The 57,671-nt window shown below is 45.6% G+C and carries 57 protein-coding genes and 1 other annotated feature (2 of these 58 only partly in view); of the genes, 43 read left to right on the plus strand and 14 right to left on the minus strand.

From position 1 onward, the window contains the following. Together ACSQ2E_RS05265 and ACSQ2E_RS05270 are read left to right on the plus strand one after the other, a co-directional pair. Positions 1-1,218, plus strand: partial view of a GntP family permease gene (locus tag ACSQ2E_RS05265; protein WP_435989582.1) — the 3' portion only. The gene continues 105 nt to the left of window position 1, outside the view; 1,218 of the gene's 1,323 nt are visible here — the last part of the coding sequence; the start codon falls outside the window, past its left edge; the stop codon is at positions 1,216-1,218. A gap of 4 nt (positions 1,219-1,222) precedes the next feature. Further along, a complete protein-coding gene (locus ACSQ2E_RS05270) occupies positions 1,223-1,999 on the plus strand; it encodes a 3-hydroxybutyrate dehydrogenase (RefSeq protein WP_435989583.1) in 777 nt (258 codons plus the stop codon). 108 nt (positions 2,000-2,107) lie between these two features. Here the strand turns inward: ACSQ2E_RS05270 and ACSQ2E_RS05275 are convergent, their stop codons facing one another. After that, positions 2,108-2,275: a hypothetical protein gene (locus ACSQ2E_RS05275; protein ID WP_435989584.1), complete on the minus strand. Its 168-nt coding sequence runs from the start codon at positions 2,273-2,275 to the stop codon at positions 2,108-2,110. A 168-nt stretch (positions 2,276-2,443) separates the two neighbouring features. Then, positions 2,444-2,666, plus strand: a binding site (T-box leader). 70 nt (positions 2,667-2,736) lie between these two features. On the opposite strand from ACSQ2E_RS05275, the gene leuS reads away from it, so the two are divergent. The 3 genes from leuS to ACSQ2E_RS05290 all read left to right on the plus strand — a co-directional run bounded on the left by leuS (position 2,737) and on the right by ACSQ2E_RS05290 (position 5,975). Further along, positions 2,737-5,151 (plus strand): leucine--tRNA ligase, encoded by a 2,415-nt coding sequence (gene leuS, locus ACSQ2E_RS05280; RefSeq protein WP_435989585.1) that lies wholly within the window; start codon positions 2,737-2,739, stop codon positions 5,149-5,151. 169 nt (positions 5,152-5,320) lie between these two features. Continuing rightward, a complete protein-coding gene (locus ACSQ2E_RS05285) occupies positions 5,321-5,635 on the plus strand; it encodes a rhodanese-like domain-containing protein (RefSeq protein ID WP_435989586.1) in 315 nt (104 codons plus the stop codon). A gap of 157 nt (positions 5,636-5,792) precedes the next feature. Beyond that, complete coding sequence (locus tag ACSQ2E_RS05290) at positions 5,793-5,975, plus strand: sporulation protein Cse60 (protein ID WP_034765594.1); 183 nt, start codon at positions 5,793-5,795, stop codon at positions 5,973-5,975. Between the two features lie 46 nt (positions 5,976-6,021). Here the strand turns inward: ACSQ2E_RS05290 and ACSQ2E_RS05295 are convergent, their stop codons facing one another. Continuing rightward, positions 6,022-7,284, minus strand: a complete 1,263-nt coding sequence (locus ACSQ2E_RS05295; RefSeq protein WP_435989587.1) for an NAD(P)/FAD-dependent oxidoreductase — start codon at positions 7,282-7,284, stop codon at positions 6,022-6,024. 197 nt (positions 7,285-7,481) lie between these two features. Here ACSQ2E_RS05295 and ACSQ2E_RS05300 point away from each other — a divergent pair, with 197 nt between their 5' ends. Both ACSQ2E_RS05300 and ACSQ2E_RS05305 read left to right on the plus strand, forming a co-directional pair. Further along, positions 7,482-9,101 carry a putative polysaccharide biosynthesis protein gene (locus tag ACSQ2E_RS05300; RefSeq protein ID WP_435989588.1) on the plus strand — a complete coding sequence of 540 codons (1,620 nt, stop codon included), beginning with the start codon at positions 7,482-7,484 and terminating at the stop codon, positions 9,099-9,101. 147 nt (positions 9,102-9,248) lie between these two features. Further along, a complete protein-coding gene (locus ACSQ2E_RS05305) occupies positions 9,249-9,968 on the plus strand; it encodes a pseudouridine synthase (RefSeq protein ID WP_435989589.1) in 720 nt (239 codons plus the stop codon). Positions 9,969-10,081: 113 nt separating this feature from the next. Here ACSQ2E_RS05305 and ACSQ2E_RS05310 read toward each other — a convergent pair whose 3' ends face one another. Next, on the minus strand, positions 10,082-10,303 hold the full coding sequence (locus ACSQ2E_RS05310) for a DeoR family transcriptional regulator (protein ID WP_034765604.1): 222 nt from the start codon (positions 10,301-10,303) through the stop codon (positions 10,082-10,084). A 374-nt stretch (positions 10,304-10,677) separates the two neighbouring features. Between ACSQ2E_RS05310 and pepV the strand changes: the two genes are divergently transcribed. Genes pepV through ACSQ2E_RS05325 form a run of 3 tightly spaced genes read left to right on the plus strand, consistent with a single transcriptional unit; the run spans position 10,678 to position 13,252 of the window. Next, on the plus strand, positions 10,678-12,084 hold the full coding sequence (pepV, locus tag ACSQ2E_RS05315) for a dipeptidase PepV (RefSeq protein WP_435989590.1): 1,407 nt from the start codon (positions 10,678-10,680) through the stop codon (positions 12,082-12,084). Positions 12,085-12,109: 25 nt separating this feature from the next. After that, positions 12,110-12,958: a D-amino-acid transaminase gene (gene dat, locus ACSQ2E_RS05320; RefSeq protein WP_435989591.1), complete on the plus strand. Its 849-nt coding sequence runs from the start codon at positions 12,110-12,112 to the stop codon at positions 12,956-12,958. Positions 12,959-12,976: 18 nt separating this feature from the next. Continuing rightward, positions 12,977-13,252, plus strand: coding sequence for a hypothetical protein (locus ACSQ2E_RS05325; RefSeq protein ID WP_060672935.1), 276 nt, complete (start codon positions 12,977-12,979; stop codon positions 13,250-13,252). Positions 13,253-13,299: 47 nt separating this feature from the next. Here ACSQ2E_RS05325 and cysK read toward each other — a convergent pair whose 3' ends face one another. After that, the gene (gene cysK, locus ACSQ2E_RS05330) at positions 13,300-14,229 is read right to left on the minus strand and encodes a cysteine synthase A (RefSeq protein ID WP_435989592.1); all 930 of its coding nucleotides are present in this window, start codon (positions 14,227-14,229) and stop codon (positions 13,300-13,302) included. A 165-nt stretch (positions 14,230-14,394) separates the two neighbouring features. On the opposite strand from cysK, the gene thpR reads away from it, so the two are divergent. The 4 genes from thpR (at position 14,395) to ACSQ2E_RS05350 (ending at position 19,260) form a co-directional block, all read left to right on the plus strand. Beyond that, complete coding sequence (gene thpR / locus ACSQ2E_RS05335) at positions 14,395-14,946, plus strand: RNA 2',3'-cyclic phosphodiesterase (protein WP_435989593.1); 552 nt, start codon at positions 14,395-14,397, stop codon at positions 14,944-14,946. 23 nt (positions 14,947-14,969) lie between these two features. After that, positions 14,970-15,914 carry a nuclease-related domain-containing protein gene (locus ACSQ2E_RS05340; RefSeq protein ID WP_435989594.1) on the plus strand — a complete coding sequence of 315 codons (945 nt, stop codon included), beginning with the start codon at positions 14,970-14,972 and terminating at the stop codon, positions 15,912-15,914. A 241-nt stretch (positions 15,915-16,155) separates the two neighbouring features. Then, entirely contained in the window at positions 16,156-18,294 is a 2,139-nt protein-coding gene (pulA, locus tag ACSQ2E_RS05345) for a type I pullulanase (protein WP_435989595.1), read from the plus strand. A 192-nt stretch (positions 18,295-18,486) separates the two neighbouring features. After that, positions 18,487-19,260, plus strand: coding sequence for a phosphotransferase family protein (locus tag ACSQ2E_RS05350; RefSeq protein WP_034765627.1), 774 nt, complete (start codon positions 18,487-18,489; stop codon positions 19,258-19,260). Position 19,261: 1 nt separating this feature from the next. On the opposite strand, the gene ACSQ2E_RS05355 is transcribed toward ACSQ2E_RS05350, so the two are convergent. Next, complete coding sequence (locus tag ACSQ2E_RS05355; protein ID WP_034765629.1) at positions 19,262-19,540, minus strand: YtzH-like family protein; 279 nt, start codon at positions 19,538-19,540, stop codon at positions 19,262-19,264. Between the two features lie 234 nt (positions 19,541-19,774). Between ACSQ2E_RS05355 and trmB the strand changes: the two genes are divergently transcribed. Together trmB and ACSQ2E_RS05365 are read left to right on the plus strand one after the other, a co-directional pair. Beyond that, positions 19,775-20,416 (plus strand): tRNA (guanosine(46)-N7)-methyltransferase TrmB, encoded by a 642-nt coding sequence (gene trmB, locus ACSQ2E_RS05360; RefSeq protein ID WP_435989596.1) that lies wholly within the window; start codon positions 19,775-19,777, stop codon positions 20,414-20,416. Positions 20,417-20,537: 121 nt separating this feature from the next. After that, complete coding sequence (locus ACSQ2E_RS05365) at positions 20,538-21,380, plus strand: YtnP family quorum-quenching lactonase (RefSeq protein ID WP_435989597.1); 843 nt, start codon at positions 20,538-20,540, stop codon at positions 21,378-21,380. A gap of 42 nt (positions 21,381-21,422) precedes the next feature. On the opposite strand, the gene ACSQ2E_RS05370 is transcribed toward ACSQ2E_RS05365, so the two are convergent. After that, the gene (locus ACSQ2E_RS05370) at positions 21,423-21,737 is read right to left on the minus strand and encodes a PepSY domain-containing protein (protein WP_435989598.1); all 315 of its coding nucleotides are present in this window, start codon (positions 21,735-21,737) and stop codon (positions 21,423-21,425) included. A gap of 233 nt (positions 21,738-21,970) precedes the next feature. Here ACSQ2E_RS05370 and ACSQ2E_RS05375 point away from each other — a divergent pair, with 233 nt between their 5' ends. The 3 genes from ACSQ2E_RS05375 to ACSQ2E_RS05385 all read left to right on the plus strand — a co-directional run bounded on the left by ACSQ2E_RS05375 (position 21,971) and on the right by ACSQ2E_RS05385 (position 24,209). Continuing rightward, positions 21,971-23,044 (plus strand): M42 family metallopeptidase, encoded by a 1,074-nt coding sequence (locus ACSQ2E_RS05375; RefSeq protein ID WP_435989599.1) that lies wholly within the window; start codon positions 21,971-21,973, stop codon positions 23,042-23,044. Positions 23,045-23,151: 107 nt separating this feature from the next. Next, the gene (locus ACSQ2E_RS05380; RefSeq protein ID WP_435989600.1) at positions 23,152-23,676 is read left to right on the plus strand and encodes a DUF84 family protein; all 525 of its coding nucleotides are present in this window, start codon (positions 23,152-23,154) and stop codon (positions 23,674-23,676) included. A gap of 140 nt (positions 23,677-23,816) precedes the next feature. After that, positions 23,817-24,209 carry a hypothetical protein gene (locus tag ACSQ2E_RS05385; protein WP_435989601.1) on the plus strand — a complete coding sequence of 131 codons (393 nt, stop codon included), beginning with the start codon at positions 23,817-23,819 and terminating at the stop codon, positions 24,207-24,209. Here ACSQ2E_RS05385 and ACSQ2E_RS05390 read toward each other — a convergent pair. Together ACSQ2E_RS05390 and ACSQ2E_RS05395 are read right to left on the minus strand one after the other, a co-directional pair. Then, complete coding sequence (locus tag ACSQ2E_RS05390; protein ID WP_435989602.1) at positions 24,175-25,668, minus strand: peptide MFS transporter; 1,494 nt, start codon at positions 25,666-25,668, stop codon at positions 24,175-24,177. The two genes, ACSQ2E_RS05385 and ACSQ2E_RS05390, sit on opposite strands and share 35 nt — an antisense overlap. 215 nt (positions 25,669-25,883) lie before the next feature. Beyond that, on the minus strand, positions 25,884-26,330 hold the full coding sequence (locus ACSQ2E_RS05395; RefSeq protein WP_435989603.1) for a YtoQ family protein: 447 nt from the start codon (positions 26,328-26,330) through the stop codon (positions 25,884-25,886). A gap of 170 nt (positions 26,331-26,500) precedes the next feature. Between ACSQ2E_RS05395 and ACSQ2E_RS05400 the strand changes: the two genes are divergently transcribed. The 9 genes from ACSQ2E_RS05400 (at position 26,501) to murC (ending at position 37,071) form a co-directional block, all read left to right on the plus strand. After that, on the plus strand, positions 26,501-27,004 hold the full coding sequence (locus tag ACSQ2E_RS05400; RefSeq protein WP_435989604.1) for a hypothetical protein: 504 nt from the start codon (positions 26,501-26,503) through the stop codon (positions 27,002-27,004). Between the two features lie 190 nt (positions 27,005-27,194). Beyond that, positions 27,195-28,226 carry a PTS transporter subunit IIC gene (locus ACSQ2E_RS05405; RefSeq protein ID WP_435989605.1) on the plus strand — a complete coding sequence of 344 codons (1,032 nt, stop codon included), beginning with the start codon at positions 27,195-27,197 and terminating at the stop codon, positions 28,224-28,226. Position 28,227: 1 nt separating this feature from the next. Then, entirely contained in the window at positions 28,228-28,545 is a 318-nt protein-coding gene (locus ACSQ2E_RS05410; protein ID WP_435989606.1) for a thioredoxin family protein, read from the plus strand. A gap of 373 nt (positions 28,546-28,918) precedes the next feature. Beyond that, complete coding sequence (locus tag ACSQ2E_RS05415) at positions 28,919-29,728, plus strand: DUF1444 domain-containing protein (RefSeq protein ID WP_435989607.1); 810 nt, start codon at positions 28,919-28,921, stop codon at positions 29,726-29,728. Beyond that, complete coding sequence (gene ytpR, locus ACSQ2E_RS05420; RefSeq protein ID WP_435994399.1) at positions 29,728-30,333, plus strand: YtpR family tRNA-binding protein; 606 nt, start codon at positions 29,728-29,730, stop codon at positions 30,331-30,333. Before ACSQ2E_RS05415 ends, ytpR begins: the two co-directional genes overlap by 1 nt. A gap of 582 nt (positions 30,334-30,915) precedes the next feature. Next, positions 30,916-33,720, plus strand: a complete 2,805-nt coding sequence (locus ACSQ2E_RS05425) for a DNA translocase FtsK (RefSeq protein ID WP_435989608.1) — start codon at positions 30,916-30,918, stop codon at positions 33,718-33,720. Between the two features lie 109 nt (positions 33,721-33,829). After that, positions 33,830-34,933 (plus strand): nicotinate phosphoribosyltransferase, encoded by a 1,104-nt coding sequence (locus ACSQ2E_RS05430; RefSeq protein ID WP_079532871.1) that lies wholly within the window; start codon positions 33,830-33,832, stop codon positions 34,931-34,933. Positions 34,934-34,941: 8 nt separating this feature from the next. After that, positions 34,942-35,598: a hypothetical protein gene (locus ACSQ2E_RS05435; RefSeq protein WP_435989609.1), complete on the plus strand. Its 657-nt coding sequence runs from the start codon at positions 34,942-34,944 to the stop codon at positions 35,596-35,598. 159 nt (positions 35,599-35,757) lie between these two features. Then, positions 35,758-37,071 carry a UDP-N-acetylmuramate--L-alanine ligase gene (gene murC / locus ACSQ2E_RS05440; RefSeq protein WP_435989610.1) on the plus strand — a complete coding sequence of 438 codons (1,314 nt, stop codon included), beginning with the start codon at positions 35,758-35,760 and terminating at the stop codon, positions 37,069-37,071. Between the two features lie 94 nt (positions 37,072-37,165). Here the strand turns inward: murC and ACSQ2E_RS05445 are convergent, their stop codons facing one another. After that, on the minus strand, positions 37,166-38,281 hold the full coding sequence (locus tag ACSQ2E_RS05445) for an aminopeptidase (protein WP_435989611.1): 1,116 nt from the start codon (positions 38,279-38,281) through the stop codon (positions 37,166-37,168). A 199-nt stretch (positions 38,282-38,480) separates the two neighbouring features. Between ACSQ2E_RS05445 and ACSQ2E_RS05450 the strand changes: the two genes are divergently transcribed. The 4 genes from ACSQ2E_RS05450 to ACSQ2E_RS05465 all read left to right on the plus strand — a co-directional run bounded on the left by ACSQ2E_RS05450 (position 38,481) and on the right by ACSQ2E_RS05465 (position 41,430). After that, positions 38,481-38,993 (plus strand): DUF948 domain-containing protein, encoded by a 513-nt coding sequence (locus ACSQ2E_RS05450; protein WP_435989612.1) that lies wholly within the window; start codon positions 38,481-38,483, stop codon positions 38,991-38,993. A gap of 16 nt (positions 38,994-39,009) precedes the next feature. Then, positions 39,010-39,492, plus strand: a complete 483-nt coding sequence (locus tag ACSQ2E_RS05455; protein ID WP_435989613.1) for a YtxH domain-containing protein — start codon at positions 39,010-39,012, stop codon at positions 39,490-39,492. Positions 39,493-39,614: 122 nt separating this feature from the next. After that, positions 39,615-39,929 (plus strand): bacillithiol system redox-active protein YtxJ, encoded by a 315-nt coding sequence (ytxJ, locus tag ACSQ2E_RS05460; RefSeq protein WP_435989614.1) that lies wholly within the window; start codon positions 39,615-39,617, stop codon positions 39,927-39,929. Between the two features lie 943 nt (positions 39,930-40,872). Next, the gene (locus tag ACSQ2E_RS05465; RefSeq protein WP_435989615.1) at positions 40,873-41,430 is read left to right on the plus strand and encodes a YtxH domain-containing protein; all 558 of its coding nucleotides are present in this window, start codon (positions 40,873-40,875) and stop codon (positions 41,428-41,430) included. Between the two features lie 46 nt (positions 41,431-41,476). Here ACSQ2E_RS05465 and ACSQ2E_RS05470 read toward each other — a convergent pair whose 3' ends face one another. Continuing rightward, positions 41,477-43,633 carry a cell division FtsA domain-containing protein gene (locus ACSQ2E_RS05470; protein ID WP_435989616.1) on the minus strand — a complete coding sequence of 719 codons (2,157 nt, stop codon included), beginning with the start codon at positions 43,631-43,633 and terminating at the stop codon, positions 41,477-41,479. A gap of 205 nt (positions 43,634-43,838) precedes the next feature. On the opposite strand from ACSQ2E_RS05470, the gene ACSQ2E_RS05475 reads away from it, so the two are divergent. From ACSQ2E_RS05475 to motS, 4 genes are all read left to right on the plus strand, one after another. Then, positions 43,839-44,915, plus strand: coding sequence for a bifunctional 3-deoxy-7-phosphoheptulonate synthase/chorismate mutase (locus ACSQ2E_RS05475; RefSeq protein WP_435989617.1), 1,077 nt, complete (start codon positions 43,839-43,841; stop codon positions 44,913-44,915). Between the two features lie 346 nt (positions 44,916-45,261). Then, the gene (gene ccpA / locus ACSQ2E_RS05480) at positions 45,262-46,260 is read left to right on the plus strand and encodes a catabolite control protein A (RefSeq protein ID WP_435989618.1); all 999 of its coding nucleotides are present in this window, start codon (positions 45,262-45,264) and stop codon (positions 46,258-46,260) included. 59 nt (positions 46,261-46,319) lie between these two features. Beyond that, on the plus strand, positions 46,320-47,135 hold the full coding sequence (motP, locus tag ACSQ2E_RS05485; protein ID WP_435989619.1) for a flagellar motor protein MotP: 816 nt from the start codon (positions 46,320-46,322) through the stop codon (positions 47,133-47,135). Further along, a complete protein-coding gene (motS, locus tag ACSQ2E_RS05490; protein WP_435989620.1) occupies positions 47,125-47,862 on the plus strand; it encodes a flagellar motor protein MotS in 738 nt (245 codons plus the stop codon). The genes motP and motS overlap by 11 nt, the downstream gene beginning before the upstream one ends. A 64-nt stretch (positions 47,863-47,926) precedes the next feature. Here motS and ACSQ2E_RS05495 read toward each other — a convergent pair whose 3' ends face one another. The 3 genes from ACSQ2E_RS05495 to fdhD are packed head-to-tail and all read right to left on the minus strand — an operon-like array spanning position 47,927 to position 52,194. Continuing rightward, positions 47,927-48,415, minus strand: coding sequence for a DUF1641 domain-containing protein (locus tag ACSQ2E_RS05495; RefSeq protein ID WP_435989621.1), 489 nt, complete (start codon positions 48,413-48,415; stop codon positions 47,927-47,929). Beyond that, the gene (fdhF, locus tag ACSQ2E_RS05500; RefSeq protein WP_435989622.1) at positions 48,408-51,353 is read right to left on the minus strand and encodes a formate dehydrogenase subunit alpha; all 2,946 of its coding nucleotides are present in this window, start codon (positions 51,351-51,353) and stop codon (positions 48,408-48,410) included. Before fdhF ends, ACSQ2E_RS05495 begins: the two co-directional genes overlap by 8 nt. A 25-nt stretch (positions 51,354-51,378) precedes the next feature. Then, positions 51,379-52,194: a formate dehydrogenase accessory sulfurtransferase FdhD gene (fdhD, locus tag ACSQ2E_RS05505; protein ID WP_435989623.1), complete on the minus strand. Its 816-nt coding sequence runs from the start codon at positions 52,192-52,194 to the stop codon at positions 51,379-51,381. Between the two features lie 347 nt (positions 52,195-52,541). Here fdhD and ACSQ2E_RS05510 point away from each other — a divergent pair, with 347 nt between their 5' ends. From ACSQ2E_RS05510 to modB, 7 genes are read left to right on the plus strand one after another with little or no spacing between them, the layout of a single operon-like run. Then, positions 52,542-53,555, plus strand: a complete 1,014-nt coding sequence (locus ACSQ2E_RS05510) for a MoeB/ThiF family adenylyltransferase (RefSeq protein ID WP_435989624.1) — start codon at positions 52,542-52,544, stop codon at positions 53,553-53,555. A gap of 13 nt (positions 53,556-53,568) precedes the next feature. Then, entirely contained in the window at positions 53,569-54,882 is a 1,314-nt protein-coding gene (locus ACSQ2E_RS05515) for a molybdopterin molybdotransferase MoeA (RefSeq protein ID WP_435994401.1), read from the plus strand. Beyond that, entirely contained in the window at positions 54,875-55,351 is a 477-nt protein-coding gene (locus ACSQ2E_RS05520; protein WP_435989625.1) for a molybdenum cofactor biosynthesis protein MoaE, read from the plus strand. Before ACSQ2E_RS05515 ends, ACSQ2E_RS05520 begins: the two co-directional genes overlap by 8 nt. Continuing rightward, positions 55,344-55,577, plus strand: a complete 234-nt coding sequence (moaD, locus tag ACSQ2E_RS05525; protein ID WP_435989626.1) for a molybdopterin converting factor subunit 1 — start codon at positions 55,344-55,346, stop codon at positions 55,575-55,577. The genes ACSQ2E_RS05520 and moaD overlap by 8 nt, the downstream gene beginning before the upstream one ends. A 45-nt stretch (positions 55,578-55,622) precedes the next feature. Further along, positions 55,623-56,135, plus strand: coding sequence for a MogA/MoaB family molybdenum cofactor biosynthesis protein (locus ACSQ2E_RS05530; RefSeq protein WP_435989627.1), 513 nt, complete (start codon positions 55,623-55,625; stop codon positions 56,133-56,135). A 9-nt stretch (positions 56,136-56,144) separates the two neighbouring features. Then, positions 56,145-56,903 carry a molybdate ABC transporter substrate-binding protein gene (modA, locus tag ACSQ2E_RS05535; protein WP_435989628.1) on the plus strand — a complete coding sequence of 253 codons (759 nt, stop codon included), beginning with the start codon at positions 56,145-56,147 and terminating at the stop codon, positions 56,901-56,903. A 27-nt stretch (positions 56,904-56,930) separates the two neighbouring features. Further along, positions 56,931-57,590: a molybdate ABC transporter permease subunit gene (gene modB / locus ACSQ2E_RS05540; RefSeq protein WP_435989629.1), complete on the plus strand. Its 660-nt coding sequence runs from the start codon at positions 56,931-56,933 to the stop codon at positions 57,588-57,590. A 35-nt stretch (positions 57,591-57,625) separates the two neighbouring features. On the opposite strand, the gene moaC is transcribed toward modB, so the two are convergent. Next, on the minus strand, positions 57,626-57,671 hold the end of the coding sequence (moaC, locus tag ACSQ2E_RS05545) for a cyclic pyranopterin monophosphate synthase MoaC (RefSeq protein ID WP_435989630.1). Its footprint extends 446 nt past the window's final position; 46 of the gene's 492 nt are visible here — the last part of the coding sequence; the start codon falls outside the window, past its right edge; its stop codon occupies positions 57,626-57,628.

Here is a 57,671-nt window from a genome sequence, read left to right on the forward strand (position 1 = left end):
GCAGTGCTGAGCGGCATGCCGCTTTTTCCGCAACTGGCAGGGAAAGGTGAAGCGGATCTCGTCACGAACTATATGTCAGGTTTCACAAGCTTTGTCGCTGCCTGGTATTTGATGTTCTTACTGGGAGCCGTCTTCGGAAAAGTGATGGAGGATAGCGGTGCTGCAGACAGCGTATCCCGTTTCGTAGTAGAAAAATTGGGGATGAAATACGCTGTGTTCGCCATCGTGCTTGCCTGTGCGGTCTTAACGTACGGGGGAGTCAGCCTGTTCGTTGTAGCATTCTCGGTTTATCCTATGGCTGTCAGTCTATTTAAACAAGCGGATCTGCCACGCCGTTTCATTCCGGCGGCATTGGCGTTCGGGTCGGTCACATTCACGATGACCTCAGCCGGTTCACCGGAGATCCAAAACTGGATCCCCATCGAATACTTAAACACAACGCCTTATGCAGGCTGGGAAGTCAGCTTGATCGTTGCCGTATTCATGGCGGTGTTTGGGTACTGGTGGTTAAAGCGCATGATCACGAAGGCTGTGAGAAAAGGAGAGAAATTCCACGCACGTGAAGAAGATCCGATCATTGATGAAGGCAGACCATTACCAAACCCGTTCATGGGATTGATTCCATTATTGGTCGTCCTCACCCTGGCTTTTTCATTCCACGATTCTTTAAAGCAATCGGCTCTGATCATCGCCTTGCTCGGCGGGGTCATTTCCGCCTATGTATTGAATCGTAAGTATTTCAAAGGCTTCTGGGGAGCTGTTTCCGAGGGGACGGTCGGAGCGTTGATTGCGATCGGGAACACGGCTGCCGTTGTCGGTTTCGGTGGGGTGGCCAAAGCCGTGCCTGCCTTCACTACAGCAGTCGATGTCATGACGAATATTCCCGGTTCACCGTTGATCGGTGGAGCCATCGCCGTCAGTGTCATTGCCGGAATGACAGGTTCGGCTTCGGGTGGTCAGGCGATTGCACTGCCGATTCTTGCACCGCATTACGTCGAGATGGGTGTCAATCCAGAAGCCCTTCACCGGGTAGTGGCAATATCTTCAGGAGCACTGGATTCACTGCCGCACAATGGTTATGTCGTGACGACGATCCGCTCGATCTGTAATGAATCACACGGAGAAGCGTATGGCGCTGTCGGAGCATTGACGGTCATCGTTCCTCTTATCGGATTGGCACTTGCGATTATACTATTCAGCTTGGGAGTGGGGGTTTAAGAAAATGGTAGAAAATAAAGTGGTATTCATAACAGGGGCAGCCCAGGGCATCGGCTACCAAATCGGCAGGGAATTTGCCGTTGCTGGAGCGAAAGTCGTCCTGACGGATTTGAAGGAAGATGCTGCCCGGGAAGCTTCAGAATCCCTTAAAACAGAAGGATATGAGGTTATCGGATTGGGCTGTGACGTAACCTCGGAATCAGAATTAAAAGAAGCCATCGAAAAAACGGTGGATCATTTTGGGAAGCTCGATGTCCTGATCAACAATGCAGGGCTACAGCATGTATCACATATCGAAGAGTTCCCTACTGAAAAGTTCGAACTGCTGTTAAAAGTCATGCTGACGGCCCCATTTGTCGCCATCAAGCATGTTCTTCCCCACATGAAGAAGCATGGTTCGGGGCGGATCATCAATATGGCGTCCATTAACGGATTGGTTGGATTCTCCGGCAAAGCCGCCTATAATTCTGCGAAACACGGAGTCATCGGCTTGACGAAAGTCGCGGCACTGGAAACGGCGGAGCATGGCATCACCGTGAATGCGGTTTGTCCGGGCTACGTGGATACGCCTCTGGTCCGGAACCAACTGGCGGATCTCGCGAAGACGCGCAACGTCCCTTTTGAGAGGGTGATTGAAGAAGTCATCTATCCTTTGGTGCCCCAGAAACGATTACTGGACGTCAAAGAAATTGCAGACTATACGATGTTCCTTTGCAGTGATGCAGCAAAAGGGATCACCGGTCAGGCAGTTGTTTTGGATGGCGGGTATATGGTTCAATAGATTGGTGGAGAGAGACGGTTCTTAAAGGGGCCGTTTCTTTTTTTTTGAGGGGTGTGTCGAAAGTGAATATTGAGCTGGATGAAAATGTAAAACGGCTGGATTTTTCATCTAAACGGCCGGATTATTTTCCGTTTCGGCTGGATTCAAGGTCAAAACGGCTGGATTTTTCTCGATATCGGCCGGATTCTCAGCGGAATCGGCTGGATTCGTCTGGAGACCGGTCCCAACTTGTACTGAAAGGGCCGGACTCCTCTCCCGTGACCGGTCCCTTTCCAACGAAAAACCCCGATTCTTCTCAAAAACAGTATGATAACAGACGAGTACGGCCAAATTTTCAACCATACTCTGGAACAAATGACAAAATTCTTATCCACAAACCAACAATAGGCTTGCGCTTCTGTATATTTTTCACTAAAATAGTGAATACATATAGTGTTTACTTATATCGAAACGTTGATCAGGAGTAGTAGTGACGGTTTTCTGTCGTAGAGAGTTGACGGGTGGTGAAAGTCAACCAGAAGCATCATGAACTCGCCTGCTGAGTTGCAAGTGTGAAGTAACAGTAAGACTTGCCGTTTTCCGCGTTAAGGATGAATGAAGCTGAGTGCGCGTACACTAATGTGGGTGGTACCGCGGGAGAATGTACATACAGACTCTCGTCCCAAATATTTATTTGGGATGAGGGTTTTTTTGTTTTTTAAAAGAAAGGCATATGACAATCAAAGGAGGATCTCAATATGAGTTTTAATCATAAGAGTGTTGAGACGAAATGGCAGCAGTATTGGGAAGAGAATAAAACGTTCAAGGCAACCGAAGACGAAAGGAAATCCAATTTCTATGCACTGGATATGTTCCCGTATCCATCAGGTGCCGGCCTTCACGTCGGACATCCGGAAGGGTTCACGGCGACAGACATCCTTTCCCGCATGAAGCGTATGCAGGGGTACAATGTCCTTCATCCGATGGGCTGGGATGCATTCGGTTTACCGGCTGAACAATATGCCCTTGATACAGGGAATGATCCGGCAGAATTCACTCAAAAAAATATCGATACGTTCCGCCGACAAATTAAATCACTTGGTTTCTCTTATGACTGGGACCGTGAAGTCAATACGACTGATCCCGGTTACTACAAGTGGACGCAATGGATCTTCACGAAGCTTTATGAAAAAGGCCTCGCTTATGTGGATGAGGTTGCCGTGAACTGGTGTCCGGCACTTGGGACGGTCCTTGCCAATGAAGAAGTCATCGACGGGAAGAGCGAACGCGGTGGTCATCCCGTAGAACGCCGTCCGATGAAGCAGTGGATGTTGAAAATCACAGCTTATGCAGACCGCCTGGTGGAAGACCTTGAAGAGGTTGACTGGCCGGAAAGCATTAAAGACATGCAGCGTAACTGGATCGGACGCTCTGAAGGGGCAGAAGTGAATTTTGTCATTGACGGTCATGACAAATCATTCGATGTATTCACGACCCGTCCGGATACAATCTTTGGTGCGACCTATGCGGTACTTGCTCCTGAACATCCATTTGTAGCAGAAATCACCACAGACGAACAGCGCTCGAAAGTGGATGTGTACATCGATAAGATCAAGTCGAAAAGTGATCTTGAGCGTACAGATCTTGCAAAAGAAAAAACGGGTGTATTCACAGGTGCTTATGCCATCAACCCGGCTAATGGTGAGAAAATGCCGATCTGGATCGCCGATTACGTTCTGATGAGCTACGGTTCAGGCGCGATTATGGCTGTTCCTGCCCATGACGAACGGGACTATGAGTTTGCGAAAGAATTCGATCTTCCAATCGTGGAAGTGGTGGCTGGTGGAAACGTTGAAAAAGAAGCGTACACAGGTGACGGAGATCATGTGAATTCCGGTTTTCTTGACGGATTTGGTAAGGAAGAAGCGATTGCGAAAGCCATTTCCTGGTTGGAAGAGAAGAATATCGGAACGAAGAAAATTACGTATCGCCTTCGCGACTGGCTATTCAGCCGCCAGCGTTACTGGGGCGAGCCGATTCCAGTCATTCACTGGGAAGACGGCACGACAACGACGGTCCCTGAGAGTGAGCTTCCGCTTGTTCTTCCGAAAACGACGGAAATCAAACCGTCCGGTACAGGGGAATCCCCGCTTGCAAATATCAGTGAATGGGTGAACGTCGAAGATCCTGAAACGGGTAAAAAAGGCCGCCGTGAAACGAACACGATGCCGCAGTGGGCGGGAAGCTGCTGGTACTACATCCGTTATATCGATCCACATAACGAAGAGGCACTCGCCGATGCAAAGAAAATGCAGGAGTGGCTGCCGGTCGATACGTATATCGGAGGAGCCGAGCATGCTGTCCTTCATCTGCTGTACGCCCGTTTCTGGCATAAATTCCTTTATGATATCGGAGTAGTTCCAACGAAAGAGCCGTTCCAAAAGCTTTTCAACCAAGGAATGATCCTTGGGGAAAACAATGAAAAAATGAGTAAATCAAAAGGGAATGTCGTGAATCCGGATGAGGTGGTGGAATCTCACGGTGCAGACACCCTTCGCCTATATGAAATGTTCATGGGTCCACTGGAAGCGTCCATTGCCTGGAGCACGAACGGACTTGACGGAGCGCGCCGCTTCCTTGACCGCGTATGGCGCCTGCTTGTCGAGGAGGACGGTACCATTTCTTCTAAAGTGAAGGATGCACCGAACAGCGACCTTGATAAAACGTATAACCAAACCGTCAAGAAAGTGACAGAGGACTACGATGGCCTTCGTTTCAATACAGGGATTTCACAGCTGATGGTATTCATCAATGATGCCTATAAAGCGGATACCCTTCCGAAGGAATACGTGGAAGGATTCATCAAGCTTCTATCACCGATCGCTCCGCACATGACTGAAGAACTTTGGAGCAAGCTTGGTCATGAAGGAACGATTTCCTACGAAGCATGGCCGACCTTCGATGAATCGAAGCTTGTGGACAACGAAGTTGAAATCGTCCTGCAAGTGAACGGAAAAGTGAAAGCCAAAGTCATGATCCCACGCGACATGACAAAAGACGAACTAGAAAAAACAGCCATGGAAAACGATGAAATCAAAACACAGATCGATGGCAAAACCATCCGCAAAGTCATCGCAGTACCAGGCAAACTAGTCAACATTGTAGCCAACTGATAATGGTGAGGGACGGACCTCGAAATGGGTATGATTTTAAGCGTAAATCGCTTTAAATCAGCATTTCGATGAGGTCCGTCCCTCTTTTGGATCTGATGTTTTTGTTCTGGGGACGTGCTTTGGTATAATCTTGGTGAATGATTAAATGAATCTTGAAAGGAAGTTGAAAATGGATAGTATTAAGACGGTTACAACGGATGAGCTGGAGAAGAAGTTGAAGAATGGTGAAGATCTGCTACTAGTAGATGTTCGTGAGGATGAAGAAGTGGAAGAAGGTATGATTCCGGGAGCGAAACATATCAAGATGGGGGAAATCCCTGAGTCACTTGATCAATTCGATAAGGATAAGGAGTATATCTTCATCTGCCGCTCCGGAAACCGCAGTGGAAATGTTGCCCATTATATGCAGGAACAAGGATATAAAGTGGTGAACATGGAAGGCGGCATGATGAATTGGGCTGGGGAAACTGCAGCGAAGAAATAGTGGTATCCTGAGTGGAGGAACACATCCTTTTATAAGAGGGGTGTGCTCTTTTCGTATGTTCACACTCTCCGCTCCGTCCAAAAAATCCCCATCTCAATTGTTTGAAAATAAACTATTCTGACAATACTAATACCAAAACAATCCGGGAGGGGACTCCATGATCCAGGTGAAAGTCTTCGATTATGAGCATGAAAAAGATTTAGAGAAGGATATGAACCATTTCCTCAGTAAAATGGATGATAAAAAGATTGTGGATATTAAATATCATGTGGCTGCGATGTCGGAGGAAGTGGAGGACCAGATCTATTGCTTCTCTGCCATGGTGGTGTACAGAAAATAAAAAGGTTGATCACTCAGAATTTGAGGATCAACCTTTCTTTTTGACATTAAACCTTTGCGGCATTCAACCCGGCAAGTCGGCCGGTCACTAAGGCAGAGGTGATGTTGTATCCACCTGTGTATCCATGGATATCAAGCACTTCCCCGCAGAAGAAGAGGCCGTCCATCTTTTTCGATGCCATCGTTTTCGGTTCGATTTCTTTGATGGAAACTCCTCCGCCGGTTACGAAGGCTTTATCAATGGATAATGTGCCATTCACATTGAAGGTGAATTGTTTTAAGAGCTTTGCAAAATGACGGATCTTTTCTGCGGAGATGTGATCCCCTTTTTCATCATGATCGATTTCTACGCGATCCAGTAAAAATAGAAGGTAGCGTTCAGGAACCAGGCCTTTAAAAATATTTTTCGCTGCTTTCTTCCCATCGTCCTTCACCTGTTTATGCAGGGACTGGAATAACTGCTCTTCATTTTGATCGGGCATGGAGTCGATTTGCATGGTCACGTGTGTCAGGTTCCATTTCTTCATTGCCTTTACGACGTATTGGCTGCAGCGGAGAACAGCCGGGCCGGAAATGCCGAGGTGAGTAAAGATCATGTCCATCTTATGGGTGACGATCTTTTTCCCTTTCGGATTCAGCACGCTTAAATCGACGCTGCGCAAAGAAAGACCCTGAAGCTCTTTCTTTTTTACAAATGGCTCGTCCGACGTAAGGGGAACCTCTGTCGGAAACAGATCCGTGATGGTATGCCCCGCTTTTGTCGCCCATGGATACCCGTCACCTGTTGATCCGGTGTGAGGGACGGACTTTCCGCCGACCGCGATCACGACAGCATTGGCAGCAATCGTTTCCCCGTCTTTCAAGAGGATGCCCACCGTTTTGCCGTTTTCGTACAGAACCTCTTCGACACTGGTACTTGTCCGGGTGTCGACTTTCAATTCCTTCATGCGCCCGAGTAATGCTTCGACTACATCCATGGCCCTGTTCGATACAGGGAACATCCGTCCGTGATCTTCTTCTTTCAACCGGATCCCCAAGTTTTCAAAGAAAGAAATAATATCTTCATTATTAAATTCTGAAAATGCGCTGTATAGAAAACGCCCGTTCCCGGGGATGTGCTTGATGATTTCCTCAACAGGGAGCCGGTTGGTCACGTTGCAGCGGCCGCCTCCGGAAATGGCAAGCTTTCTGCCAAGCTTTGTTCCTTTATCTACAAGGAGGACTTTCGCGCCATTTTCCCCGGCTGCGATACTGGCCATCAAGCCCGATGGTCCTCCACCTATGATGATGACATCGTATTTTTTTACCATTTTTCCCACCAACTTTTAATATTCGCTTCAGAAAAGAAGTTTCACCTTATTTTAAATGGGATGTGTTTTAAATACAACATTCGAAAAAAATTGTCATTCGATTCGTACAGTAGTAAACTACTGATAGTGTGTAAATTTCTTAGTTCGAATTTATTTTGTTTGTGTAACGGGCAACAAGATATATAGAGAGGGATACTATGTCATCTAAATTAATAAGAGGAACGTTTATCTTAACGTTAGGGACCTTTATTTCGAAGTTTTTGGGTCTTTTTTATGTTATACCGTTTGATGATTTGTTAAAAGGTCATGAAGAAGGGGCGTCCCTTTATCAATATGGATATGTACCTTATACGATCTTTCTGACAGTAGCGACTGCAGGAGTGCCACTGGCCGTTTCAAAATTCGTTTCAAAATATAATGCCATCGGGGAATATGCCGTAGGGCGGAAATTATTTAAATCCGGGCTCGTGCTCATGACACTGACAGGGGTTGTATCATTCCTTATCATGTATGCATTCGCACCGATTTTCGCAGAAATGACGATTAAAAGCGATGAGCAGGTCATTTCCGTTGCTCAGGTGACCACCGTCATCAGGGCTGTGAGCTTTGCCTTGATCATCATTCCGTTCATGAGTTTGATCCGCGGATTCTTCCAGGGTCATCAATCCATGGGGCCGACAGCGGTTTCCCAGGTGATTGAACAAATCGTCCGGATCGTATTCCTCCTTGGCGGGATTTATGTCGTATTGAACATTCTGGATGGGACCGTGACAACGGCCATTTCCGTTGCGACATTCGCAGCTTTCGTAGGGGGGCTTGCAAGTCTTGGAGCATTGATCTGGTATTGGTTTAAGCGGAAACCTCATTTGGATGAACTCCTTGAAGAGGACCGCGGGAACGAAGAGGTTTCGTTAAAAGCGATGTACAAAGAAATCATTGCCTATTCGATTCCCTTCATTTTTGTGGGGCTCGCCAATCCATTGTTTCAACTGGTGGATCAGGTCACGTTCAATACCGCCATGGCTGATATCGGGAACGCGAAGGTCTCGGACCACGCTTTTGCCGTATTGAACTTCTACACGCATAAGCTTGTCATCATTCCGGTGTCACTGGCGACAGCTTTTTCCATGACGCTGATTCCTCTGATCACGACGTCTTATACGAGTGGTGACCGGAAGACGATGCGCAGGAACATTGACCAGACCTTTCAGATTCTGTTGTTTCTGACCGTGCCGGCAGCACTCGGACTAGCCCTTTTAGCTGAACCGATGTATACGTTGTTCTATCACAGTGATGCGCTCGGAACCTCGATTTTACGTTCCTATGCACCGGTAGCGATCCTGTTTGCATTATTTGCTGTCACTGCAGCGATTCTTCAAGGGATCGATGAGCAGAAATTCACGATTTTCAGTCTTCTAGTCGGCTTGCTGCTGAAGCTTGTTCTGAATATCCCGCTCATTCGCCTGTTTGAAACACAGGGTGCCGTGCTTGCGACAACGATCGGATATGCAGTGGCGATCCTGATCAATCTATATGTGATCAAAAAGTATGCACGCTATCAGTTCAGGTTGATTTTGAGAAGGACCATGTTCATCGGCGCATTGAATGCCGCCATGGCCGGGGTCGTATTGGTGCTGTATGGTATCCTGGTTAAATTCCTAAGTCCGGAGACAGGATTCCAATCAATCATCCTTGTAGCCATTTGCGGTGGAGTGGGGGCACTCGTTTACTTCTACCTGAGCTTAAGAAGCAAACTCGCAGACCGGTTGTTCGGTGACAAGATTTCGAAAATCCGCAGTAAACTGCGCATTGGGTAAAAGAAAAAGGGATGATGCTTGATCATCCCTTTTTTATTTTGATTAAAGCTGCTTACCTTCAGCAGCCTGTGTGAAGAATAATAGAAGGAAGGGCCACATGCCCACAGGAGACAGATATTAAAAGGAATAAATTGGAGAGTGATTGAGATGAGAATAGATAAAATGCTTGCGAATATGGGCTACGGCAGTCGGAAGGAAGTAAAGAAATTATTGAAGGATGGCGGCCTTCAGGTGAATGGGGAAGTCATCAAGGATGGAAAGATCCATATTGATACGGAAAAGGACACCGTCATGCTGAACGGTGAACAGGTCGAATATAAGGAATACATCTACCTGCTGATGAATAAGCCGCCGGGAGTCATTTCCGCTACTGAAGACGGACAGGATGAAACGGTTATTGACTTACTTCAGCTGGAAGATCAAATCTTCAATCCGTTTCCAGTTGGAAGACTGGATAAGGATACAGAAGGTTTCCTCCTCATTACGAACGACGGTCAATTATCCCACCAGCTTCTTTCACCGAAGCGCCATGTGCCGAAGACGTATTTTGCCGTGATCGACGGAGAAGTGGCAGAAGCGGATGTGGAAGCGTTCAAAAATGGTGTCACCTTGGATGATGGGTATGAAACGAAGCCGGGGGATTTAACGATCTTAAAATCCGGTCTGACTTCGGATATCGAATTGACGATTACGGAAGGGAAATTCCATCAGGTGAAAAGGATGTTTGAAAGTGTCGGGAAGCGCGTGGTTTATCTGAAGCGTTTGACCATGGGACCCCTTGAGCTTGATGAAGACCTGGAGCTTGGTGAGTACCGTGAACTGACGGAAGAGGAAGTAACGCTTCTTAAAGAATATAAACCCCAATAAAAAAACGGGGCAGCACCCTTCGCTAAAGGTGCTGTCCCGTTTTTTTTGCTATTTTAGTAAGTGTAGTCCGTTATTAGTTCTTTTAAGTTCAGTCTGCAGCCGTCAATGTCCGTTTAGGACGTCAGCTTTACTTTTTTCTCCGTAGTCGTCCACTGGCCACGGCTCGGGCTTTGGACGAGGTCGTTATAGGCTAACACGTTGAGATCTCTTTGTATGGTGCGAGGAGTAATGCCAAATTCGTCTACAAGATCTTGAGTTGTTACAGTACCCTTCTGTTTGATGTACATGTATACAGCTTTGATTCTAGTGAGCATACGATTGGTTGAAGGTTTCAAAAAACCACTCCCTCATCATTTTTCCAAAAAGGCAAAGACTACATGCGTCATGTGTGCACCTCACGTGCTACCATATGTACTATGCGCTTTAGACAACCCCTTTTCTACAAATAGAGTTTACTCATATGATGTCAGACAATTACATTGTACTCCTAATCCGACAAAATTTCTAGAATATTGTCCAAATTTACAAACAATTTACCTAGTAACTTGTTGGGTGTATTCCTAGAATATGAAGAAAATGCTAAAAATATGTATTTTGATTTAGATATGAGATGGGGGTGGGTGATTTCCGCCGCCTCCCCGTTTGGATTTCCCCGTCAAACAGTATAAAATGGGAGGGGAAGACAATACATATAAAGCAGGTGGTAGGTTTGAGTATCAATTGGACGAATGAAGTGGAGAAGCGGAAAGATGATTTGCTTAAGGACTTACAGAAATTCCTTCAGATTAAGAGTGTGCTGGATGAAGAGGATGCGACTGAAGAAGCACCGCTCGGAAAAGGTGTGAAGGAAGCCCTGTCTTACCTGTTGACTCTGGGTGAAAAAGACGGATTCACTCCTAAAAACGTTGATCATCTTGCGGGGCATTTAGAATTCGGCGAAGGGAAGGACCTTCTCGGCATTCTTTGTCATGTGGATGTGGTTCCTGAAGGGGACGGATGGAGCGTCGACCCTTATGGCGGTGAGATCAAGGACGGAAAGATCTTTGCCCGCGGAGCGATCGATGACAAGGGACCGACGATGGCCGCTTATTATGCTATGAAAATCGTCAAGGATCTGGATCCAACCTTCAATAAGAGGATCCGCATGATCATCGGGACGGATGAAGAAAGCGATTGGAGATGCGTGGAGCATTATTTCAAAAACGAGGAAATGCCGACGATGGGATTTGCTCCTGATGCCGATTTCCCGATCATCCATGCGGAAAAAGGGATCGCGGATTATGATCTTGTTCAGGTGAAGCCCGAGGAGATTGCTGAATCAGGGATCAAAGTCCTTTCCTTCGAGTCCGGCCGCCGGTATAACATGGTACCTGATTTTGCAAAGGCGATCATGGCTGTCGATGAAGACCATACGAAATGGGTACAGGATTTTGAAATCTTCACAAAAGATGAAGGCGTCAAAGGAAGCTATTATATTGAAAATGGGGAGCTTGTGTTCCAGGTGGAAGGCGTATCCTCACACGGAATGGAGCCTGACAATGGAAAGAATGCAGGGCTTTATTTAGCCGCTTTCTTATCAAAACTGCCACTCTCCTCTCAAGGGAAGCAGTTCTTTGAATTTACGACGAAGCATTTCTTCAAGGATTCAAGGGGAATCCAGCTTGGTATCAGCTATACGGACGACATTACGGGGGATCTGACCATCAATGTAGGGAAGCTCCGCTACTCGGAAGCTGAAGGCGGACGATTGGGCTTGAACATGCGTTATCCGGTGACGTTTGATATGGATAAAGGAAAGAGCATCATCGAGAACGTTAAGGGATATTCCATCGAGAATTTCACGGACAGCAAGCCACATCATGTTTCCAAGGATGATGAACTCGTACAGACCCTGAAAAAAGTATATGAAGATCAAACAGGCGAAAGAGGCGAGTTATTAAGTATTGGTGGAGGGACATATGCGAGAAGTCTGGAAGCCGGTGTAGCCTTCGGGGCATTATTCCCGGGCCGCGAAGATATTGCCCATCAGAAGGATGAATATATGTATATAGAGGATCTTCTTAAAGCGACGGCCATTTACGCCCAGGCGATTTATGAATTAGCGTGTGAAGCATAAGAGAGAGAGTGGGGGAGAGGCTAGGATGAACACAGTATTTGTAAACGGGGAACTGATCGATCGCGACAAGGCGAAGGTCGATATCGAGGACCGTGGTTATCAATTCGGTGACGGCATCTATGAAGTGATCCGGGTGTACGAGGGAACCACATTCACCATGAAAGAGCACATGGGAAGATTGTATCAAAGCGCTGAAAAAATGAAGCTTTCCATCCCGTATGAAGAAGAGGATTTCACATCAAAGCTCCTTCATTTGATTGACCTTAATGGGGTCAAAGACGGGATCGTATATGTACAAGTGACACGTGGTGTATCAGCACGTCAGCATCATTTTCCTTCAGAAGATGTAGTGGGAAGTGTCATCGCGTATACGAAGGACTTCCCTGTTCCAGCTCACCAGATGAAGCAGGGGGTAACAGCCAAACTCGTGGAAGATATCAGATGGCTGCGCTGTGACATAAAGAGCCTTAATCTGCTTGGTAACCTTCTGGCAAAACAGGAGGCGGCGACAGAAGGGCACTTCGAAGCGATTTTGCATCGCGGCGACACGGTAACCGAAGGCTCCTCTTCCAATGCCTTTATGGTGAAAAACGGGGTCATTTACACGCATCCCGTTACAAACCTGATCCTGAATGGAATCACAAGAAGAGTCATTGAAGATCTATGCAGAAAAAATGGGATTTCTTTTCAAGAAGAGACGTTTTCCGTTTCTGAATTGATGAAAGCGGAGGAAGTATTCATTGCCAGTACCACTTCAGAAGTGATGCCTGTAGTCGAAATTGATGGACAGGAAATCGGAGAAGGAACACCAGGTGCTGTCACGAAAAGGCTTCAGGAGCTGTTCAATAAAAGAAAAGGAATGCAAGCCCGTTAAACAAGTTGGAGGCCATACATGTTGATTTGTTCACAACCATTTATGAAGACCGAACGAAGAATAGAAGACAACCAGCAATTCACGGTAGAGACGGAGGAGCATCTTTATTTGTACAGTGACCGGATCGTCACTCCGACAAAAAGCTTCACCATTAAGGATGTGATGGATGTGTCAAGTAAGCCCCTGTCCGCTTACTATACATTTTTGTATCTTCACACCATCGAAGGGGTCTGGACGTTCGTCGTAAAATCTTCTCCCGAACAATTCATCTCACATTATCATAGCGTTAAATGAACATAAGAAAGAGGCTGCCCCATATTGGGCAGCCTCTTGGCATTTTATTAAAATCTGAATAAGTCACTTGATAGATAACGTTCTCCCGTATCGCAGGCGATGCAGACGACGACATCTTCAGGCGATAATTTTTTCGCCACTTCGATAGCGGCGTAACAAGCGGCCCCTGATGATGGTCCGACTAAAATTCCTTCTTCCCTTGCCATTCTGCGGGCGATGTCATAGGCCTGTTCGTCTTCGATTTTATGAATTTCATCATATACATCCGTATTCAGGATGTCGGGAACGAAGCCTGGACTTGTACCGACCAATTTATGCTTGCCTGGTTTCCCTCCTGATAGGACGGGCGACCCCGCCGGCTCCACTACATGGACAGCGAGCTCGGGATAATGCTCCTTCAACACTTCACCTGTTCCGGTGATCGTTCCCCCAGTCCCCGCCGTAGCAACGAATGCCGATAATGGCTTGCCGATTTCCTTCATGGCTTCGACGATTTCAAGGGCCGTTGTCTTCCGGTGGGCGTCCGGATTCGCATCGTTTTCAAACTGCATGGGCATGAAGCTGTTAGGGATTTTCTCCGTCAATTCTTTCGCTTTCTCGATGGCACCAGGCATTTTCTCATCCCCCGGTGTCAATACCACTTCAGCTCCATAGGCTTTCAAGAGGTTGATGCGCTCTTGAGTCATCGTATCCGGCATCACAAGGATCGCACGATAGCCCCGTGCCGCTGCATTCATGGCAAGGCCGATCCCCGTGTTTCCACTGGTAGGCTCGATGATGGTCGAACCTTCTTTCAAGAAGCCTTCCTTTTCCGCTTCGACGATCATTTGATAGGCGGCTCTGTCCTTGACGCTTTTACTCGGGTTGTAGAATTCTAATTTCACATATACATCTGCACCGTCAGCAGGGTTTAACCGATTTAATTTTACAAGGGGGGTGTCCCCGATCAAGTCTGCGATATTTTGTACTACCTTCATGTTCATCTTCCTTTCAGAAAACTTTCTTCTTCTATCGTACTAATTCAGACAAATCTTATCAAATAAATTAGCTTTGTATTTCATTTTTGTTGCATTTCCTTCTAGTCATTCTCTCTCATGACACATTTTGCTAAAATGAAAGTAATAATAGAAAGGACAGGTGATATGTTGAAACCTCACTATTTCTTTGCACTTTCCCTGCCTGAGGGAACGAAAGAATATATTAACGCGTGCATGGAGCCGATGAGGCTTGGGGGCTCGTTCAAGAAATGGGTCCACCCGGAGGATTATCACCTGACTCTGGCTTTTTTAGGGAGTGCGGATGAACTCGGGCCGGTCATGGATAAAGTGGGGAGGTTGAGGTATCCTTCTTTTCCGTTGACCTTGAGCGGGTTTGGTATGTTCGGTAAGAGTGATTCCCCGAGGATCCTGTGGATGGGGGTCGAACCTTCAGACATGCTGCACCGTCTCAGGGACCTTGTGTATGGTTCATGTGAAGAAGCGGGCTTTCAATTGGATCAGCGACCATTTTCACCGCATATCACAGTGGGGCGCAAATGGAATGAGGAATATCCCTTTACCCAAGAGTGGCTGAATGGATTCCAGCCTGCAGAGCGTCATACGTTTACAGCAACAGAATTGGCATTATATCAAACCCACACGGACCGGCTGCCTAAGTACGAAGCCATCCACACCATACCTTTACAGGCAAATTGACCTACACGAAAGGAGTGATTCCTATGGCACAGCTGATTAAACTTCAAGATTATGTTTCACGATACGAAACGGATTTATATAGATATCCTTCCCAATTTGTCCGATTAAAAAAGCAGCAATGGGAAAAAATGAAACAACATTGGGAGGATGGTGATCTGCCAAAGCCCTCACCACCAGTACAGGAATTGGCTGACGAAGAGAAGAACTCCATGAAAGACAAGCTCTTTTCCCTTTTTAAGAAGAAAGAGGATGAAGAAGAAGTAACGATTCCAGAGCCGAGTGATGAAGACCTTCATTTTGACATGGATGCAGGTCAGGATATCCATTCGGAAGAGGAATTGAAGGCGTCCTTCTTGAACCTTGTATTTGATTTTCAGCTGAGATGGGCGAGTTCCACGATCACGGAGAAATCCTATGTGGATAACAGTTACCATTATGACGAACGATTACGGTATCTTCTTCAACGCTTCCCGGATAATATTTTTGTCATGTACAACCCCGTCCTGAAAATTAAAAATGCACCTGTGGAACTTGAAACGGTCCTGATCACCCCTACAGGCATATGGTGTTTGACCTTTCTCGAGTTTGAAGAGGGAACAGCCTATATCGGTTCAGGGGAGCGTTTTTGGGTGAAAAAATGGGGGGATAGGGAGGAAAAAGTGTTAAATCCTCTCATCGGGTTGAAAAGGATGGAGAGAATCGTCCATCAGATCATCCGTTATGCCGGGGTGGAACTTCCCATTTATCAAGCCGTCATAAGTAGGAATGGTTACATAGATTATCCTCAATCCCCAGTCGGGATTCAGTTATTGGATAAACGGATCCACCATGAATGGTTCCAGCAGCAGCGTTCAAGTTCTTCACCAGTTAAGAGTGTCCAGCTGAAAGCGGCACAGGCCATTATGGAGTATTGTCAAACGACATCCTTCAAGAGGCTGCAGTGGGAAGAAACGGCGTCAGAGGAGTAGCCGTCGGTTTTGAGAAGACTCGTATAGGGTATATTCTTTCAAATAGCGGTTGATTGACTACTTCATAAAAAACAGGCATATATCTTAATAAAAGATTAAAGATAGAGATGGGAAATGAAACCGTGAGCAGCGGAGCAAATAGAATTGTAGTGAATAATATAAGGTAGCGGTCATTCTAACGAATACAATTCTTAAAGATGGCAGAGAGTCGGAAAATGTTAAACAAAAGTGGGTGGCAGAAGTGTTAGTCATTAGCAGGCATTATGACGCGTTTTTAGATACATTCAATGTAATTACCATGATCCTTCCATACGATTATCATGAAGGGAACTCGAATCACTTCACTCTGATCAAGGATGATGAAAAGATCTCTCTTCATATCGAAGAGAAGATTCCCCTGAATGATGCGATGAAATATGTGACGACCATTCAGAGTGAAAAGATCATTTTAGGTGACACGTATGAAATCGTCGACGAATATGGAACAAAGACAGATCTTCAGATCGGGGCGGTCATTCGGACCGAAGAATTTGATCAAAGGTACTATTACAATGGAAATGACCTCGGGGTAACGTATCAGGATGGATGCACCGTATTCAAGGTATGGGCCCCGACTGCGACAGAGGTTCGGTTGAAGCTCAAATCACCGGATGATGAAGAAATCCAATACCCGTATATGAGAATGGAAAACGGTGTATGGGAATGCCGGGTCGATACCGATATAGAAGGCTATTTCTATTCAATCCTCCCGTGCATCAATCTCGTTTGGGATGAGCTGATCGATCCTTATGCGAAAGCGGTCTCATTGAATAGTGAATGGGGCTGTGTCATCAATCCGGGGGAAAAGATTGCTCCCCTCGCCCCATTAGCCTCTCCGACGGATAGCGTGATTTACGAATTGAATATCAGGGATTTCTCTGCCCAGAAAGAGAGCGGGATGAAGTATCGGGGGAAGTACAGCGCCTTTACGGAAAAAGGAACGAAGACACCGAAAGGATTCTCAAGCGGGATTGAGTACTTGAAGGAGCTCGGCGTCACACATGTGGAGCTGCTTCCCGTAAATGACTTCGACGGTGTGACGGATATCCCTTCAGACACCACCTATAATTGGGGATACAATCCCTTATTTTTCAATGCACCTGAAGGGAGTTACAGCTTAAAGCCTGAAGATCCATATGAGCGGATCAGAGAATTAAAAGCTGTGATCCGAAGCCTTCACGATGAGAATATCAGGGTCATTCAGGACGTGGTCTACAACCACGTGTTCATCCGTGAACATTCATCTTTTGAAAAACTCGTGCCCGGCTATTTTTTCCGACATGATGAAAATGGCTTACCGTCAAACGGGACGGGGGTAGGGAATGACTTCGCCTCAGAACGTCTCATGGCAAGAAAGTTCATTGTCGATTCGATTCTTTATTGGATAAATGAATACGGTGTGGACGGTTTCCGTTTTGATTTGATGGGGATCCTGGACGTCAAGACGATGACCGTGATCCGTGAAGAAGTGGATAAGGTGCTCCCTGGAGCGATTTTAATAGGAGAAGGCTGGGATCTGAATACGCCACTCCCACCCCACCAAAAAGCCAATCTTCGGAATGCTCATCATCTTCAGGGAATCGGACAATTCAATGATTGGTTCAGGGACACCATTAAAGGAAGTACATTTAATTTGTATGACAAAGGCTTTGCCCTCGGTCACGGACACCTCGAACAGAAGGTGGAGCTGGTCCTCACCGGCAGCATCGGGATGAAGAGCGGGGAACGGGGACTATTTAAAGAACCCGCTCAATCCGTCAACTATGTAGAGTCCCATGATAACCATACCTTGTGGGATAAAATGAAGGCATGCATGAATGAAGAGGAAGAAACTCTTAAGGCCAGGCACAAATTAGCGACCACGATGGTGCTCATGTCTCAAGGGATCCCCTTTCTCCATGCAGGGCAGGAATTCTTCAGAACGAAAAAGGGAATCGAGAACAGCTATAACTCACCCGTAGAAATCAATCAGCTGGACTGGGTCCGAAGAGAAGAGTACGATGAAGTGGTCCAGTATGTGAAAGCCCTGATCCAGATACGGAAAAGTCACGGGGCCTTCCGGTTTCAAAAGGGTGATTTGATCCGGGAGCATGTAAAAGTGTCTCACAGCAAGGCGAATCTCGTGTATGTCACCTATCAGAATGTCCATCCATATGGTCCATGGGATGAGATCCTCATGGTCTTTCACTCGGATACAAAACCATGCGAATATACCCTGGCAGAAGGGAAACAATGGATCTGTTTGTCGGATGGCCACAAGGCAGGCGTAAGCGGCCTGTATGATGTGGAGGGGACTTCCATCACCCTCCGGCCGGTGTCTTCCTATGTATTTGTAAGGTGACCATTCATTCCTGTGCTTGACGAAAACGCAAGATGACGATAAAATCGTAAACAGATGGCTATTGATTTGTATTGCCCAATAGCTGTCTTTTTTATTTTATTAGACTTTTTCAATAAGTAATCAACATGATAAAAAAGAACCTATAAACGTGAACATATAAACATGACAAAGGACCAATAGAAGGTGAATATATTGGAACACTTATTTGACCAAGATTGGGAAATAGTCCCCGCAGGCGGTGCGACGGGAGAAGCGTTCTTTGCTCAGTATCAGGAGCAGAGGTTATTTCTGAAGCGTAATTCTTCCCCTTTTGTGGCTGTTTTATCAGCAGAAGGAATCGTACCCAAGCTTGTTTGGACAAAACGAATGGAAAACGGGGACGTCATCACGGCACAACACTGGTTAAATGGGAGAGAGTTAAAGCCCGAAGAGATGAAGGATGAACGGGTGGCGAGGCTGTTGAACAAGATCCACTCCTCGAAACCTCTTTCAACCATGCTCGAGCGGCTTGGTAAAGAACCGTTTCAACCGGAGCATATGCTGACGGAAGTGGAGACGGGACTCGAGTTCGATCTTCTTTCATTGCCTGTCATCAGAGAGGCGCTTTCATTTCTTCAAAAGGAGCTTATGGAAGTACAACAGGATGAATATGTGGTCTGTCACGGAGACGTCAACCATAACAACTGGCTGCTGTCAGATTACAACCAGTTGTATTTAATCGACTGGGACGGAGCGATGATCGCAGATCCGGCTTTTGATGTAGGCTTGCTGTTATACTGGTATATCCCTGAGGATCAGTGGGAAAGCTGGCTGACCCAGTATGGTGCGGAGCTTACGGATAATTTGAAGCTGCGCATGAAATGGTATGTGGTGGCTCAGACGATCCTATCCATTCAATGGCATAAGGGTAAGGCGCGTTTCCACGAAATGAATCACTGGATTCAATATTTACACAAGGTGATATGAATCAGGAATAGCTGTTCATATCCGTGACCCATTGGGACAGGTTTTGTTTATTAGTCGTAATATGGTTCGTTAAGTCAGATGATGAAATCCCGCTTTGACTGTACTGATAAATTTCCTGCAAAACGGGTTTGACGTTTTCATGAATATCGGCATTGACCATCAAGGACTTGACCAACCGTTCAACCTGCTCACATTCCGAAACCGAACCGCAGCAATCCGTCGAATGATTGCTTAATATATCTGATAATAACTGCATTTGATTCTGTGAATTTAAAGGCATCGAGTACACCCTTTCATTTTTCGTATGGTGGAATGAACCACGTACATTCTAAGGTCCCTTCAAATGAACAGACCCAAAAAGGAATTCACTACTAGTGTGTGAATTCCTTTTTCAATTATGCGCCCTTTTTTGAGGGACGGACCTCCACTCGGGCGCTCCATTCCATTTTTGGCTCTTGCATAGGACGGGGAGTCATGGTATGTTTTTTTCGATAATAAAAAATGAGGTGTCTACATGCGTTTACGTCATAAACCATGGGCTTCTGAGAAAATCAGTGATCATCCACAGTATGTTGTGGCAGAACCCCAGGAGAAAAAAGGTCAATGGAACAAAGAGTTTGAGAACGATAACCCGATCCATATCGAGGTAGGGACAGGAAAAGGTCAATTCGTCACGGAAATGGCAAGGGCCAATCCAGACGTTAATTATATAGGAATCGAGTTATATGAAAGTGTCATCGTGACGGCTCTTGATCGCCTGATCGAAGCGGAACTTCCGAACGTCAAGCTGTTGAGTGTCGATGCGAGGAATCTCACGGAATACTTCGAAGCGGGGGAAGTGGACAGAGTGTATCTGAACTTCTCTGATCCATGGCCCAAGAACCGCCATGAAAAACGCCGTCTGACATACAAGGACTTCTTATCCATGTATGAACAAATCCTGATCAAGGGCGGGGAAATCCACTTCAAGACAGATAATCAAGCATTATTCGAGTACTCCTTAAAAAGTTTCTCATGGTACGGACTTCATCTGAATTTCTTAAGCCTCGACCTTCATAATAGTGAATTCGAAGGCAATATCATGACAGAATACGAAGAAAAATTCTCAGCCAAAGGGCAAAGAATCTACCGCGTCGAAGCCCAGTTTCAAAATTAATCATAAGATAGAGGCCGCTCTGTGAATTCGCGAGGGCGGTTTTTGATTGCCGAGGCATCCGCCTACAAGTTGTCCATGTATTCTGATAAAATGAAAGGGTATGAACAAAGGAGGAATCAGGATGGAAACGTTGAAGGTTGGAGATCTGACGATACACTGGCTTAATGGCGGCGTGACCCATATGGATGGGGGAGCGATGTTTGGTGTCGTACCAAAGCCTCTTTGGTCAAAGAAATACCCCGTAAATGAACTGAATCAGATTGAATTGCGAACGGACCCGCTATTCTTCCAGTGGGAAGGGAAAAATGTATTAATCGAATCAGGTATCGGCAAAGGGAAACTGAATGATAAACAAAAGCGCAATTACGGTGTGCATGAAGAATCGGATATTGAAGCATCCCTTGCATCCCTTGGCCTTACGCCAAACGATATTGATATGGTCTTGATGACGCACATGCACTTTGACCATGCATGCGGATTGACGAGGTTTGAGGGAAAGGAACTGGTTCCTGTCTTCCCGAATGCCGTCATCTACACCTCTCAGGTGGAGTGGGATGAGATGAGGAACCCGAATGTGCGCTCCCGCAATACATACTGGAAGGAAAATTGGGAAAGCATTCAATCCCAAGTGGAAACGTTCAAAGACGAGATGGAAGTCCTTCCAGGGATCAAGATGGTTCACACCGGCGGTCACAGTGACGGCCATTCGATCATTCTCATGGAGCATGGCGGAGATACATTCATTCATATGGCAGATATCATGCCGACCCACGCGCACAAGAATCCATTATGGGTACTCGCTTATGATGACTATCCGATGACGTCCATCGGGGCAAAAGAAAAATGGATAGGGAAAGCGATTGAAGGAGAGTACTGGTTCCTTTTCTATCATGATGCGGTATATAGAGGCATCAAGTGGAATAGAGACGGGGAAATCATTGATAAGATAATGAGAGAAAAATAAGAAAAGGGTGATCCCGGAATGAATCGGGATCATCCCATTTTTTTACGCTAAAGGGTATACATCCACAACGGTGCCGGTATAAGCATCCGCTACGAACTCATACTGCTCGAGTTCGCCGTCAATTCGTCTTGATATACCACCTTTATACACTTTGGTGCTGACGGAGTGCTTCTGATAGTCCTCGGGCTTCATCCCGATCCATGAACCATCGATGCCGCCCTCTTTTTTGAAAGAAAGCTTGACGTCCTTTAATACTTTTTCAGCAGAAATAAGGCGGGAATCATCAAGCTTTTCTTTAAGTATATAACCGCCAGCAGCTCCGATTCCGAGTCCAAATACGAAAGATTTCCAGTTCATCCTTTATTCCCTCCACAGGCTAATTTCACGTGCCGGAAGCCTGGAACTGTCTACCTTAGTCCCTGCAAGCCTTGCCGGCAATGATCGATAATTTGTCATCCTTAGGTACATTCTATCAAAGAAAACAGAAAAAAGAGAACTGCTTTTATTCTTTAATAGGTGGTAAGAGGTGCGAAAGTTCTGTAAAATAAGATTATACATACAGCAGATTTTATATAAAAGGGGCATAAGACATGAAACAAGATACGTTAGAGTTATTTAAGACATTGACTGAATTACAGGGAGCTCCCGGTAATGAGCATGCGGTCCGGGCATTTATGAAAGAACATTTATCACAATACTCTGATGAAATCGTGCAAGATCGATTAGGCGGAGTATTCGGTGTGAGAAAAGGCAGCGATCAGGATCCCGTTGTCATGGTTGCCGGGCATATGGATGAAGTGGGCTTCATGGTTACATCGATCACAGACAATGGAATGATCCGTTTTCAGACCCTCGGCGGCTGGTGGAGCCAGGTCCTCCTCGCTCAGCGGGTCCAGGTCATGACCGATAACGGACCGGTAACAGGTGTGATCGGAAGTATACCGCCTCACCTGTTAGGAGAAGAGCAGCGCCGTAAACCGATGGACATCAAGAATATGCTCATCGATATCGGTGCGGATGACCGGGAAAATGCACGTGAAATCGGAATCAAACCAGGTCAGCAGATTGTACCGATCTGTCCGTTCACCCCGATGGCCAATGAGAAGAAAATCCTTGCCAAAGCCTGGGACAACCGCTATGGATGCGGATTATCCATTGAACTCTTAAAAGAGCTTCAGGGCGTAACCCTGCCTAACACCCTATACTCCGGTGCGACGGTTCAGGAGGAAGTGGGACTACGCGGTGCCCAGACGGCAGCCAATATGATCAATCCGGATATTTTCTTTGCACTGGATGCGAGTCCTGCGAATGATATGTCAGGGGATAAGAATGAATTTGGTCAACTTGGAAAAGGGGCACTGCTCCGCATCCTCGACCGTTCCATGGTCACGCACAGAGGAATCAGGGAATTTGTTCTGGATACAGCGGAGTCAAACGACATTCCGTATCAGTACTTTGTCTCACAAGGCGGCACAGATGCCGGAAGGGTGCACATGTCCAATGAAGGCGTCCCGAGTGCTGTAGTGGGAATCTGTTCGAGATATATCCATACTCATGCGTCCATGATCCATGTAGATGATTATGCCGCAGCCAAAGAGCTGATCGTCAAGTTGGTGAAAGAATGTGACCGCTCGACCATCGAGACCATTAAATCCAATGGATGATCACCACTAGAAAAATTGGAAAGGGCTGTCTCAATCATATACGAGTTGAGACAGCCTTTTTATAGAGAGAAAAAAAGGCGTTTGTCAGACCTTTTTAGAAATGAGGTATGAATTTGTTAAAGATAGCAATCGGAACAACGAATCCTGCAAAGGTGCAAGCGATACAAAAGGCGTTCGGGGAGCAATACAAAGAGGTGCAGTTTCAGTGCCTGAAAACCGAGTCCCATGTAAGTGAGCAGCCCCTGACCGATCAGGAGACGATCGAAGGGGCATTGAACCGCGCAAAAAATGTTCTCAAAAGCACAGATAGTGACGTAGGGATCGGCCTTGAAGGGGGAGTATCAGAATCCATGTACGGAATGCTCGTCTGTAACTGGGGTGCGCTTGTCGACCGGCAGGGGAACGAAATCATCGGCGGTGGTGCGAGGATCACCCTGCCTGCAGAGATCAGCCGGGAGTTAAAAGCAGGGAAAGAGCTCGGACCCTTAATGGATGAGTATACACGACGTACGGGAATCAGAAAGAAAGAAGGGGCCGTAGGGATATTCACCAATGGACTCGTCACAAGAGAAACAATGTTCATTCACGTCGTACGACTCCTGCTTGGTCAGTGGCAATACCGGACAAAATAATCTTACGTATAACTGTCCTTCAAAGGTACTTGGCCCATACCATATTCACCGTTCCTTCATAGGATGGAGTATATCAGACTTTCTTTTATCTGATAAATTCTTTCTAAGGAGGTTAGAATTTATGGGATGCAACTATTGCAATGACCGAGTTGGCGGACGCCGTGATGATCATCGTGATGATCGCCGGGACGATCGCTTCTGTTGCGACTGGGATAAATTCCTGTTTGGTGACAGAAGAAGATGCAACTTGTTTGGGGCGAATGAGGATCGCAGAAGATGCGGGTGCAAAAGAGACAATGTCAGAGGAGCAGAAGACCGGAACAGAGGCTGCAGAGGCAGAAGAGGCGAAGAAGAAAACCGTCGGAAATGCGGATGCAAAAATAGGCACAGAAACTGCTTCTGTAATCTATTCTGGTAATAAGAATCGAACTCCGTTTCTAACGGGGTTCTTTTTGGGCAAAAAAAACCCCTCTGAAATTATTCAGAGGGGTTTATCAATTATTTTACACCTTTCATCGCCCGTTGAATCATAGGGGAGATCAGGAATAGGATAATAGCCAGTAAGATTGCCATTCCACCGATTGAACCAAAGTAAAGTGTTTCATTTTCAGGTGAATAGAAGCGGACAAGCTGTGCATTCAGAGCCTGTGCACCGGCAGAAGCCAGGAACCATAGACTCATCGTTTGAGCTGAGAACGCTTCAGGAGCAAGCTTCGTTGTAGCTGACAGACCGACCGGTGATAAGCACAATTCACCAAGAACAACGATGAAGTAACTTAGCACAAGCCATAATGGATTAACAAGTGAACCTTCTCCACCCATTTGTGCAGGTAACAGGATCACTAAGAAAGATAATCCGGCAAACAATAGACCAAATGAGAATTTCTTCGGAATGGATGGCTGACGGTCACCCAATTTCACCCACATCCATGCGAATACTGGAGCAAGCAGGATGATAAATAATGGGTTCAGTGACTGGAACCATGCAGGAGAAATCGAAATCCCCATGAAATCAAGCTGTGTACGCTTGTCTGCATATGCAGCAAGGATAGTGGATCCTTGTTCCTGGATCGACCAGAACATCACTGCTGAAATAAATAATGGAATATATGCAATGACTCTTGAACGTTCAGTTGCCGTGGTTTTTGGACTATAGTACATCACAATAAAGTAGATGGTTGGAACGACGATTCCGAAGATCCCAACGATATCGATGAATACGTCCAGTGTAAATAAACCTGCAGGAATCGTGATACCTAGAATGATGGCAAGGGCGATGACGACCGCACCTACGATTAATCCGTATTTCTTCTTCTCGCGCGTGTTAAGCGGGTTGGGAACATATGTACCCGCAAGGCCAAGATTCTTTTTCTTCGTTAACATGAATACAACAAGACCTAAGAACATACCGATTGCGGCAGCTGCGAATCCCCAGTGGAAACCTTTTGATTCCATCAGGCTACCTACGATCAGTGGAGCGATGAATGCACCTAAGTTGATACCCATGTAGAAAATACTGAATGCCGCATCACGGCGGGTATCATTTTCACTGTACATTTCACCTACGACAGTGGAAACATTCGGTTTTAATAACCCTGTTCCGATAACAATCAATACCATTGAAACAAAGAACAGAGATAAATTTCCTGGAAATGATAAAGCAATGTGACCAAACATGATGAATATTCCACCGTAGAAGACGGCTTTCGAAGTTCCGAATATCCTATCAGCCAACCAGCCCCCGATGACCCCGGACATATACACGAGTGAACCATAAATGGACATGATGGCTAAAGCTTTGCCTTCCTCTAGACCCAGTCCACCTTTTGACACCTCATAGTACATGTAGAATACGAGGATGGCTCGCATTCCATAATAGGAAAAGCGCTCCCAAAATTCCGTGAAGAATAAAGTGAATAATCCCTTCGGATGTCCAAAGAAACCTTTTTGAGGGACACTATCCACAATTTTCTGTTTATTCATTGATGACATGTAACTACCTCCCTTATTCTTTTACTATAATATTTTAATATTTTCTTAAAGTCAAAAAAAGTTTGCAAATGGTTAATTATAACATAAAAATTCTTTAGATTGCTAATATTTAATTATTTTTAAATAGTTAAAATAATTGGGTCTTTTGGTTCTGCTATAATTCCGCATAAAAAAGCCTGCAGGGTTGATCCTGCAGGCTTTTTTAACGAATAAGGTCATTCGGATTCGAAAACGTAAGAAAGAGTCCTTAGTGCCTGTTCGATGGACGTTACTGTGACATTCGCCTTATTTGTAAGCTCTTTCAATGGGTGATGAAGTTTTTCCGGGCGAATGAGGATCAGGGGCTTTTGTAGGGTAATGGCCGTGCTCGCGTCCATCGCCGTGTTCCATTGCTTATATTCTTCTCCGAATAAAGCAATCACCACATCGGATTTCTTCATGAGCAGTTCAGTCCGGAAATTATTGATGGCAGAAGCAGCTTCATCCCGGAAAATCTTGTTCGGCTGTTCACCGAGGATTTCTTCCCCGATGGAATCGGACCGGTCATGATTTTCCATGGGACCGACGAACTGTAGGGGGAGTCTGAGGGCTTTCGCTTTCTCTTTTAATTCGTCCCTCCAGGAGCTATGTATCTCTCCAGCTAAATACACGGTTAATTCCAAACTGATCACCTTCCTGTTTTTAGTCATCTTATCATAAATACCCTTTCGAAGGTAATTCAACCACTTTTCCCATGAAAAAGGCAGAATTCCTTATTGGAAGGGTTGAAAGGGGGACTTTGTGAGGGTATCATAAGCGTAGGTCCTAAGTATGAAAGGGAGGGAAAACGAGGATGAAAACCACAGCATCGATCATTTTCTTTATACTATTGCTTATTTTAGCAGGATGCAATACATCAATCGACCAGGAAAAAGAGGAGACGGCAAGCGTGGTGGAGGGAGCTTTGAACTCCAATGAGAAAGCCGGTGAAGACGCTGGGAACATCAGCTTTTATCTCCCGTTTGGTGCCAAGATAGAAAAAGAATCTCCTTATAATATCATTATTTCAAAGGATTCTGATACGTTTATACTTTTCACGAACCCTCAAGAAGATAAGGATAGTGAGCTTCTATATAAAATGGCCATTAATGACAAAGAGAGTCTCGTGAAGCATGGGACTTTTAAAGAAGACAACCGCTTAGGATATTATGTCATTAAGGAATTGCCGGATACAGAAGAGTACGAACTTACTGTAGGAGTGGGCGGAACGAAAGTAACAACTCAGTCAGAAATGAAAGACTTAGCGGATAACGCTGAAATGATGATGAAAATCGCAGCTTCAGTCAAACACAACTAGATAGATATAGACCGGTTTTTTCTGCGGAAGCAGGGAAGGGCCGGTCTTTTTTTATGGATTTAGAATAGATAAGTAATGGGAAAGGGAAAATATAACAAATTCGCACCTACTGTATGGTGAAAAATTATAGACAAATCAAACATGTGTCTTTACACTAGTAAAAGGAAAGGTATACAGAGGAGTGAGGGGCATGAGGGGATATTTGGAGAGGAAGGGCGTTACGCTGTCGGCGAAGACGTATTTTATAGATGCTTTAAGTTATATGGCACTGGGGTTGTTCAGTTCGTTGATCATTGGATTGATCATCAAGACGATCGGAGAGCAGCTTCCCCTTCCAGCAGGGTTAAGTGAATTCTTCATAGAGATGGGGACACTCGCCATCAGCTTGATGGGACCGGCGATCGGTGTGGCGATTGCCTTTGGTCTTGGGGCGCCGCCACTGGTCATATTTGCTGCCGTCGTGACAGGGGCTGCCGGAGCGACCCTTGGAGGACCGGCAGGAGCGTATGTAGCGGCAGTCCTATCAACAGAAATTGGAAAGCTTGTCAGTAAGACGACGAAAATAGATATTATCGTGACGCCATTTGTCACGATTTTTGCTGGATTCACGGTCGCTTACTTCATCGGTCCGGGAATCGCAGACTTTATGAGTATGTTTGGAAGCTGGATCAGCTGGGCGACGGAACAGAGGCCAATCATCATGGGAATCCTGGTTGCGGCCCTCATGGGACTTGCCCTGACCGCCCCGATTTCTAGTGCAGCGATTGCTTTGATGCTTGATTTGAACGGGGTCGCTGCCGGTGCCGCCACGATTGGCTGTGCCGCTCAAATGGTTGGATTTGCCGTCATCAGTTATCGGGAGAACCGGGTGGGAGGATTATTCGCCCAGGGGATAGGGACATCCATGTTACAAGTCCCGAATATCGTTCGAAATCCTCTTATTCTCATCCCTCCGACTGTTGCCGGTATGATTCTCGCTCCCATCGGTACGACCGTTTGGCTGATGGAAAACAATGCAGCAGGGGCCGGGATGGGGACGAGCGGATTGGTCGGACAGATCATGACGTTCAAAACGATGGGATTCAGCTGGGATGTCACAATGAAAATCCTGCTGTTGCATTTTGTTGGACCTGCATTCATAAGCCTGTTAATATCTGAATATATGCGTAAACTAGGTTGGATCAAACCTAATCAAATGACGATTGAAACAGGGGGCAAATAAAATGCGTAAACTTGAATCAGTGGAAGAATTCCACCAGTTGAAAGAAAGTGGGAAGCATGTATTCATGTTTTCAGCCGACTGGTGTCCGGATTGCCGAATCATCGAACCGATCCTTCCGGAAATCGAAAGTGAGTACGGAGAGTATACATTCTTATATGTAGATAGAGATCAATTCATCGATCTCTGCATCGAGCTTGATATCTTCGGAATCCCGAGCTTCATCGCATACGGAGACGGTCGTGAACTCGGACGCTTCGTAAGCAAAGACCGGAAATCAAAAGAACAAATCGAAGACTTCATGAACTCACTAGCTTCATAAATAACAGCAGAGGGATCTCCTTTAAAAAATGGGATCCCTTTTCTTTTTCCCTAAATCAAAAGGTTCCTTTTGTAATCTCGCCATTTTCATGTAAAATGTTATAAGTGAATCATCTAACCAGAAAGGGAAGAGGTCGATTACTTTCCATTAAAAGGACGGTCTTTTTGCTTTCAAAGATCTAGTACAAAAGAATAGTGAGTTTGGTTTTATTTAGATTGTATAATTCCTCTGCGAAGAAAGTTGATTGTAGCGGAAGGTGCTCAACTCACGCCCCGCGGAAAGCGAGCACCTGCAGCGGAAATCAACTACCACACTCTACTGTAAAATATATTTTAGAATAAAGTCTAAATATAAGAATAAAGGAGGATCAGATTTGGACATAAAAAAGCTAAAAAGTATACTCCAGGAACGATTAGAGAAACCAAATCGTACCTTTACATATGATCGGGACAAAGATTCACTACGAATTGAAAACACCACCACGAAAAAAGGCATCACCGTCGCCCTGCCGCCGATCGTATCGAAATGGAAAGAAAACAATAAATCCATCATCGATGAAGTCATCTATTACGTAGAAGAAGCCTTAAATGTGATGGGGACAGAAGCGGATCTTGGCAGTAAACAGAAGAAGGTCTTTCCTGTCATCCGTTCCACCTCTTTCGCAACCGAATCCAATGAAGGTGTGGCACTCGTGACGGACGAGCATACAGCTGAAACACGTATCTACTATGCCGTTGATTTAGGGAAAACCTACCGTCTGCTGGATGAAAACATGCTGAAGGCGGAAGGATGGACTCATGAGCAAATGAAGGAGACTGCCCTTTTCAACGTCAGAAGCCTGCCAACGGACATGAAAAAGGATGAAGTAGCAGGAAACCTATTCTATTTTCTCAATAACAATGACGGATACGATGCCAGCCGCATCTTGAATGACGCCTTCTTAAAACAAGTAAGCAAGGATGTGCAGGGTGAGATGACGGTATCGGTCCCCCATCAGGATGTATTAGTCATCGGGGATATCCGCAATGAAACGGGCTATGACGTCCTTGCCCAGATGACGATGAGTTTCTTTACGACAGGAAACGTACCCATTACAGCATTATCCTTTGTATATGAAGAAGGGGAATTGGAACCAATCTTCATTTTGGCAAAAAATCGCAAAAAGGAAAGGGAGAAAAAATGATGAACGTATTTTATAACTTGGAAGGCATTGGTGATACCCTGATCGTTACACTGGATCCGGGCTTCGAAGGAGAAGTACAACACGAAAGAAAAGAAGACGCAGCACGTTTATTCGATGAGAAAACGGGGAAAACACTCGGCTATAACCTATTCCAAGCATCCAAGTATATAAGTGTAAGTGAAGTGGGACCTGTCGAAATGAATGATGAGAAGCTCCAATTGATCAACGAAGCCATCAAGAACAACGGTTTTGATGAGGTATTGGAAGCAGACTTTTCTCCGAAATTCGTTGTAGGGTATGTGTCAGAAAAAGAAAAGCATCCTAATGCAGACAAACTGAACATCTGTACCGTCGATGTTGGGGATGAAACCCTGCAAATCGTGTGTGGTGCCCCTAACGTAGACAAAGGCCAAAAAGTCGTTGTCGCGAAAGTTGGCGCGGTCATGCCAAGCGGAATGGTCATCAAAGATGCAGAACTTCGAGGAGTCGCATCATCAGGCATGATCTGCTCTGCCAAAGAACTTGCCCTTCCCGATGCACCCCAAGAAAAGGGTATCCTCGTCCTTGAAGACACATACCAAATAGGTCAACCATTCACAGCTTAAAAACAAATACCTGGGTCCGGAGTGTGGGCTCAGGTATTTTTATTTATTGGAATATTTATTTTTAGTGTTGAGAATGATCGATAAAAAATTCAGAGGGATTTCTTATATGACGTATGAATTCTTCAAAAAGAGTCGATGAGCTCATTGGTGTGAAACGATCCTTTGTAAGTTGATTGGAGCGGAAGGTGCTCGACTCCTGCGGGAATTGCGGGGAAGCCTGAAAAGCGGAGGTGGCTTGCTCAGCCCCGACAAGCATAAGATGAATGGGCTAAGAAGGCGTTCTTTTGCCTTCTTGGGCCATTTAGCTTATGACCTCGAGGGGCTAGCCACCGTAGCTGGATCTTGAGACCCCACAGGGCAAAGCCCGAGGAGGCTCAACTCCCGCCCCGCGGAAAGCGAGCACCTGCAGCGGAAATCAACCAAGCACTCACTTATGTGACAAATCTACGTATTACATTCTCTTTACGCCTATGTATATTTCGACACAATCCTTTAACAATTCTCTTATTCTACCGAAATGACTCGAATTTTTCTCTTTAACTGATAAAATAAAAAGTAAGTATGAAAGAAAGAGTGATATTTGTGAGCTGGATTAAAAAAATATTTGGTAAATTATCAGATAATGATGAACAATTTGAAGAGTACTATGATGAAAACCACAACGATGTTCAGCAGCTCGAACCGACAAAGGCTGAACGTAAACATATAGCAGGGCCAAATCATTCACGAGATGTAGAAGCAAGGATGACCTATCAATACCCAAAAGGGAATTTCAGATTTCCCCTTATATCAGACGGGATATCAGACGGGGAAAACAGAGAACGTCCGCGGAGAACACAAAGGAATCAAGAAAGAGAAAGAGAAAAGCCTAAAGAGCAGGAGCAGCGGCAGCCGAAGAATCGAACTCAATCTTCGATCAACCGGAAATGGAAAGAAGAGAATCAGTCCACACCCGTTAAGACAAAAAAAGTGACGAAGGTGGAAAAAGGAAATAGCCGGCCGTTTACGCCAACGGAGATTCCGTCGCCCATCTATGGTTTTAGAGGGAGACCAGTTAAGAAAGAAGAAAGTGTCGAATATGAGCTGAATAAGTTTTTACATAATGAAGAAGAGAGAAAAGAAGGAGTACTCGATCAAAAGGCTCTATCAATAGTAGAGGAATCTCTCCCTTCCGTAGAAAAAGCGTCTGTCATTGCTACTGAGCCAGAGGTTAAATCCCCTGTACAGCCGCTTACCGAAGAAGCGGAAGAAAGCAGCCAACCAGTTGAACATCCGGTTCAACCTAAAGAGCTTCAAGCGAATCGGAATGATGAAACAGTACAAGGTGACGACGGAATAGTGGACATTCCGACTACATCAAGTGACCGTATTTCACTTATAAACGAAACGGTAAACGAACCGGAGCAGGAACATGCTGAAAAAGAATCGGATATGTCAGTGCATCAAGATACCGTTCAAGAGGCAGGTCCGTCCCTTCCATTTGAAACAACGGAGTCAGCCGAACCCGTAGAAGAGATAACTGCTGACGAAACGGCTCATCCGCATCAAGAAACAGGAGTCCGGGAATCGGCAGATGAAGAAGTTCCGGCTGTTTATGAGAAGCCTGTCAATGAAGAACAGTCGCTTGTTGAAGAAAGGTCCGTAGACGAAGAACCTGAAACAGGGGTACCTTCAGAACCAATCAAGAAAGAACCGGAAAGACGAAAGAGATCACATCTTCCTTTTAACGTCTTAATGCTTAAACAAGATAAACGGCAGATGGATACCCGCAATTCGTCCGTACGTCCGGAAGGTTCCCCTTCAATGGAGAGACAAAGGACCACTGAACAAACAGCACCTCCCGTTCAAGAGGCACGTGTTGAAGAACCTGCTGAAGACGTGCAGCGCCCAGAAGAAAAGCCGTCTCAACAGATGCAGGTACAAGGAGAAGAAGCGGTCAAGAGCTACAGTGAATTAAGCTCGTCATCGAAACGGACGAGAGACTATGTCTTCCCGAAAGTGGATTATTTGACGCCGCCAGTATCCAAGGAAATGAGCGAAGAGTGGCTGGATTCTCAAAGACTATTACTCGACGAGACCCTTCATAATTTCAACGTCAGGGCAAAAGTGGTGAATGTCACCCAGGGGCCGTCGGTCACACGTTTTGAAGTGCAACCTGAACCAGGGGTGAAAGTCAATAAGATTACGAATCTGACAGATGACATCAAGCTGAGCCTGGCAGCCAAGGATATCCGGATGGAAGCGCCGATTCCGGGTAAACACACTATCGGGATCGAGGTGCCGAACAGGGAGAGCCGTCCGGTATGCATCAGTGAAGTCATTGCAAGTCCTGCGTTCCAGGAGCCGTCTTCACCATTGACCGCGGCCCTCGGACTGGATATTTCCGGTCAGCCCATCGTGACGGATCTGAGCAAGATGCCCCATGGTCTCATCGCCGGAGCGACCGGTTCGGGTAAAAGTGTATGTATCAATTCGATTCTCGTCAGTCTTCTCTATAAGTCATCTCCGGATGAATTGAAGATGCTCCTCATTGATCCTAAGATGGTCGAGCTTGCACCGTATAACCGGATCCCTCACTTGGTGAGCCCGGTGATCACTGACGTCAAAGCAGCGACCGCCGCCCTTAAATGGGCTGTGGAGGAGATGGAAAGACGATACGAATTATTTGCCCACACAGGAGTAAGGGATATCAAGCGTTTCAATGAACTGGCCAAGCGGAATAAACAATACAGCGACATGCTTCCATACCTGGTGATTGTCATCGATGAGCTCGCGGATTTAATGATGATGTCTCCGGCAGATGTGGAAGAAGCCATTTGCCGTATTGCCCAGAAGGCACGTGCCTGCGGAATTCACTTGATCATTGCCACTCAGCGTCCTTCTGTGGATGTCATCACAGGCTTGATCAAGGCGAATGTTCCGACAAGGGTCGCATTTTCCGTTTCCTCAAGCGTCGACTCAAGGACGATCATCGATGGGAGCGGTGCAGAACGCCTGCTCGGTAAAGGAGATATGCTATTCCTTGAGAATGGTTCATCCAAACCGGTCCGGTTGCAGGGCACGTTCGTATCCGATGACGAGATCGATGACATCATCCGCCATGTAAGGGATCAGCGGGAACCTGATTACCTCTTCCAACAGGATGAATTGATCAAGAAAGCGCAGGTTACCGAGGAAGAGGACGACTTGTTTTTAGAGGCATGTGAGTTTGTCGTCGATCAGGGTGGGGCGTCGGCCTCAAGTCTGCAACGCCGATTCAGAATCGGTTACAACCGGGCCGCAAGATTGATGGAAATGATGGAGAGTAATGGAATCATTTCCGAGTCCAGAGGCAGTAAACCAAGGGATGTCCTCATTTCCGAAAGTGAATTGGAGACACTCGCATAGACTAGTACAAATATTTAATACATGGTATTCTGTTTATATCTGTCAAGTCGAGGATATAAACAGAATACCTATTCTTTTTTTGTAGAAAGAGCCATAAGGAGCACTAGTGATGAAAGAAATCGAATTGAAACTTCAAGGGAAACTCAACAGGTTGACCAATCATACATTCAAGTTTGATGAAAGAATCAAGGATGGCTGGTTCTCAGCTGTCTATTTTTTAAAAACGAAGGAAATTGCCAAGAAACATAAACCGGATGCAGTCATCACCATGCAATTCTTTCAAAAGACACATGCCGTGATTTGTGGAACAGATGAAGTCATCGCCCTTCTGCATACATTCGCTGATAACCCGCAGAATCTTGAGATCCATTCCTTAAAGGATGGAGACCAGATCTCTCCGTTTGAAACCGTGCTGACCATCAAGGGCCGCTATCAGGACTTTGGTTATTTAGAAGGCATCATCGACGGAATCCTGGCGAGAAGGACGTCCGTTGCGACAAGCGTTTACAATGTGATGAAAGCTGCTTCCTTATCGGGTAAACAGAAGCCCGTCATCTTCATGGGAGACCGGGACGATCATTTTACCCAACAGGCGGGAGACGGGTATGCAGCCTTCATAGGAGGCTCTACCGCCCAGGCTACCCACGCCATGAATGAATGGTGGGGAAAAAAAGGGATGGGAACCATGCCTCATGCCCTCATTCAATTATTCAATGGGGATATCGTAGAGGCGACGAAAGCGTACAAGGAAACGTTCCCCGAAGACGAGCTCATCACCCTGGTCGATTACAATAATGATGTCATTACTGACTCATTGAAGGTCGCAAGAGAGTTTGGCCAGGAATTAAAAGGGGTAAGGGTAGATACATCAAGAATGATGATCGATAAATATTTCCTTCGTAATCAGCATGTGCTTGGAACCTTTGATCCGCGCGGGGTCAATATGCAGCTCATCAATGCATTGAGAGATGCTTTGGACGAAGAAGGGTACCACCACGTCAAGATTGTCGTGTCGGGCGGCTTTAATGAAGACCGCATACGCCAGTTTGAGGAAAATCAAGTTCCAGTCGATATGTACGGAGTCGGAAGCAGTCTTCTGAAGATCCATGTAGGATTTACAGGGGACAACGTCGTCATCGACGGTTCCCCGGAAGCTAAGGCAGGAAGGAAGCTTCGTCCGAACCCCCGTCTGGAAAAAGTAGAATTCGAATAGGTGAGAGCATGCAAGAGCAGGAAAGCACGTTAGATCTTGAACGGTTCAGGCAGAAAAAACAGAAAATCGCAGAAGATCATATTGAGGGCCTCTACAGGAAAGCGTATGAGTACGCTTTGAAGGAAACGAATATAAGAGAAAAAGTACGGGCTAAAATGATGTTCTCCAAACGGTTTCTTCAACACGATGAGGCACGGCTAGAGGCTGGAGTGGAGGAATTGTTTCAAGAATGGTTTCTATTTGATTATAAGACGATCAAGGGTCAGACCTTATTCTTTCAATTCCTTCAGTCACATCCCCTTCAGGAATCAACCAAACTCCTTGGTGCCGTTATTTTGACGGCTGCCTGGGAACCCGTCATAGTCAAAGGGGCAGAAGGACGGACCGTACGTTGCCACACAATCGTTCAGGGAGAAGAAGTGATTGTTAAAATGAACCCTGATTGGATAGAAAAGGAAATGATTGAAGGACAGGTCTATTTCGTGAGGAAAGTCCCGCTGGTCGTTCATCAGTGGATCTTAGGTCCTGTTTTTCCCGTGAAATCAATGGACGTGATAGCAAATCTACAAACACATTATAGTCAAATGAATCAAGAAACTGGGGTATTATGGAGAACGTTCTTAAAAGAAGAAGCACCAAACTTCATCCTGCCCAGTCTTTCGTAGCTTCTACATGGTCAGGGATTTCAAAAAATGATATAATGTTTCAAGTTGAAGAAAGTACGCTTTTTTCTAAACTCACATATCGAAAGCTAAAGACCGATGGCAAAGTAAATATACATTTCATATAATGCTTTTAGATAGACGATTGTTGGAGGTTCTATTATGACGATATATCATTTCGTAGGAATAAAGGGGTCGGGCATGAGTGCATTAGCCCAGATACTCCATGATATGGACTACGAGGTCCAAGGATCTGACGTAGATAAGTATTTCTTTACTCAGAAGGCTCTGGATGAATCAAATATTAAAATACTACCTTTCCAAAAAGAAAACATTGGAGGGGATATGCATGTGATCGCAGGGAATGCTTTCCCTGACACCCATGAAGAAATACAAGCAGCCGTTGAACAAGGACTGCCAGTGACCAGATATCATAAATTTCTTGGTGATTTCATGCAGAAATTCACAAGTGTGGCGGTAACGGGTGCTCACGGAAAAACGTCGACGACCGGTTTACTGGCGCATGTCATCAGTGGGGCAAAGCCGACTTCCTTCCTGATTGGGGATGGAACCGGTAAAGGCGAAGTGGATGCGAATTACTTTGTATTCGAAGCATGTGAGTACAGACGACACTTCCTGTCATATTTCCCAGACTATGCCATCATGACGAACATTGACTTCGATCATCCCGACTACTTTGCCAATGTGGATGACGTCTTCTCTGCTTTCCAGGAGATGGCCATGCAGGTGAAAAAAGGAATCATCGCATGCGGGGATGACGAGCAGTTACAAAAAATCCAGGCACAGGTACCGGTGGTGTTTTACGGCTTTGCCGAGGAGAACGACTTCCAGGCGAGAAACGTATCACGGGACAGAACGGGGACATCATTTGATGTGTTTGTGCGCAATGAATTTTATGCCGCATTCAAAATCCCGACATTCGGTGACCATAACATCATGAACGCCTTATCCGTCATTGCCATTTGTCATTATGAAGAGCTTGATACAGCAATCGTTCAAGAACGATTAAGCACATTTAAAGGGGTCAAGCGCCGTTTCTCTGAAAAAGAAGTAGGCTCACAGATCCTGATTGATGACTACGCCCATCATCCGACTGAAATCAGGGCAACCGTTGACTCTGCAAGACAGAAATATCCGGAAAAAGAAATCATCGCTGTCTTCCAGCCTCACACATTTACACGTACGCAGACCTTCTTGACAGAGTTTGCCGAGACGCTGAGTCTTGCGGACAAAGTGTACTTATGTGAAATCTTCGGTTCCGCACGGGAAAACCACGGGAAACTTTCCATCCACGATCTTGAAAGTAAGATTGAAGGATGCGAAATCATAGACGAACAAGATACGACCGCTTTACTCAAACATGAAAACGCCGTACTGATTTTCATGGGGGCGGGAGACGTTCAAAAGTTCCAACAAGCTTATGAACAGAAGCTTGAGCAACAATTAAAAGAATAGTATTAATAGACAAAACCGGTTCCTGTGGGAGCCGGTTTTTTATGTTTTGACAAAAGTAGCCACCGTCATAACCCTGACGGTGGCTTCAACTCTCTTACTTCAAATTCTCCGGATTCAACACTTCAAGCTCTTCAATGACAAACCTTCCATCTTTTCGAATCAATACATCATCGAAATAGATTTCGCCGCCGCCATATTCAGGACGCTGGATCATTACCATATCCCAGTGGATATTCGAGTGGTTTCCGTTATAGGCCTCTTCGTAGCATTCGCCCGGTGTGAAGTGGAAGCTGCCGTCGATTTTTTCATCAAAGAGGATGTCCTGCATCGGATGCTGGATGAATGGATTCACGCCGATGGCGAATTCCCCTACATATCGTGCTCCTTCATCCGTATCAAAGATTTTGTTGATCCGGTCTGTATCGTTCGCAGTGGCTTCGACAATCTTTCCTTCTTTGAATGTCAATTTGACGTTTTCGAACGTAAATCCGTTATAGGGAGATGGCGTATTGTAGGAAATCACGCCGTTCACCGAATCTTTCACAGGTGCGCTGTACACCTCGCCATCAGGAATGTTCAGGCGTCCCGCACATTTCACAGCAGGAATGTCCTTTATGGAGAAAGTAAGGTCCGTCCCTTCTCCGACAAGGCGGACTTTATCTGTGTTGTTCATGAGTTCAACGAGGTTATCCATCGCTTTGTCCATTTTGCTGTAATCCAGGTTGCATACATCGAAGTAGAAGTCTTCGAAGCCTTCTGAGCTCATGTTGGCGAGTTGAGCCATGGATGCCGTCGGGTAGCGGAGCACGACCCACTTCTTCTTAGGAACGCGGATTTCCCTATGTACTTTCTTCCCGATCGTATTTCCATGAATCTTCATCTTTTCGTCCGGCACATCTGACTGTTCGCTGATGTTATCACCTGCACGTAAACCGATATACGCATCCATCTGCTCCATGACATTTGCTTCGAAGCTTGCGATCATATCATATTGCTCTTCCTGCGCGCCCATTAATAATGCGCGGTCGACTGCGTGATCTTTGATGGATACGAAAGGATGTCCTCCGGCTGCATACGCTTCTTTAACGAGTGCCGTCACCAGTTCACGCTGCAATCCGAAGTTTTCGATCAGCACTTTTTCTCCAGGCTGTAATTGCACAGAATATTGAATTAAATTTTTTGCCAGTTTATCAATGCGTGGATCTTTCATTTTTATTTCCCCCTTATATGTAGTCCTTATTATTGTACCCTAAAATGTGGAGGGATGAGATAACCAAAATGTGAAATGCTAAAACAAGAAAAAATTATTTTTTTATGCAGGAAAATGGTTTGGGGAGGAAGAAATACTAGTATAATGTTTATTTGTTCATCATAAGGGTAAAGAGTTCCTATACATGGAGGTGTGTCATATGGAAATCATTCTTTATCTAAGCGTAGCTGTCATAGCAGTTGCATTTTTCATTTTGGTAATGAGTTTAATGAAGACTTTGAAGTCCCTGGGCTCTACATTAGACAGCGTTTCAACGACAATGACCGGCCTTGAGAGCCAGCTTCAAGGAGTAACAAGAGAGTCTACAGAATTACTACATAAAACAAATTTATTGGCTGAGGATATCCAGAAGAAGTCTGAGGATCTGAACACAGTTGTTTATGCGGTAAGAGATGTAGGGCATTCCATCCAGAACCTTAATAACTCGGTGAAGAAGGTAAGTACTTCCATTTCAACTGAACTGGAGCGCAACCAAGGAAAGATTTCGCAGGTGGTGCAATGGGGAAATGCATTTATTGAGTTAAAGGACAAATGGAAACAAAAACAGGAAAAACAGCCAAAACAACATGATGTTGCTGTTCCAAACCAAACATCCAAAGAAGTTCGAACTCGAGAAAAATTAGTTAAAAGAGCAAGATCTTATAACAATTAGAGAGGGGAATTTTAACATGACTCAACAGTACAATCAGAACCAAAATCAGAACCAGACCAACGATAGCAGCAACATCAACTCAAAGGACTTCATGATCGGGACACTGATCGGGGGAATCGTGGGAGCTGCAGCAGCCCTTCTAATGGCCCCGAAATCCGGTAAAGACCTCCGCCATGATATCAATGAGAAAACTGTTGTCCTGAAGGAAAAGACAGGTCAGTGGAAAGACACAGCTGTAGAGAAGAGCAATGAGCTTGCAGCAGTGGCGAAAGAAAAATCTTCTACCCTAACAAAATCCGTACAAGAGCAGTCCAACAATGTGGTTGGGAAGCTGAAAACATACCGCTCTAATAACAATGAACTGGAAGAAACAAATGAAGAGGTTCCAGCAGTTTCAGTAGCGGGAACGACACCTGTTGATGAAACAGAAGATGTGAATCAGAAGCTCGAAGAAACGAAGAAAGCTTTTGACGAAACTGAAAAAACGTACAATCAATAATCATTGATTCAAAGGGCGGTGAAGTGATATGATGACTTCACCGTTTTTTTGTTGAAAAGAAAAGGTCTATAAATCGCTTTGGCTACGGAACCAATACAATTGTGAAAGGAAGTATGGAATACATGAAAAAAATTGATACTGTTCAGGAATTTGAAACGCTTTCCGAGACAAACCCGCGTTTCTTCTTTATGAAACACAGCCTCACTTGCCCTGTAAGCTCGAATGCCTTTACCGAATACCAGGCATTTTTGAACAAGCATGAAGAGGAAGATGGCTACTATCTAGCCGTCCAAGAATCAAGGGAACTGTCACAGCATATCGCCGAAAAATACGGCATCCGCCACGAATCACCTCAAGCCTTCCTCTTCATAGAAGGAAAACCCGGCTGGAATGCCTCACACTGGAAAATCACCGAAAGCGAACTGGACAAACTATAAGGGAATGAGACTGGGATATAACTAATTCCATGGACTCTACTTGTTACACCGCTTTTGATTTCCGTGCAAGACTTCGCTTTCCTCGGGCGGAAGGCGAGCCTCCTCGTCACTGTCGTTCCTGCGGGGTCTCACCTATTCCGCTTTTCCCGTAGGAGTCTTCGTCTTGCACTCCAATCAAAAGCTAGATCCTGCTATATATACTGAATGTGCTTTAGCAATAATAATAAAAGGGTCATTCATCAAGGTTTGTGTTATTCGTACACAGACTATAGTTTTCGAATGTTCGATTATTTTGGGTCTGTCGAAGCAAAATGAGTCATTCACATCAGGTTAGAAAGAGAATTTATATAATAAACGCATACGGTCACTGCAACTAATAGAATAAGAGTTGGGCAATGGTGAAGCAATCTCGACATTACAATGTTATAGTGAAACACTTACGCTTCGAAAGTTGATTGGAGCGGAAGGTGCTCGACTCCTGCGGGAAACGCGGGAAAGCCTGAAAAGCGGAGGTGGCTTGCTCAGCCCCGACAAGCATAAGATGAATGGGCTAAGAAGGCGTCTTTGTGCCTTCTTGGACCATTTAGCTTATGACCTCGAGGGGCTAGCCACCGTAGCTGGATCTTGAGACCCCGCAGGGCAAAGCCCGAGGAGGCTCAACTCACGCCCCGCGGAAAGCGAGCACCTGCAGCGGAAATCAACCTCTACTTACTACATCCAAAAGTAACAATTACGTATACAGTCAAATAATCAATCCGAACAGTTTCGATTTTCAAAAAAGAATTTCGAATGATTGTTCGGATTTTCTTTTGACTAAACACATTTGTCCCAGTCTCTTTTTTTATTTGAAAATATTTGGTAATTACTCCCTTTACGTTTATTTAGCTTCACACAGGGAAGGTAACTTATAAGAATAAAAAATAGATAAATGGAGGAACGATTTATGACACAGCCTGTACCTTATGAAACTGAGACTAGAAATAATGCGAAAGTGAATGGAAAAAGAAGCGGCAAGTTAGTTAAAGGAATGGTGATGGGAGCCGTAGTAGGTGGAGCTCTTGCCATGCTGGATAAAACAACGAGAAAAAATGTGACAACAAGAACATCTGACATGAAGGACTCTACAATGGGGATGGTTGCCAAGGTAAGAGAAAATCCTTCAGGAGTGGTGAATAACTGGCAGGACCGCCTGAAAACAGCGTCCAATGTGTTGAAAGAAGCCATCAACGACGCGCAGAACCTGTACGAAAAGGTGAATGACGATGTGGTGGATCAAGTCAATCAAATCAAAGATGATTCAACTGAAATGATTGCCTCGACAAAAGAAGCGGCAGAAGAATTAAAGGACATCGGCAGCAAAGTGAAAGAAGCGGGAGAAGAAGTGACTGGAGACTCCACTTCGTCACAGTCTGGGACAAGCTCTACTTCCACATCTGGAGATCAGGCAATTCATCCAACGAACCGTACAAGCAGTATTCCGGGTCAAGTTGGATCAAAATAACAAAAAAACTGGCGTAATTGCCAGTTTTTTTGTTGTTTGAGATTTATTAACGGGAGGCTTGTGGCCAGATGATTTCCAGGTCGTCACCTTGCTCAATTTCTTCGTAAAATGTCGTTTCCACTCCATTTTTCAATAGGACAAAGCTTCCGTTTGAATGAGCGGGCATGTTGATTTCCACCGCATTAAATAAGTCCTGAAAGATAAATGAACCCGCATGCTGTTCTTCTATCAGGATGGAATCACCAGGGAATAAACGATCTTCCATTGCGAGCTTGATGCCATTCCGGGTGATGCTGCTGCTTTCTTTCTGAAGATTCAATTCTTGGCCGTTAAACGTGATCGTGATTGCTTTAGCCACTGTTAACTGCTTCTTAATAAGAAGTTCATTTACCGTAGGGGAGACACCGGGTTTGTATGAGATCACATCTCCATTCTTGACTTTAGCTGAGTGTTTAACCTTCATCCCATTTATCAATAACCTTCCGGAATAGACTGGGAAGAAAGTATCCACTCCGTTGATGGAGATTCGATAAGGCTTGGTACCCCCCATCCATTCGTTGTAGCCAAAATGGGTCAGAAGGTCCTGGAGGGTATCGATCAATTCGATACGGATCGAATCACGGTCACAAATGATGTCTTCCAAACGTGCAACTTGATTATTCCTGTAGACGAGAGGGGAGAGAAGATACGGGTTCCCGTCTATGACAATCTGTTTCGATGAGGAAGGATCCACAAGGTCTCCGATCGTCACATGGGGGGATGATCCGTTTTTCCCTTTCTGAACCGAAATCCGGTCATGATTCTGAATCGTTCCGTCCAGTGCACACTGGTGGCCATTTTTTTCGATGAGGGGCGGCTCGCCGTGACCACCGGGTAACGTGATGTCCTGTCCGTTGACGGTAACAAAGAAACCATTTCCAGGTGTGCCATGCAACTTGGTTAATTTTAATCCTGCAGCAAGGAGACAGTCGCCTACTGTCAGATCTTTGACTTCGAATAAGCGGACAGGCTGGTCATTTACATACGCCGTGACATATTGGACCGGGGCCTGCTTCGCTGCAATGGCAATCCCGATCGGCGTGACAAGTTCAGGTCCCTTTGTCACTTCATCTGATACAGTCACGTTCTGAATCGCGTCCACGCCTCTTACCGCCACCCGATTGGGAGGCAACTCAAGGGATGAAGCCAGTTGTACCGGGAGGCCGGGTGTCAGACTGCCGCCCCCTACAAGCATGACGGCCTGTGGCGGTTTTCCGTTGTTCAGGCGCAGGATTTCATTAGAAATCTCACCGGCCAGCCGATTCACAGAAGGGGAGATTTTCTCTACCACTTCATGTGAAGGGAAACTCGTTTCAAACCCGAGAATATCGGTCACCGTAATCTCTTCTGAAGACTGAAGATCCCGCTTCGCCTGTTCCGCCAAAGGGAAATCAAGCAATAATTCGTTACTGATCGCTTCAGTTATTTCGTCACCAGCTGTCGGCACCATCCCATAGGCAATGACCGTGCCCATATTGGTGATGGCGATATCCGATGTTCCCGCCCCGATATCAACCAGCGCAACGTTCAGCCGGCGCATGGATTCAGGAATGAGCACGTTGATGGCAGCGATGGGCTCAAGTGTCAGTGCTTCCATCTCAAGTCCAGACCGTGTCAGTGCTGCAATCAGTGAGTCTACAACGACACGGGGCAGGAAGGTCGCGATGATTTCGACGCTTGCTTCATCTCCCTGTTGGTCGATCAGACTGCCGATCTCTTCGCCATCCAGCCGGTAAAAAAGGACGGAGTACCCAACACAATAATAATGATAGCCCTTCGAATTGTTCTCGTTTTCTGCAGCAACTGCCTGTGCCTGCTGAACGGCGCTCAGTTCCAGATGAAGGACATCGTTTTTCTGTAGAAGGGGTTTCCCCTTGATAGTTGACGTTGAAAGGGCAGTTTCTGTTTTCAGTGCGCGTCCTGCAGCTGCGACACACACTTTGTAAAGGGGGCCGTGTTTCTTTTCCAATTGTTCTTTGATGGAGGAGATGACCTCCGAAACAGCGGGTACATCATGAATCTGTCCATCGAGCATGGCCCTTTTCTTATGTTCTTCTATTAATATATCTGAAACTTGAAATATTCCGTCTATTTCTTCCAAAATGATTCCGACAACCGATCGGGTTCCAATATCCAATGCAAAGATTTTTTGCTTTTTTTTCAATTCGTGTTCACCCACTTTAGCCTAGTCTCATACAATACTAAAACACTTTAGCGCTTAAAAGCGTCTAATTAATAAAGAATATTATAGTGACATTTTCGATGTGTTCTATTATAATAAGTTTCAATATCAAAAATGTATCATACTTTCTTAAAACTATAACAGTTTTTACGTATGAACAGGATAAAAAAAGAGAGGGTGCTGTATTGTGAGTAATCAAGAGCTCGATCAATTACGTAAACAAGTAGACGAGATGAACTTAAAACTACTAGACACCATTAATGAACGTGCTAAACTAGTTCAGGAAATCGGTCGTGTCAAGGAGACTCAAGGAGTATACCGCTATGATCCTGTTCGTGAACGAGGAATGCTTAATCTGATTAAAGAAAATAATAATGGTCCATTCGAACATTCGACCATCGAACATATTTTTAAAGAAATCTTCAAAGCCGGTCTGGAACTTCAAAAAGATGATCACAGGAAAGCACTTCTGGTTTCCCGTAAAAAGAAACCAGAAGACACGATCGTCAATATCAATGGTGAAGCCATTGGAGATGGAAAGCCTCATTTCGTCTTCGGTCCATGTGCCGTTGAATCTTACGAGCAAGTGGCTGAAGTCGCGAAAGCCGTCAAAGCAAAAGGATTGAAAATGCTTCGTGGTGGAGCGTTTAAACCAAGAACATCCCCTTATGACTTCCAGGGTCTTGGGATTGAAGGCTTGAAAATCCTTAAAAAAGTGGCGGATGAATATGATTTGGCTGTCGTTAGTGAAATCGTGAATCCAGCTGATATCGAACATGCACTGGAATACATTGATGTGATTCAAATCGGTGCAAGAAATATGCAAAACTTCGAACTATTAAAAGCAGCCGGAGCTGTTAAAAAGCCTGTATTGCTTAAACGCGGTTTAGCCGCGACGATCGATGAATTCATCAATGCTGCTGAATACATCATCTCTCAAGGGAACGGAGACATCATCCTTTGTGAGCGTGGAATCCGTACGTACGAGAAAGCAACAAGAAACACACTAGATATATCGGCTGTGCCAATCCTTAAGCAGGAGACACATCTACCGGTATTCGTGGATGTAACGCATTCCACAGGACGCAGAGATCTGCTGCTTCCGACTGCGAAAGCGGCACTTGCCATCGGCGCAGATGGAGTGATGGCAGAGGTTCATCCGGATCCTGCCGTTGCCTTATCCGACTCCGCTCAGCAAATGGATCTTGATCAATTCGATCATTTCTATAAAGAGCTTTTGAAAGGCAGAACGATAGAAGTATAAGAGATGAAGGGCTGAATCCTTTTTAAGAGGGATTCAGCCTTTTTTATTGATGGAGAGAAGTACTTATTATGGAGGCTGGTACGGTCTCACCACACAAAAAATAAACCAAATGCACTCCCCCTCAATATGCTATAATAATCTTTTTGCATAAATAAAAAGGTGGACATTGCACGAATATCAAGACTATCGTATGATTATCTACATAATTGCAGATAAATAACCTATATAACGCTAATGTGAACATAAATATGTGCATTTTTTAACAAACTATTGTAATCGCTTTTTTCTTTAGGTTTATTTGGTGTAGAATAAGGTAAATGAGTAGAAGAGTAAAGGAGTGTAAGCTATGAACGTGACAATATATGATGTAGCAAGAGAAGCCAATGTAAGTATGGCGACGGTTTCCCGAGTGGTTAACGGAAATCCGAATGTCAAACCGGCAACAAGGAAGAAGGTATTAGAGGTGATCGATCGACTCGGCTACCGTCCGAATGCTGTAGCAAGAGGGCTTGCCAGCAAGAAAACGACGACAGTCGGGGTCATCATCCCTGATATCTCAAATATTTTCTATGCAGAACTCGCACGTGGGATTGAAGATATCGCCACGATGTATAAATACAATATCATTTTAAGTAACTCGGATCAGAATATCGAGAAGGAACTTCATCTATTGAATACGATGCTTGGGAAGCAAGTGGATGGCATCCTGTTCCTGGGCGGCCATATTTCAGAAGAGCATGTGCAGGAATTCGAACGTTCTCCGGTTCCGATCGTATTGGCAGGTGCCGTTGAAGAAACGAATAAGGTTCCTTCCGTGAACATCGATTATAAAGCGGCGTCCTTTGACGCGGTTTCCAACCTCCTTGAGAAGGGACACAAGCGCATCGGTTTTGTAAGCGGTCCTTTCCACGATACGATCAACATGAAGTTCAAACTTGAAGGATACAGGGAGGCACTTGCCAAAGCAGGAGTCGAATACAGTGATGACCTGGTTGTAGAAGGTGAATACACGTATGATTCAGGACTTGAAGCATGGCAGAAGTTCTCAGAGCTATCGGACAAGCCGACAGCCATCTTCGTCGGGAATGATGAAACGGCCCTTGGTGTCGTCCACGGTGCTCAGGATCAGAACGTTTCCATCCCTGAAGAAGTGGAAGTCATAAGCTTCGATAACACAAGACTTGCCCTGATGGTCAGACCTCAGCTGACGTCCGTTGTCCAGCCTTTATACGATATCGGAGCAGTAGCCATGCGGTTATTGACGAAATACATGAACAAGGAAACGGTTGAAGAATCTACGGTTGTTCTTCCCCATCGACTTGAAAAGCGTAACTCAACAAAGTAAGAAGTTTGTCGATATAAAGGATAAAGACAAACAGAACTTATTCTGTAGGGAGAGTCAAAATGAAAAAGCTTGATGTTCTTACACCAATCGGGGTTGTAGTAGGGTTTCTATTCGTTGCATTCGCGATCATTTCCAATGCGGGAGTGACCGGGTTCACCTCCTTCATCGATCTTCCGTCCATGCTCGTAGTCATCGGCGGATTGATTGCGGCCATGCTGGTCAGCTTCTCGATCAGGGAATTGAAACAGCTTGGGAAAGTGATGAGAGAATCCTTCCGTGATGTGGAATACGATCTTCATGATTTGATCCGGACGTTTGTGACCCTGTCAGAAAAAGCAAGACGCGAAGGCCTCCTCTCACTTGAGGCAGAGGTGGAAGCGGTCGAGGACCCCTTTATCCGAAAAGGTGTCCTGCTCGCAGTCGATGGAATCGAGCAGGATGTGATCGTCGATATCATGAATGCTGAAATCATCGCCTTAGAAGAGCGGCACCGTAAAAATAAGAGTTTATTGGATAAGGCAGGGGAATATGCCCCTGCCTGGGGGATGATCGGTACGCTCATCGGCCTCGTACTGATGTTAAAGAATTTAAATGATCCTGCTTCACTTGGTCCCAATATGGCGATCGCCTTACTGACGACATTGTATGGATCCCTGCTTGCGAATCTCGTATTCCTGCCAATGGCATCAAAGCTTGCGATGAAAACAGAGAAAGAAGTATTTATGAAACAAATCGTGATCGAAGGTGTCGTCGGGGTACAATCGGGTCAGAATCCGAAAATATTGGAAGAAAAATTAAGAGTGTTCTTATCCAACGAAGAATTACAGATGTATTCAGACAGGAAACAAGAAGGGGCAGCACCAGATGAAGCGTAGAAGAAGACCGGCATCTCAGCCTCCGGGGGCTCCTAAATGGATGGTTACTTTTTCTGATCTTATTACTCTTATTCTCGTATTCTTTATTCTATTATTCTCGATGTCGCAGATTGATATTGTGAAATTCAGAACCATCGCTGATTCCTTTCAGCAGCGGCAGATCCTCGAATTCTATCCTTCTGTCATTCCCTTTGAGAACCCGTCGGCTGAACCCGATATGGAATCGGAGAAGTCAAAGCAGCAGGGAAATGAGGCAGAACAAGATCTGAACTCGTTACTTTCAACTATTCAGGGCTATTTGAAAGAAAACAAATTGAGTGACGTCGTGTTGGCGACCAGATCCGAACGCGGAGTTGTGCTCGTCCTTCAGGAACAAGCACTGTTTGCCTCAGGTGAAGCAACGGTCCTTCCGGATGCGTATCCGTTCTTGAATAAGGTCGGCGTGCTTTTATCCGAAATCCCGAACTTTGTAAAAGTGGAGGGACATACAGATAACCGCCCGATCAATACATATCGTTTCCCTTCGAACTGGGAGCTCTCATCGGCTAGGGCGAGCAGTGTGGTGCGTTACTTGATCACAACGGAAGATCTCGATCCAAAGCGGTTCATCGCCGTCGGATATGGAGACACGCGTCCGGTCGCTCCTAATGATAAAGTGGAGAACCTCCAGAAAAACAGGCGGGTCGAAGTGATCATCACCGATCCCGCCTATGAAGAACAATCGTAAATGCTTTCGGAAAAAATAGAAAACAGGCTGCCAACCTTAAAGGTCGGCAGCCTGTTTTTTTGTATTATTTCTTGTCATTTTTTATGTGGTTTTTACCGATCCCTCTTAAAATATAGATGATGATCGTAATGGTACGCTGAACTGCAGGGTCCCCAAGGGCACGAAACAGTCCGAATATCCCGGTTCTCTTCGTAGATGGCCTTTCTTTTCCTATATTCAGATTCCGCGTATTCCGGACACTCAATGTTTCAATCCCTTCCAGATTCAAACTCCCGAGTAATTCAGTCATACGGGCTACGTTATTAAGGATGGCCGCGTTCTGATCTTTATTGGCTTCCTTGGAGAAGTTATACAGGATATCTTCCTGATGGTTTACCATGGCGCTGATTGTATCCAGATTTCGATTTTCATCCATGTGCTTAATGATCTCAATGACTTTTAAAAGGGAATCTTTATTATCAGCAACGGCTTCTATCAGTTCATTCAAGTTCTGCTCCTGAATCTTTTCTTTCGGAATCTCGAGTGGAATAATCTTATCAATGGATTTAGCCATTTGTATCAACCTCACTTCCCGGGAAGACGTAATCTTTTCGATCCCATTTTCTTTCTACTTCAGGGCCCATTTGCGGATTGCGTGTTGCCCAGCGGTGGTTGTTATGGGGGATTGGCGATTTCCCTTTTTTCTCGAGTACTTCCACTTTGGCAGGAACCTCTTTATAAGCAGGTGTATCCGTGTCTTTATCTACATTGCTGCTGGTCAAATAGTTCACCGCATTTTTACCGTCACTGTTTAAGGTGATGAACAATTCCTTGCCAAACACTTCCTTCGTCACATGGACCCTGCCGGTGCTCTCGCCGTTATCATTGGAAAGCTTGATGAGGGCACCTTCTTCAATTTCAAGTTCCTTAGCCATTTTCTCGGAAACTTCAAAGAATGGTTCAGGCATTTTGTTTCGAATCCCTTTCGTATGGGAAGTCATATTTCCTTCGTGGAAATGTTCAAGAACCCGCCCGTTATTTACATGATAATCATATCCTTTTTGTGCTGGATAGTTGTATTCATATTCAAGGGGATAAAATTGGGCTTTCCCGTCATCGAAATGGAATCCGTCCGTGTAAAGGAGAGGTGTATCCGTCCCATCCTCCTGCACGGGCCATTGGAGACTGTTGAACCCTTCCAGCCTGTCGTAGGAAACCCCGGCCATCAATGGTGTGAGTGAGGCGGCTTCATCCATGACTTCTGCCGGAGAAGGATAGCCCCAGTTGAATCCAAGTTTTTCAGCTATACCAGAATAAATTTCCCAGTCGGGTCTTGCTTCCCCCAAGGGCTCGAGGGCTTGATAAATACGCTGGATGCGACGCTCTGTATTCGTGAAGGTTCCTTCCTTTTCGACACTTGGTACGGCAGGAAGCACCACATCGGCATATTCGGCGGTCTTTGTAAGGAACAGATCCTGGACGACGAAGAACTCAAGCTTCTCAAATGCCCCTGTCACATAATTGATGTTAGAATCAACGATTCCCATATCCTCACCGGTGACATACAATCCTTTAAGATTTCCTTTGTGGATTTCCTCCACCATTTCGTGATTGTTCATACCGATATCTTTAGGAAGCTCTGCATCCCAGGCCTTTTCGAATTTTGCACGGATTTCTGCATCCTCCACACTCTGGTAGCCCGGGAATGTATTCGGCATGCTTCCGAAATCGCTTGCTCCCTGGACATTATTATGACCGCGGAGAGGGTATGCGCCTGCACCGGGTTTTCCATAGTTTCCTGTAACCAGCAGGAGGTTGGAGATGGCAGTGGATGTATCAGACCCGATTTGATGCTGGGTAACGCCCATCGCCCAGCAAATGGCTGTTGAACCTGCACGGTGGATATTCTCTGCGACGGTTTTAAGATGTTCTTGGGAGATACCCGTTTTTTCCTCAGCATATTCCATTGTGAAAGGAGCAAGGCTTTGGTAATATTCATTGAAATCATTCACCTTTTCATCGATGAACTCTTTATCGTGCCAATCCTGGTCAATGATGAATTTGGATAGGGCAGATAGCCATACGAGATCGGTCCCTGGATTTGGGTGTAGGAACAGATCGGCTCTCTGGGCCATTTCATGCTTTCTTAAGTCAGCCACAATCAATTTTTGGCCGAAGAGTTTGTGAGAACGTTTGATTTTAGAAGCGAGCACAGGATGGGCATCCGCTGTGTTAGTCCCGATCAGCATGACCAGGTCAGCATGTTCGATATCCTTCATGGAACCTGCATCGCCGCCGTATCCGACTGTCCTGAATAACCCTTTGGTTGCGGGAGACTGGCAATAGCGGGAACAATTATCCACGTTATTCGTTCCAATGACTTGTCTGGCCAACTTTTGCAGGAGATAGGATTCCTCATTGGTTGCTTTGGATGAGGCGATGAATCCGAGGGCATCCGGTCCATTCTTTTCTTTGATTTCCCTGAATTTCTCTGCTACATAGTGGAGGGCTTCTTCCCACTCGACTTCTTTGAAATGATCACCTTCCCGGATCAACGGACGGGTGAGGCGTTTATCGCTATTCACATGACCGTAGCCGAATTTCCCTTTTACACAGGAAGCGATCCCGTTTGCCGGGGCTTCTTCAGTAGGGGACATCTTTAACACTTCTCTTCCTTTTGTCCAGACATTGAAGCTGCAGCCCACGCCGCAATACGTACACACGGTTTTGGTTTTCTTGATTTGATCATCCCTCATCTGGGCTTCTGAATCGGACACGGCGAAAAGGGGACCGTAGCCTGTTTCCACATTTTTCGTAATATCAATCATCGAACGCAAAAGGCTCGTATTATAGCCGGTCATATAACCCGCTTTTCCGAGCATATCGTTTTCCATGAGGGCGTTGCAGGGACATACGGTCACACATTGGCCGCAGCTGACACAGGAGGACTGATCGATCGGGACATCATTGTCCCAAATGACACGGGGATTTTTACGCTCCCAGTCAATGGACAGTGTTTCGTTGACCTCGATATCCTGACATGCTTCCACGCATTTTCCGCAAAGGATGCATTGATCCGGATCATACCGGTAGAATTGGCCGGAGAAATCTTTTTCATATGGCTTCGGTTCAAACGGTTTCATCTGATGTTCGAGCCCCATCATGGCCACTGTATTATGAAGGGTACAGTCCCCATTGTTTTTCTCGCAGACCGTACAGTATAGTTCGTGGTTTTCGAGAATGGTGTCCATCGCTTTGAATCTGGCCTCTTTCACATGGGAAAGCTCTGTCTGGATATCCATTGCTTCTTGAAGCGGTGTCCCACAGGCTCTTCTCAGTTCCCCGTTAATGGAGACAATGCATGTATCACAAGTTTCGATGGCACCGAGACTCTCCTGATAACAAACTTGTGGAATTTCCACTTTCCTGAGATTAAGAAGTTCCAGTACAGACATACCGGGCTCTGCCTCATATTGAATGCCATTAATGAAAACGGTTAACTTTCCTTCCATAAAAAAACTCCCCCTCTTTATCGATTTACGTGCTTTCCGAAATACGTAGTTCTGTACCGGTTATCCTTTCGGGGCGTGTATAGATATTCATTCTGTCACCCCTGATAAATCCAACGGCCGTGATCCCCAGGTCATCTGCCAGTTCCAATGCAAGGTTGGTCGGAGCTGACTTGGATAGCAGGATGGCAATTCCCATTTTAGAAATCTTCAGCAGCACCTCAGAAGAGATCCTCCCGCTGAACGCAATGACCTTATCCTTGACTGAAATGTGATTCATGAGGCAATATCCATAGAGCTTATCCAGTGCGTTATGTCTTCCGATATCCTGATAGCATTGGATGATGCCTGTGGTACTGCATATCGCTGCATTGTGCATTCCACCGGTCCTGTGAAAATCCCCAGAATGGTTCTGCAGCTCTTGCATGTGATGCATGGCCATGAGAGCGGTAAGTTCCGTTTTGGCCGTCACCGTTTTGGCTGTGAGCATATCGTTCGTGAAATAAAATTGTCTGCTTTTCCCGCAGCAGGAACCGATAAATCGTTTTGAGGTGTTCCTGGCCCTGTCTTCAGGCAACTTATCGATTTGTACATAGGCGAACCCTTTATCCTGATCGATGGAGAGACGGTTGATTTCGTTGAAGCGCCGAATGATCCCCTCTGAAGCCAGAAAGCCAACCACCAATTCCTCCAGGTTGGAAGGAGAACAGACCATCGTCGCCCATTCTTCCCCATTTAAATGAACGGTAAGGGGGAATTCAGCCGCCACCTCGTCCACTTCATCAAAAAAGGCTCCATTTCCATATTTGCGGACAGTACGGGTTAGAATACTTTTATCCTCCAACAGCATATCCTCCCATTTGTAAAACTATCGTCATATCGTGTTTTCCCTATTAAGTAAGAAAGGAAAACATGAAATGTTTAAAAAAATGAAAAAATAGTTCCTTATTTTAATATAATCGCTATAAACGGGGTGCCATCGGGCATCTGTATACGGGTGGGCCGGTGAAAAAGGTGTATGATGAGAGAGTGATAGAAAGTAATGATCCCCTACAGGAATATAAATGGATTTTTTAGGGTAAAAGATAATGTTTCTATAATTTTTGAGAATGCTCTGAAAAGATAGTGTTCGAGAAAGGTAGTCCTAATCCTTCACTTGAAACGAACAGAGCCAAAAGGGGCGGAAGCAGGATGAGTGACAGATATTCCCGTCAAGTATTGTTTAAACCAATTGGAGAAGCCGGACAGGGAAAAATAGCTGAAAAGCATGTCGTCGTGATCGGGGCGGGGGCGTTGGGGTCTGCCAATGCAGAATCCCTTGTCAGGGCTGGAATAGGTCGATTGACGATCATTGACCGTGATTATGTGGAGATGAGCAACCTTCATCGTCAGCAGTTATATACAGAGAGCGATGCCATGGAGGGGTTACCTAAAGCGGTCGCTGCCAAAAACAGATTGGAAAAGATTCATTCAGGAGTACAGATCACCGCATGCGTAGCAGAAGCTGACGCAGAATGGCTGTCGGAGCTCGCGAAAGATGCGGATCTGTTGTTGGACTGTACGGATAACTTTGATATTCGTTTTATCATAAATGACATCTCTCTTAAATATCACGTTCCGTGGATATATGGATCTTGTGTCGGTAGCACAGGGATGAGCTATACGATTCTTCCAGGAAAGACGCCTTGCTTGAATTGTCTCACCGGATCCTTCCCGATGTCAGGGGAAACATGTGATTCTTCCGGTATCATAGCTCCTGTGGTCCAAATGGTAGCGGCCTATCAAACAACGGAAGCACTGAAGCTTTTGGTGGAAGATCATGGATCATTGAGAAGTGGGGTGGTCACCTTCGATCTGTGGGGCAATCAATCCTATACGATGAACGTATCAAAGGCCAAGAGAGAGGGATGCCCTTCCTGTGGTGAAAATCCAGTCTATCCATATTTACAGTTTGAAAACCGCATTAAGACAACGGTCCTTTGCGGAAGGGATACGGTGCAGATCAGGTCGCCTCATCATCAACACTCATTACATGAACTGGAACGAAACTTAGAGGGTTTAGGGGAAATGAAGCGTAATCCATATTTGCTTTCATTTCATTATGAGCCTTACAGGATCGTGTTCTTTCATGATGGCAGGACATTTATCCATGGTACCAATGATATCAACGAAGCGAAAAAGATTTATCATCGCTTAATCGGATAGGAGGGAGCAGATGTTGGAACGTCGAACACCCATTAAGGTAGAAGAAGCCATAGAATGTCTCCTGAAGTATAAAAAGAGCGGCGCAATCGAAACCGTGGAAATCGAAAAGGCATCCGGCAGATTCCTTGGGGAAGATCTATTTGCCGATCATGATGTCCCTCTATTTGACCGCTCCCCATATGATGGGTTTGCGATAAGGGCCGAAGATACTACATATGCCTCGAGGGAACATCCTGTTCATATGGAAGTGGTTTCTGAAATAGGAGCAGGAAGTGTATACAATCAACCAATAAAAGAGAACCAGGCCGTAAGGATCATGACAGGCGCACCGATTCCAGAGGGAGCGAGCGCAGTGGTCATGCTTGAATTGGTGAAGAACTATGAGGAAAACGGGAGCGCATACATCACCATAAACCGGCCATATAAGGAGGGGGACAATATTTCCTTCCGGGGAGAGGATACGAAAAAGGGGACGATCCTTGCTGAAAAAGGAACGTACATCAATCCCGGGATCGTGGCACTCCTGGCTACATTCGGCTATAAGGAAGTACCAGTCAGCAGGAAACCGAAAGTAGGGGTCCTGGCGACCGGAAGTGAATTGCTTGAAATAGATGAACCACTCGTACCCGGCAAGATCCGGAATAGTAATTCCTATATGGTCCTCTCCCAGATTGAACGGGCAGGGGGCGAAGGGATCTTCCTGGGGCAATTGAGCGATGACTTTGACCTGTGCTTCGGGCACGTGGAAAATGCCCTTCAACAGGTGGATTTCCTGATCACGACGGGCGGTGTATCCGTAGGGGATTATGATTACCTTCCGGATATTTATAAAAAGCTTGGAGCAAATGTCCTGTTCAATAAAGTGGGAATGCGTCCTGGAAGTGTCACAACGGTTGCAGAGAAGGATGGAAAGCTCCTATTCGGGTTATCCGGCAATCCATCTGCCTGTTATGTAGGTTTTGAATTATTCGTCCGACCCGTCATTCGATATTTTTTACAATGCCACAATCTCTTTGTCAGAAGTGAAGAAGCCGTTCTCGGTAAAGATTTTCCAAAGCCAAATCCCTTTACCCGGTTTGTCAGGGGGGAAATGACGTATTCAGGCGGAACTGTGTTTGCCGGGCCTACGGGTCTTGATAAATCAGGGGTCGTATCCTCACTGGCTTCTGCCAATGTCCTTATCGTCCTTCCGAGTGGAACAAGGGGATATAAGCAGGGGATGCGGGTACTCGTACTTCTGTTGGAAGACCAGCAGGGCAGTGATCACTTCGGGAAACGCATGTTAAAAAATGAATCAAGTGAAGAAAGGATGCAGCTCCGTGAATGACGAATTATTTGTGATAACAGATGCTCCTATCCGTCCTGAAGAAGTTTCTGCGAAAGTGGAAAGCCGGGACGCCGGAGCCGTAACCATTTTCTGCGGCACCGTCAGAGAATGGACGAAAGGAAGAAAGACCCTCTATTTAGAGTATCAGGCCTACGAATCGATGGCTGTGAAGAAACTTGCTGAAATCGGGGGGCAGGTCCAAGACAGATGGCCGGCTGCCAAGGTAGCGATCACACACCGGGTGGGAAGGCTCGAAATATCCGACGTGGCAGTGGTCATTGCCGTATCATCCCCCCACAGGAAAGCGGCCTATGAAGCCAATGAGTACGTGATCGAACAGATAAAGAAAATCGTCCCGATCTGGAAGAAAGAGCACTGGGAAGATGGCGAACAGTGGATAGGAGATCAACTCCAGCAGGTAGAATATCGGGACGGGAAACCAATGAAAGGGAGTGAAGCGGATGATTAAGGTATTCCTTTTTGCCCATCTGCAGGAAAGGGCAGGCCGACATGAAGTGACGATAGATAAGGGGGAACTTACCGTGAGAGAGCTGAAGGAACGGCTGATGGACGAGTATCATCTTCCTTCTTTAGAAAGCGTCATGGTTGCCGTCAATGAACAATACTCCCTGGAAGATGAAGTGATTTCTGCAGGAGACGTTGTTGCCCTCATTCCTCCAGTCAGCGGGGGATGATAGGGGTACCCGCCAGACGATGAAGATATGAAAGGAGACGATCCATTGTTAGAGGAACATCGGAAGTCATCGGCTAAAATAGTGACATGTAAAGTGGTGACAGTAAGCGATACAAGAACAAAAGAAACAGATAAAAGCGGAAAGCTGCTTAAGGAGTTACTCCAACAATCAGGACATGCAGTCGCTGAATATGAGATCGTAAAAGATGATATCAGCACCATTACGGCTTCACTTGAAAAAGCGATACATAATCAAGAGATACAGGCGGTTTTATTGAATGGTGGAACCGGGATCAGCAAAAGGGATGTAACGATAGAAGCGGTAAAACCTTTATTGGATAAAGAATTGGTGGGCTTTGGTGAACTGTTCCGTTTCCTGAGTTACAGGGATGATATTGGCACAGCTGCCATCCTATCAAGGGCGATTGCAGGGGTATCGGGTGACACGATCATCTTTTCCATGCCGGGATCATCGGGAGCCGTGAAACTTGCGATGGAACAATTGATCATTCCCGAAATAGGTCATATGGCAAATGAAATGACAAAGGATTCGAGGTAGAAGGAAAACATGATGACTAAAAGGATATGGATCATCATCACCATTATACTCCTTATGACCGGCTGTTCTCCTAAAGACCGGGACAAGGTCACCCTGACCATATCGGCAGCGGCCAGTCTGAAAGAAAGCATGATGGAAGTGAAAAGGGACTTTGAAAAACAGCATCCCACCATTCAGGTCGTCTTTAACTTTGGCGGGACCGGCGCTTTAAGAAAACAGGTGGAACAAGGCGCCCCGAGTGATGTGTTCCTTTCTGCATCCAAAAAGGATTATGAAAGATTGGTAGTCCGGGGATTGATTGACTCAAGACTTGGAGGGTCGTTCTTAACAAACCGATTAGTGATCATCGCCCCTGAATCCAGGACTGAACTAAGTCTTGATGACCTTTCCCACTCAAAGGATAAGCTAGCCATAGGAAACCCGGCATTTGTACCGGCAGGAAACTATGCGAAACAGGCACTGATGGGTATGGATAAATGGAATACGGTCAAGGATCAGCTGGTATTGGCCAAGGATGTAAGAGGGGTGCTTACACTGGTGGAAAATCAGTCTGTTTCGTTAGGGATCGTCTATGCCAGTGATTTGACCGTAAGCGAAAAGGTGAAATCCATACAGGAGATCAATCCTTCCTTTCATTCAAAGATCGGTTACTATGCAGGAGTATTGCAAAACAGCAAGCATCCAAAAGAAGCAGCCGTTTTTTACAAATTTGTCGTCAGTGAGAAAAGAAAGGATACGTTTGAAAGATTTGGATTTACGAAAGGGTAATCTGTGAAAAAGTAGGTGGACATTCAAATGGAGTCATTTTGGTTCCCTATCAAGCTTTCCCTTTTGGTCGCAGCGTCGGCAACCATTTTCACGTTCATTGTTTCTGTAGCACTTTCACATAGGTTCTCCCGGATCAACTTTCAGGGAAAGACCGTTTTGGAAACTCTGTTCATGCTGCCGCTCGTATTACCCCCGTCCGTCGTCGGGTTTATCCTTCTCATATTGTTTGGGATCAATAGTCCGATAGGGAGAGAAATAGAAAAACTAATGGGAGAAACGATTTTGTTTACACCATATGCCGCCATCGTTGCCGCTGTCGTGGTGGCGTTTCCATTGATGTATCAATCAGCCAAAGCAGGATTTCTCGGCATAGATGAAGATATTGAGGCAGCTTCCCGGGTGGATGGGGCTTCAGAGAGGAAGACACTTATATACGTTTCGATCCCGCTGGCAAGCAGATCCCTGCTGACCGGATCAGTACTCAGTTTCACGAGGGCATTGGGGGAATTCGGGGCCACGTTACTGTTTGCAGGGAACATCCCGGGAAAAACCCAGACCATCTCAACGGCCATTTACGTGGCCATTGAATCCGGGGAAGACGCCCTCGCGTGGAAGTATGTAGGGATAAGCATGGCGGTTTCCTTCATCTTCCTGCTGTTGGTCAATCGAATCAATGACCGGCCCTGAAAATCGAAGGCCGGTAGATTCATAGGGGTAGTGAATCAGAGAGGATCCCGGTGGAAATCACCATTTTTCCCGCCCGATTTA

The organism is Rossellomorea sp. LjRoot5 (genome assembly GCF_964253455.1).
GTDB lineage: Bacteria > Bacillota > Bacilli > Bacillales > Bacillaceae_B > Rossellomorea.

Bases quoted from the DNA above. Each gene is read 5' to 3' on its own strand.
- ACSQ2E_RS05295 (WP_435989587.1), bottom strand. From the start codon at position 7,284: ATGGTAAAAAAATACGATGTCATCATCATAGGTGGAGGACCATCGGGC.
- ACSQ2E_RS05455 (WP_435989613.1), top strand. From the start codon at position 39,010: ATGACTCAACAGTACAATCAGAACCAAAATCAGAACCAGACCAACGAT.
- trmB (WP_435989596.1), top strand. From the start codon at position 19,775: ATGCGTTTACGTCATAAACCATGGGCTTCTGAGAAAATCAGTGATCAT.
- ACSQ2E_RS05390 (WP_435989602.1), bottom strand. From the start codon at position 25,668: ATGTCATCAATGAATAAACAGAAAATTGTGGATAGTGTCCCTCAAAAA.
- ACSQ2E_RS05365 (WP_435989597.1), top strand. From the start codon at position 20,538: ATGGAAACGTTGAAGGTTGGAGATCTGACGATACACTGGCTTAATGGC.
- ytxJ (WP_435989614.1), top strand. From the start codon at position 39,615: ATGAAAAAAATTGATACTGTTCAGGAATTTGAAACGCTTTCCGAGACA.
- thpR (WP_435989593.1), top strand. From the start codon at position 14,395: ATGTTGAAACCTCACTATTTCTTTGCACTTTCCCTGCCTGAGGGAACG.
- ACSQ2E_RS05285 (WP_435989586.1), top strand. From the start codon at position 5,321: ATGGATAGTATTAAGACGGTTACAACGGATGAGCTGGAGAAGAAGTTG.
- murC (WP_435989610.1), top strand. From the start codon at position 35,758: ATGACGATATATCATTTCGTAGGAATAAAGGGGTCGGGCATGAGTGCA.
- ACSQ2E_RS05355 (WP_034765629.1), bottom strand. From the start codon at position 19,540: ATGCCTTTAAATTCACAGAATCAAATGCAGTTATTATCAGATATATTA.
- ACSQ2E_RS05290 (WP_034765594.1), top strand. From the start codon at position 5,793: ATGATCCAGGTGAAAGTCTTCGATTATGAGCATGAAAAAGATTTAGAG.
- ACSQ2E_RS05325 (WP_060672935.1), top strand. From the start codon at position 12,977: ATGTTGATTTGTTCACAACCATTTATGAAGACCGAACGAAGAATAGAA.
- ACSQ2E_RS05370 (WP_435989598.1), bottom strand. From the start codon at position 21,737: ATGAACTGGAAATCTTTCGTATTTGGACTCGGAATCGGAGCTGCTGGC.
- cysK (WP_435989592.1), bottom strand. From the start codon at position 14,229: ATGAAGGTAGTACAAAATATCGCAGACTTGATCGGGGACACCCCCCTT.
- fdhF (WP_435989622.1), bottom strand. From the start codon at position 51,353: ATGGAAGGAAAGTTAACCGTTTTCATTAATGGCATTCAATATGAGGCA.
- dat (WP_435989591.1), top strand. From the start codon at position 12,110: ATGAACACAGTATTTGTAAACGGGGAACTGATCGATCGCGACAAGGCG.
- ACSQ2E_RS05465 (WP_435989615.1), top strand. From the start codon at position 40,873: ATGACACAGCCTGTACCTTATGAAACTGAGACTAGAAATAATGCGAAA.
- leuS (WP_435989585.1), top strand. From the start codon at position 2,737: ATGAGTTTTAATCATAAGAGTGTTGAGACGAAATGGCAGCAGTATTGG.
- motS (WP_435989620.1), top strand. From the start codon at position 47,125: ATGAAGCGTAGAAGAAGACCGGCATCTCAGCCTCCGGGGGCTCCTAAA.
- ACSQ2E_RS05450 (WP_435989612.1), top strand. From the start codon at position 38,481: ATGGAAATCATTCTTTATCTAAGCGTAGCTGTCATAGCAGTTGCATTT.
- ACSQ2E_RS05445 (WP_435989611.1), bottom strand. From the start codon at position 38,281: ATGAAAGATCCACGCATTGATAAACTGGCAAAAAATTTAATTCAATAT.
- ACSQ2E_RS05340 (WP_435989594.1), top strand. From the start codon at position 14,970: ATGGCACAGCTGATTAAACTTCAAGATTATGTTTCACGATACGAAACG.
- ACSQ2E_RS05375 (WP_435989599.1), top strand. From the start codon at position 21,971: ATGAAACAAGATACGTTAGAGTTATTTAAGACATTGACTGAATTACAG.
- ACSQ2E_RS05305 (WP_435989589.1), top strand. From the start codon at position 9,249: ATGAGAATAGATAAAATGCTTGCGAATATGGGCTACGGCAGTCGGAAG.
- ACSQ2E_RS05380 (WP_435989600.1), top strand. From the start codon at position 23,152: ATGAATTTGTTAAAGATAGCAATCGGAACAACGAATCCTGCAAAGGTG.
- ytpR (WP_435994399.1), top strand. From the start codon at position 29,728: ATGAACGTATTTTATAACTTGGAAGGCATTGGTGATACCCTGATCGTT.
- ACSQ2E_RS05510 (WP_435989624.1), top strand. From the start codon at position 52,542: ATGAGTGACAGATATTCCCGTCAAGTATTGTTTAAACCAATTGGAGAA.
- ACSQ2E_RS05435 (WP_435989609.1), top strand. From the start codon at position 34,942: ATGCAAGAGCAGGAAAGCACGTTAGATCTTGAACGGTTCAGGCAGAAA.
- ACSQ2E_RS05300 (WP_435989588.1), top strand. From the start codon at position 7,482: ATGTCATCTAAATTAATAAGAGGAACGTTTATCTTAACGTTAGGGACC.
- ACSQ2E_RS05410 (WP_435989606.1), top strand. From the start codon at position 28,228: ATGCGTAAACTTGAATCAGTGGAAGAATTCCACCAGTTGAAAGAAAGT.
- ACSQ2E_RS05495 (WP_435989621.1), bottom strand. From the start codon at position 48,415: ATGGCTAAATCCATTGATAAGATTATTCCACTCGAGATTCCGAAAGAA.
- motP (WP_435989619.1), top strand. From the start codon at position 46,320: ATGAAAAAGCTTGATGTTCTTACACCAATCGGGGTTGTAGTAGGGTTT.
- modB (WP_435989629.1), top strand. From the start codon at position 56,931: ATGGAGTCATTTTGGTTCCCTATCAAGCTTTCCCTTTTGGTCGCAGCG.
- ACSQ2E_RS05270 (WP_435989583.1), top strand. From the start codon at position 1,223: ATGGTAGAAAATAAAGTGGTATTCATAACAGGGGCAGCCCAGGGCATC.
- ccpA (WP_435989618.1), top strand. From the start codon at position 45,262: ATGAACGTGACAATATATGATGTAGCAAGAGAAGCCAATGTAAGTATG.
- ACSQ2E_RS05400 (WP_435989604.1), top strand. From the start codon at position 26,501: ATGAAAACCACAGCATCGATCATTTTCTTTATACTATTGCTTATTTTA.
- modA (WP_435989628.1), top strand. From the start codon at position 56,145: ATGATGACTAAAAGGATATGGATCATCATCACCATTATACTCCTTATG.
- ACSQ2E_RS05385 (WP_435989601.1), top strand. From the start codon at position 23,817: ATGACCGAGTTGGCGGACGCCGTGATGATCATCGTGATGATCGCCGGG.
- moaD (WP_435989626.1), top strand. From the start codon at position 55,344: ATGATTAAGGTATTCCTTTTTGCCCATCTGCAGGAAAGGGCAGGCCGA.
- ACSQ2E_RS05405 (WP_435989605.1), top strand. From the start codon at position 27,195: ATGAGGGGATATTTGGAGAGGAAGGGCGTTACGCTGTCGGCGAAGACG.
- ACSQ2E_RS05430 (WP_079532871.1), top strand. From the start codon at position 33,830: ATGAAAGAAATCGAATTGAAACTTCAAGGGAAACTCAACAGGTTGACC.